The organism is Tritonibacter mobilis F1926 (assembly GCF_000376545.2).
Classification (GTDB): domain Bacteria; phylum Pseudomonadota; class Alphaproteobacteria; order Rhodobacterales; family Rhodobacteraceae; genus Epibacterium; species Epibacterium mobile.
Genome location: NZ_CP015230.1, coordinates 677,766 through 733,970, shown reverse-complemented (window position 1 = coordinate 733,970; position 56,205 = coordinate 677,766). Strand labels below are relative to the sequence as shown.

The window sequence follows — 56,205 nt, the reverse complement described above, 5'->3', positions numbered from 1 at the left end:
TCCAGCCAACGGCCAATCAGGATCAGGGTCACGATCATCGCTGCCGCCTCGAAATAGACGGCGCGCACATCGGCGGGCAGCAGAGACGGGACAAAAGTCGCCACCAGAGAGTAGACCCACGCGGCCCCTGCCCCCAGCGCCACAAGGCTGTTCATATCCGGCGCGCCCGCGCGCAAGGCAGGCAGCCCCAGCGTGAAAAAGGCCCGACCGGGAAGGAACAGCACCGCCGTGGTCAGCACGGCCTGGATCACCCATGAGGTCTGCATGCCGATGGTCTGCGCGATCCAGTGATGTACCGCCGGGACCATGTGGCCGCCCATTTCCAGCAGAAACACCGGCAGGGTCAGCATGGCGGCGATCCAGACCTGACGACGCAAATCGCGCGCCTCACGGTGCTTGCGGGCGCTGCGGTCCTCGCTGTCGCGCGCCTCTGCCGGGCGGGCGCGATAGCCCGCTTCGGTGCTGGCTGCCGCCACCTGCGACGGCGTCACCACCCCTTGCAGGATCTCCACCTGCGCGCTCTCGGCGGCGAGGTTCACATTGGCCGAGACCACGCCGGGCAGCGCCTTGATGGCGCGCTCCACCCGGCCCACACAGCCGCCGCAGGTCATACCCGCGATGGACAACTGCACCATCTGATGGCGCGCCGGTTTGCCCAGATCGCGCAGGGCGCTGTCGGCTTGCTCCAACGCCTCGGCGGTGTTGGCGGTGATCTGCGCGGTCTCGTTGGCGAGGTTCACCGAGACATCACTAAGACCCGGCAGCGCGGCCAGGGTGCGGTCAACACGGCCCACGCATCCGGCGCAGGTCATACCCTCAATCGAGAGGCGGGCGGTGATCGGTTGGGTCATGGAACGACTCCGTTATTGCCTATTATCTTCCATGTAGGGGTTCCTGTCACTGGAAGCTCAAGAGGCAATATGAGATTTTTTGCACACCGGTTTTGGACGTCATTGGCTGGTCGACGCCAATCGAGAGCGCGGCCCGCGCGACAGTGAACTTGCAATCATTAATTGACCTCGGTCATTTATTTAAATATGACCATGGTCAATTACAAACTCAGCAGGCGCAATTGTCCCTTCCCTGATGGGGAGGTGCAGGATGGCCGACCAAGGACCGTTATGTTGAAAATCGCAAGACACGTCTTTTTATATGTTGGTATCGCCCTCACGTTAATGATCGCGCTCTATTCGCTTCGATATCTATTCGGTGGTGCCGCATCCGTTTTGGCCCTCGCTGAAACAGATGCGATGCTGGAGTATCTCTCCGGGCAGCAGAGTAGCTTCTGGCATGAGTTCTCTGTGCGGCAACAGCCGCTTTATCAATCAAGCGAATTTGCCGTTGTCGGTCATATCACTGCGGCATCGGTGGCGCTGATAGCCGGGATCATCCAATTCCTTCCTGTTGTTCGACAAAAAGCGCCCCTTCTGCACCGGGCAAGCGGGTATTTCTATGCGTTTACCGCGACGCTTGGTCTGGGGCTCGGGGCCTATATTTCCTTTTCGCTTCCGATGATTGGCGGCACGAACACGATCATTTCCAATATCGTTGGGGGCATTTTGGGTATCTCCTTTGTGGGGATTGCCTTTTACCACATCTGGAAGAAGCACTACCTGCAACACGGGCAGTGGATGCTGAGAAGCTACGCGGTATTACTGGCGATCCTCACTGTTTATCTACTTGTCGCGTTTTTTGCTCTGCTCGGCGTTGAAGCCGAACGCGGATACGCGCTGGCGCATATGCTCTGCTTCCCGATAAACTTGGCTTTGGTGGAACTGTTCATCCGAAAAAGCGCCTCCGGCAAACTGGTGCTCGCCTACGAGTAGCACTGGGGTATTCTCATCTGGGGGCGTTTGACCGAGCTCCAACGCTGCCTTGATCCAAGTCGTGGCACATGCACGACGTGATGCCGCCCCTAGTCCACCACCCAGTCGTCCTCAAACGGCATATCGCCAATGGCCATCCACGCGGCGCGGACGCGGGCGACCCGGCTGTCGGACCAGGTGCGGAAAACGATGTCAAAGCCCTCTGTGGTGATCTCTTCGGCCACCAATTCCGCGCGATAGGCGGCGGTGTGGTCCATATCCATCAGCGACGCTGTCACCTGCACGGCAGGCGGTGCGGCAAAGGCATCGTCAAAGCGCAGATGCAGGCGGCGTTCACGCTCCCCCTCGCCCGTCCACATGGTGCCGCCAGAGTCGAACTCTGAAAACACCTCCACATCACCCTGCGCGATGCCGGTGCGGGAACTCCACAGACGCACTGTAGGCATTTGGAACCTCAACCTTCAAACAATCAACAAATTGAAAGTATCGTCCAACCCTTACCAAAAAGAAACCGGCCTGCAGGGTGCAGGCCGGTTTCTTGTCTCTTAGGTTCTGACAGTGATGTCAGAGGCTCATGTGGGTCCCGAGCGCTTCCATATCTGCAAGCAGCTTGGCCGCGTCTTCCACCAGACCGTGTGCGGACTCATCATCCTTGGCGGTCTTGTACATGGCGCGGGCTTCCTCGATGAGCTCGTCCAGATGGGCGCGGGTCATCTCATCCATGGGGATTGCCCGCTCTGCGAGAACCGACAGGCCCTCGGCAGTGATCTGGGCAAACCCGCCAGTGACGAGGTACTCCGTGGTGCCTTCCGGTGCTTCCACCTTCAGGATGCCCGGACGCAGGGTGGTGAGTGTCGGCGCGTGCAAGGGCATCGCCGTCATGTCACCCTCGGAGCCGGGGATCTGGACCGCGCGGGCCTGAAGCGAAGCAAGGCTCCGCTCCGGGCTCACGAGATCGAATTGCATCGTATCAGCCATCAGGGCCCTCCTTAGGCCGCGTCAGCAGCCATTTTCTCGGCTTTTGCGATCACTTCGTCGATGCCGCCAACCATGTAGAAGGCGCCTTCGGGCAGGTGATCGTATTCGCCGGCCACAACGGCTTTGAACGACGCGATGGTGTCCTCGAGGGAAACCTGCACACCGTCGGAACCGGTGAAGACCTTTGCAACGTCGAACGGCTGCGACAGGAAACGCTGGATCTTACGCGCACGCGCAACGGTCAGCTTGTCCTCTTCGGAGAGTTCGTCCATGCCGAGGATCGCGATGATGTCCTGCAGCGACTTGTAGCGCTGGAGGATCTGCTGAACGTCGGAGGCCACTTTGTAGTGCTCTTCGCCAACGATCTGCGGGTCCATCAGGCGCGACGAGGAATCGAGCGGGTCCACAGCAGGGTAGATGCCAAGCTCGGAGATCGCACGGTTGAGAACGGTGGTCGCGTCCAAGTGGGCAAAGGTTGTTGCAGGTGCCGGGTCGGTAAGGTCGTCCGCGGGAACATACACAGCCTGGATCGAGGTGATCGAGCCGTTCTTGGTGGAGGTAATACGCTCCTGCATCGCACCCATGTCGGTCGCCAGCGTCGGCTGGTAGCCCACAGCGGAGGGGATACGGCCCAGAAGTGCGGACACCTCGGAACCAGCCTGCGTGAAGCGGAAGATGTTGTCCACGAAGAACAGAACGTCGGTGCCGGACTGGTCACGGAACTGCTCCGCGAGGGTCAAACCGGTCAGAGCAACGCGGGCACGCGCACCCGGAGGCTCGTTCATCTGGCCGTAAACCAGAGCAACCTGCGACTCTTCGAGGTTGTCGGGCTTAATCACGTTGGATTCGATCATCTCGTGGTAAAGGTCGTTGCCTTCACGAGTCCGCTCACCCACACCCGCGAACACGGAGTAGCCCGAGTGCACTTTTGCGATGTTGTTGATCAGTTCCATGATGAGAACGGTTTTACCAACGCCGGCACCGCCGAACAGACCGATCTTACCACCCTTCGCATAAGGCGCGAGCAGGTCGATCACCTTGATGCCGGTTTCCAGCACTTCGGATTCGGTGGATTGTTCGTTGAACTCGGGCGCAGGCTGGTGGATCGCGCGGGTCTCTTTCGCGACGATCGGCTCACCTTCGTCCACGGGCTCACCCACAACGTTCAGGATGCGGCCCAGAGTTGCGTTACCGACCGGGATGGTGATCGGCGCACCGGTGTCGGTGACTTCCTGACCACGAACGAGACCTTCGGTCGCGTCCATCGCGATGGTACGGACAGAGTTCTCGCCGAGGTGCTGAGCAACCTCAAGAACGAGCTTCTTGCCGTTGTTGTCGGTGGTGAGGGAGTTCAGAATCGCCGGCAGCTCGCCGTCGAACTGAACGTCCACAACGGCGCCGATGATCTGAGTCACCTTGCCTTTTGCATTTGCCATGTTTCGTCTCCGGTTGTCTCTTAGAGCGCCTCGGCGCCCGAAATGATTTCAATAAGCTCGTTGGTGATGACGGCCTGACGCGAGCGGTTGTACTCGATGGTCAGCTTGTCGATCATTTCGCCCGCGTTCCGCGTAGCGTTGTCCATCGCGCTCATCCGGGCACCCTGTTCGGACGCCCCGTTCTCCAGCAGACCCGCGAAGATCTGGGTGGCGACGCCGCGCGGCAGAAGATCCGCAAGGATCGCCTCTTCGCTGGGCTCGTAATCCACCACACCGGAGGTCGCCTCGGCGCCCTCGGCATCGAATTCCGCCGGGATGATCTGCTGAGCAGTCGGGATCTGGGTCACGACGTTCTGGAACTTCGAGTAGAAGATCGTAGCAACGTCGAACTCGCCCGCATCAAAGCGTGCAAGGATGTCCTTGGCGATGCCCTGCGCGTCGACATAGCCTACACGCTTGACTTCGGTCAGGTCCACGTGACCAACGAAGAGGTCTTTGAAATCACGCTTCAGGACATCACGGCCCTTCTTGCCCACGGTGAGGATCTTCACGGTCTTGCCAGCCGCCTGAAGGTCGAGGACCTTCTGACGCGCCAGTTTCGCGATATTGGCGTTAAAGCCACCGCACAGGCCGCGCTCGGCGGTCATGACCACCAAGAGCTGAACCTGATCCGAACCCGTACCCGCAAGGAGCTTAGGCGCGGTATCGCTTTGACCGACAGAAGCTGCCAGCCCCGCCATCACGGCATTGAACCGCTCGGCATAGGGGCGTGCATCCTCAGCCGCTTCTTGGGCGCGGCGAAGTTTCGCCGCCGCGACCATCTGCATGGCTTTGGTGATCTTACGAGTGTTTTTCACACTCGAGATCCGGTTTTTTAGGTCCTTGAGAGAAGGCATGTGCTGTCTCTCTCCTTACGCGAAGTCTGCTGCGAATTCGTCCAGAACAGCCTTCATCTTCTCGACCGGTTCACCCTTCTTGAACTTGGGATCCTCGTCGGTGATCCACTGCAGGAAGTCGGCCTTCTTGGAGCGCAGGAAGGTCAGAAGCTCGGCTTCGAAACGACCCACTTCCTTGACGTCGACTTTGTCGAGGTAGCCGTTGGTGCCCGCGAAGATGATGCAGACGATTTCAGAGTTGGTCAGCGGCGAGTACTGCGGCTGTTTCATCAGCTCGGTGAGGCGCGCGCCACGGGCCAGCAGCTGCTGGGTTGCGGCGTCGAGGTCGGAACCGAACTGAGCAAAGGCTGCCATCTCGCGGTACTGAGCGAGGGACAGTTTCACAGGGCCCGCAACGGAGGACATCGCATCGGTCTGTGCCGAGGAGCCCACACGCGAAACCGACAGACCGGTGTTCACGGCGGGGCGGATGCCCTGGTAGAACAGTTCGGTCTCAAGGAAGATCTGACCGTCGGTGATGGAGATCACGTTGGTCGGAATAAACGCGGACACGTCGCCGCCTTGGGTTTCGATGATCGGCAGCGCGGTCAGCGAGCCTGCACCGAAGTCCTCGTTCAGCTTTGCCGAACGCTCCAGCAGACGGGAGTGGAGGTAGAAAACGTCACCCGGATAAGCTTCACGGCCCGGCGGGCGGCGCAGCAGCAGGGACATCTGACGGTAAGCAACGGCCTGCTTGGAGAGGTCATCATAGATGATGAGCGCGTGCTTGCCGCTGTCGCGGAAGTATTCGGCCATCGCGGTTGCTGCATAGGGTGCGAGGAACTGCATCGGCGCCGGGTCGGACGCGGTCGCGGCCACAACGATGGAGTATGCCATCGCGCCGGACTCTTCCAGTTTCTTCACCAGCTGCGCCACGGTGGAGCGCTTCTGACCGATCGCAACATAGACGCAGTAGAGTTTCTTGCTCTCGTCGTCGCCTGCCGCTTCGTTGTAGGATTTCTGGTTCAGGATGGTGTCCAGAGCAATCGCGGTTTTACCGGTCTGACGGTCACCAATGATCAGTTCACGCTGGCCACGGCCAACGGGGATCATCGCGTCCACGGATTTAAGGCCGGTTGCCATCGGCTCGTGCACGGATTTACGCGGGATGATGCCCGGCGCTTTCACGTCTGCAACTTTGCGCTCTTTGGCTTCGATCGGACCTTTGCCGTCCAGCGGGTTGCCAAGGCCATCGACAACGCGACCCAGAAGCTCGGGACCAGCAGGCACGTCCACGATGGAGTTAGTGCGCTTGACGGTGTCGCCTTCTTTAATGTCGCGGTCGGAGCCGAAGATAACCACACCGACGTTGTCGGATTCGAGGTTCAGCGCCATGCCCATGATGCCGCCGGGGAACTCGACCATTTCGCCCGCCTGGACGTTGTCGAGGCCGTAGACACGGGCGATACCGTCACCGACGGAGAGAACGCGGCCGATCTCGGCCACTTCGGCTTCTTGACCAAAATTCTTGATCTGGTCTTTAAGGATCGCGGAAATTTCCGCTGCTTGGATACCCATTTATCCGACCTCTTTCATTGCATTCTGTAGGGAGTTGAGCTTGGAGCGGATCGAGCTGTCGATCATCTTCGAGCCCACTTTAACGACGAGACCGCCGATGATGCTTGCATCGACGGTGGCATTGATGGTGACCTTTTTGCCCACGCGCTCTGCGAGGGTTTTGGCCAGTTTATCGCTCTGGGTCTTGGTCAGTGCCTTAGCGGAAACAACGTCGGCCGTGACCTCGCCGCGGGCTTCGGCAATGCGAGCACGCAGGGCGTCGATCAGGGCTGGAACCACAAACAGGCGGCGTTTGGCCGCCATCAGCGCGAGGGAGTTGCGCAGAACTTCAACAAGCCCCATCTTGTCTGCCACGGCAGAGATGGCGGCTGCTTGTTCGTCACGCGACACCAGCGGTGAAGTGATGAGAGTGCGCAGGTCTTCGCTGTCAGCCAAAGCGGCTGCCAGATCGTTGATTCCTGTCTCGAGTTTATCGAGAGCATTGCTCTCGGCAGCGATATCAAAGATCGCTGTGGCATAGCGGTCGGCAATGCCTGCGGAAATCGAAGCTGGTTCGGACACGTCCACCCTTCCGATATTATTTTGGCCCCGGTTTATATGCGTCCTGGCAGGTAGCATCCGGGGGCGTGAGGTCGCCCGATTTTTGGCCGGGCATCGAAATCAGCGTGGATGTAGCAGAGCCTTTGCGACCTAGCAACTCCCTCTGTCCGAAGCCGTGAAATCCGATTCCACGCCTTTTCAATGACTTAACAAAACTACGGTGGTTTGACGCAGCTCTAATGGTAAAAAAATTACGCCCCCCAGCTGCGGGGATGCGATTCCAGAGGCGCAAATTGCGTCATTTCGGTACACAAGCGTACACAATGTCGAATCTCGCCCATGAAGCGTCGACAACGATCACCCGGCAATCGTGCCCATCAAACAGCCATGCACTTGCATCCCAAACTTGTGCTTTATGCTGGCTCCGCAATCGGGTTGGACAGCCCTTCCAGCACCCGGATCGGATTGGTGCGGCGCGTGCGGATCATATGGCCTTTTTGCGGATGGGTCTGCTTGGAAACCTCCACCAGAAACACACCCGCCGCCATCATCGCCGGAAGCCTGCGCCCCACCCGCTCGATCATCGCGCCCGACTTTAACCAGAAGCGGCGCGGGCTGGGCAGGCGATAGAGGGCGGCCGCGTGCTGCTCGATGGTGAACTGATGCCCACGCAGCTGGTTTTCCAGCTGTGTCAGCGTATAGGGCCGACCATAGCCAAACGGCGTCGCATCCGAGCGCACCCAAAGCCCGCCACGATTGGGCACGATAAAAATCGCCCTGCCCCGCGGCGCCATCACCCGCCAGCATTCATCCAGCAGGGCCGAGGGCTGTTCCGAGGTTTCAAGACCGTGCAACAGAACCAGCCGGTCCACGCGCCCCGTCTCCACCGGCCATGAAGTCTCCTCGCACAACACCGACACATTGGGCTGCCCTGCCGGCCATTGCATCACCCCCTGTGGCCCCGGCATCAAGGCCATGACCCGGCGCGCCTCACTCAGGTAGGGCCGCAACAAGGGGGCCGCAAAGCCAAATCCCGCAATCGTCTCGCCAGTGGCATCGGGCCACATCCGCAACAATTGCCCCCGGATCGAGGCCTGCGCCGCGCGCCCCAAGGTGCTGCGGTAGTAGAAATTCCTCAGATCCTGCACATCCAGATGCATTGCAGACGCCCATTGCTTCGGTCACTCTGGGGGCAGTCTAGCAATGTGAAAGCGAATGACCATGCCCGATCAGACCTCTTTCCCCACCACCGTGGCAAATGGCCTCGAAATCGTCACAGTACCGTGTCTTGCGGACAACTACGCCTATCTGGTCAACGGCCCCGACGGGGTCGCGGTGATCGACGCCCCCGAGGCCGCACCGATCATTGCCGCGCTTGAGGCACGTGGCTGGAGCCTTGGCGTCATCATGATCACCCATCACCACCATGACCATGTGGGCGCGATCAACGCGTTGCGCGACAAGTATGGCTGCCCCGTGATGGGCCCCAAGGCCGAGGCCGATAAAATCGCGGCGCAGGGCGCGCCCCTTGATATGGAGCTGGAACCCGGCTTTGAGGGCGGCACCGGCGCGGGACGTTGTCAGGTGATCGCGGTGCCCGGCCATACCCTTGGCCATGTCGCCTTTTATTACCCCGAAGGCCCTGCCCTGTTTAGTGCCGACAGCCTGATGGTGATGGGATGCGGCCGCCTCTTTGAGGGCACGCCCGCCATGATGTGGCAAACCATGACCACCCTCGCCGCCCTGCCCGACGACACTTTGGTCTTTTCGGGCCATGAATACACAGAAAGTAACGCCCGCTTTGCGCTCAGCATCGACCCCGATAATGCCGCGCTGCAAAAAAGAGCCCGTGAAATTTCTCAGGCGCGTAAAAGTGACCTTCCCACCGTTCCCGCACGGCTGGAGCTGGAAAAAACCACCAATCCGTTTTTGCGCGCAGGGGATGCGGATCTAAAGAAATCTCTGGGATTGGAGGAGGTTGAAGATGCGGAGGTCTTTGCCCATATCAGGGCTGCGAAAGACAGATTTTGATGTCGTTTTCCGGCCTCCCCATCAATTTCGCGCAAGATATGTGAGCACAATGTCGGGAATTGTGACCACAATCACGCAAAAAGCCCTTGAAGCTTACGTTCTATCAACCAAACTCTAACAGTATGAGGACATGGTTATGGGACAGGACCGGCCCGCCCGGTGGCGACCGATCCCCATGACCCAAGACAGAGGAGCACGCCCGTGCCTTCATTCTCGAGCACATTGGAACAAGCCATTCACGCGGCGCTGGCGCTGGCGAATGAACGGCGTCATGAATTCGCAACCCTGGAGCACCTGCTGCTGGCCCTGATCGAGGAGCCAGACGCGGCCCGCGTCATGCAGGCCTGCAGCGTGAACCTTGATGAGTTGCGATCAACCTTACTTGAATTCGTGGACGAGGATCTTGCGAACCTTGTCACCGATATCGACGGCTCTGAAGCGGTGCCAACCGCTGCATTCCAGCGCGTGATCCAGCGCGCTGCCATCCACGTACAGTCCTCTGGTCGCACTGAGGTCACCGGCGCCAATGTGCTGGTTGCGATCTTTGCCGAACGTGAAAGCGATGCCGCCTTCTTCCTGCAGGATCAGGATATGACGCGCTATGATGCGGTGAATTTCATCGCCCATGGCGTGGCCAAAGACCCTGCTTACGGCGAAAACCGCCCCGTGACCGGCGCGACGGACGCCGAGGATGAAATCGGTGGTGGCCCCACCGTCGGAGGCCCGGAAGGCGAACAGAAAGAATCGGCGCTGTCGAAATACTGTGTCGATCTCAACGCCAAATCCCGTGAGGGCGATATTGACCCCCTTATCGGTCGCGACAGCGAGGTGGAGCGCTGCATTCAGGTGCTGTGCCGCCGCCGCAAGAACAACCCGCTGCTGGTCGGCGATCCCGGTGTCGGTAAAACCGCCATCGCCGAGGGTCTGGCCCGCAAGGTTGTACAAAGCGAAGTGCCTGAGGTGCTGTCGGAAACCACCATTTACTCGCTCGACATGGGCGCGCTTTTGGCGGGCACCCGCTATCGCGGTGATTTCGAGGAACGCCTCAAAGCGGTGGTCACCGAACTGGAAGAACACCCCGACGCGGTGCTGTTCATTGACGAGATCCACACGGTGATCGGTGCGGGCGCCACCTCTGGCGGCGCGATGGATGCCTCCAACCTGCTGAAACCTGCCTTGCAGGGCGGCAAGCTGCGCACCATGGGTTCCACCACCTATAAGGAGTTCCGTCAGCATTTCGAGAAGGACCGCGCGCTGTCGCGCCGGTTCCAGAAAATCGACGTCAGCGAGCCTTCGGTCGAGGATTCCATCGAGATTCTCAAAGGGCTGAAACCCTATTTCGAGGAACATCACTCGATCAAGTTCACCTCGGATGCGATCAAATCCGCGGTCGAACTCTCGGCGCGTTACATCAATGACCGCAAGCTCCCCGACAAGGCCATCGACGTGATCGATGAGGCCGGGGCCGCGCAGCATCTGGTCGTCGAGAGCAAGCGGCGCAAGACCATCGGCGTCAAGGAGATCGAGGCCGTGGTGGCCAAGATCGCCCGTATCCCGCCGAAAAACGTCTCCAAGGACGATGCCGAGGTGCTGAAGGACCTAGAAGCCTCGCTGAAACGCGTGGTCTTTGGTCAGGATGCTGCCATTGATGCGCTGTCCTCGGCGATCAAACTGGCCCGTGCGGGCCTGCGCGAGCCGGAAAAACCCATCGGCAATTACCTCTTTGCAGGCCCCACCGGCGTCGGCAAAACCGAGGTGGCCAAACAGCTCGCCGACACGCTGGGCGTGGAGCTGCTGCGCTTTGACATGTCGGAATACATGGAGAAACACGCGGTCTCTCGCCTGATCGGTGCGCCTCCGGGCTATGTGGGTTTCGATCAGGGCGGCCTGCTGACCGACGGTGTCGACCAGCATCCCCATTGTGTGCTGCTGCTCGACGAGATCGAGAAGGCGCATCCGGATGTGTTCAACATCCTGTTGCAGGTGATGGACAACGGCCAGCTCACCGACCACAACGGTCGCACGGTCAACTTCCGCAACGTGGTATTGATCATGACCTCGAACGCGGGCGCGTCGGAATTGGCGAAATCTGCCATCGGCTTTGGGCGTGACCGTCGCGAGGGTGAAGACACCGCCGCCATCGAGCGCACCTTCAGCCCTGAATTCCGCAACCGTCTGGATGCCACCATTTCCTTTGGCCCGCTGCCCAAGGAGGTCATCCTGCAAGTGGTCGAGAAATTCGTCCTGCAGCTTGAGGCTCAATTGATGGACCGCAATGTCTCCATCGAACTGACCCGCAAGGCCGCCGAATGGCTCGCCGACAAAGGCTATGACGACAAAATGGGCGCCCGCCCCCTTGGCCGCGTGATCCAGGAACACATCAAGAAACCGCTGGCGGAGGAGTTGCTGTTCGGCAAGCTTTCCAAAGGGGGTGTGGTTCAGGTCGGCATCAAGGATGGCAAGCTCGACCTGCGCATCGAAGGCCCCGGCAAGCCGCGCCTTAGCGGCAACAAGCCGCCCCTGCTCACCGCGGAATAAGCAACGAGCCAAAGGCGCAAGCGCCTGATGCAAATTCAAAACGCCCGCCTCGGACAACTGAGGCGGGCGTTTTGGTGTGTCTGGGTCCAGAACCTTAAACCCTGTCGCATGCAATTAACGGCCTGCGGATGGCGGTTCTGATGTTCGCAGAACCCAATCCTCACCCTTATCAAGGCACTCAGCCCGAAGATCAGGCGCTGGCCGTGGGGCTGCGCAGGGCGCGGAAAATCATCATCAGGCCAAACATCAACACGACCTGACCCAGCAGGTCACCGATTGCAAAAGAAGCAAGCTCCGTCAGCTTACCACTCGGTGCGAGTATCCCTGAGAAAATCAAAGTCTGACTGATGGAATTGAACACCGACGCCAACAGCCCGGCCAACAATAGCTTGCGCCAATTGACCCTGCGCCCGCCCCCCGCATAGGCAGATATGCCAGAGGCACGCAGCAGCTCAAAAGCGAAATAGGCCGACAACACACTCATCGCGAGCGAGAGCCACATCTTATCGTGCATCAGGTCGAGGATATCCGCGCTGGTGAAAATCAGATTGGCAAGTATCGCTCCGACAACCAGCGGCAGCAGCGCCCGCCAACCGACCAGCCAAATGCTGAGAACCCGGACCCCATGCGGCAGATACGCCAAACTGGCGAGGACAGAAACATCATCGAGAAAGAAACGCTGCGCAGGGGCAATCGCCCAGATCGTGATGCCATGACATATGATATACGTCAGAGCGATCATCACAAAGCCACCCACGCCGGGTGAAAAACCATCAGCTGCTCTCATACGCAAGCTTTAGACGCGAAAGAGCGACAAGGCAATTCATCTCGCGCCAGACCTACTGGAAACCGGTCTCAACGTGACGTTATGCAATAAATTGTCAGAAACTGGTGCGGGATTTAGTCGTGCAGCAGGTCCTTACGCACCATGTAATGTTTGGCCCGCGCGCCCTCAGGTCGCTCCAGAAAGCCAAGTTCCAGCAGTGACCGCAACGCGCGGTGAAATGTGGCCTGTGCGATGCCGCTGGTCAGCGGGTGCTGACGGATCTGATCGGACAAGACCAACTGCCCCGGCGCATCCGTCAGACGGTGAGCCGCTTGAAAGACGTCTTTTTCGGCTGGGCTTAAATCCTCCAGACCGATGTCGCGCTCCATTTGACGCAACATGTCACGCAGTTCGAATATGGCGCGTAATCTGTCCAAAAATGCCCCTCCTGAAACGATGCTCACAGACATGGCGGCGGTAAATCGAATTTGTACTGAAGAGTATAGCACAAAAAACTCTCATGGGTGATAATTTATTGGAAAAACGGGCAAACTATGATAAAAAGAACCCGGACGAATCCAATAAGCCGTGAGTGGTGGTGCCGTCCTGTTTTCAAAAGTCCTATTTTAGAACGCAGGCTCTGGCGGTTGAAACACCGCCGGAGCCTTATTTAATTGTAGCTTTACCAAATACGCGCCACGCGCTGTCAGCGTTCCGTAAGCTTCAATTCGATTCGGCGGTTTTGCGCCCGCGCTTCGGGGGTATCGGCCGGGTTGACCGGCTGAAATTCGCCAAATCCATTTGCGGCCAGCCGTCCGGGGGGTATGCCCAGCTCATCCATCATGTAGCGCACCACCGACAGCGCCCTGCCCTGACTGAGTTCCCAGTTATCGGCGTATTTGCCAGTGCCCGAGAAACGCTGATTGTCCGTGTGCCCATCGACGCGAATGATCCAGTTGATGTCATCGGGAATTGCGGCGGCCACGTTTTGCAAGATGCGCGCGACTTTGGCGATCTCGATCTTTCCCGCCTCAGAGAGTTCGGCGCTTCCCAGTGCAAACAACACCTCAGAGGCAAAGACAAACCGGTCGCCTTCAATCCGCACCCCTTCCTGATCGCCCAGAAGGCTGCGCAACTGGCCAAAAAACTCCGAACGGTACTGTTCCAGATCCTTGGCTTCATTGGCGAGCCGCTCCCGCTCCGCCTCCAGCCGCTTGCGTTCCTGCTCTTCCAGTATTCGGCGGCGGCGCTCTTCGGCGGCTGCGCGTGCCAGCGCAGTGTTCAGATCCTGACCGAGGCTTTGCAACTGGATGCCCTGCGCAGCGTCGCGTTCCTTGAAATCATCCAACAGCGCCTGCAAACCGCCAAGCTGTTCGCGCAATGCCGCCACCTGCTGATTCAAAAGCGCCGTCTCGCGGCGTGCCTCTTCCGAGACCTGCTTTTCCTCGGCCAAAGCACTGCGCGCCTGTGCCAGCAGGTCAGCGCGTTGTTCCGCAAGGGTTTTCTGCTCGGTGAGGTTTTGCGCAAAATCATCCTTCTCCGCGAGGGCGGCCAGAAGGCGGCTTTGCAAAACTTCCTGATCCGTGGCTGCCGCCTGCGCCCGCTCCAGCGCCTCCAGCGCGACCAACAAACGTTGCTCGACAGATGCCCGCTCCTCTGCGGTGGAGCTTGCCGCCGCGCGTGCTGCAGCCAGATCTGCCTCGGCGCGCGCAAGACGGGTCTCCAGACCGCTGCGGGTTTCCTGGGCCTGACCACGCAGAGTCGCAAGCTGATCCTGCAGGTCGCGCCGCGTGGTTTCCGCCTCCGCTTGCAGGCTGGCAAGGCGATCCTCCAAAAGGCGGCGTTCCTTATCAAAAGCACTCTGCACATCGCGCAACTGGGCCTGATACTGGCTCTCGGTTTCAACCGTGGCCGCCCGCTGTCGGGTCAGTTCAGCCTCAAGCTGCCCACGGGTATCTGCGGCCTGTTGACGTGCGGTCTCCAACTCGCCGGTGAGTCGGGCGCGGGTCGCGGCGCTCTCGGTCCGCACCCGGTCCAGCTCTGCCTCTAGGGCCGAAACGCGCGCCGATGCGGTGCTCTCGGTGACTTCCATCTGGGCCAGCACCCGGGTCAGGCGCTCTGCCAGCTCATCGCGGTCATTTGCCTGCGCCTTGGCCTGTTCAATGGCCGAGAGCGCCTCTTCCAGTTCGGAATTCAGCTTATTTCGGGCGCTTTCGGCAGCGGCCAGCAATGTCAGCGTATCTTCGGCTTTCTGGCGCTCGGCCTCCAGCGACAGCGTCATCGCCGTAAGTTCAGCATCGGCATTCTCCAGCCGCGCGCGCAAGGCCTCAGCCGCCGCAGCCTCAGTCAGGCGATTGGCCTCTTCTTCAGAGAGTGTCTCTTCCAGTTCTGCCACGCGGGCGGATTGTGCCTCGCCCTCCTTGCGCAGATCCGCGACCAGCGCTTGCAGAGCTTCGGTGCGCGCCGCCGCCAAACGTGCGGCCTCGGCCTCTGCGTCGACCTCATCACGCAATTGCGCCAATGCGAGGTTCAGCGCCTCTTGTTCTGACAAGAGTTCACCGCGTGCCGCATCCAGCGCGTCGCGCTCTGCCGTGAGATCGGCGATCTGCGCCTCGGCACTGTCGCGCCCGGCAATCAATGCGGCCACCTGTGCCTCAAAATCGGAAATCTGCGTGCGCGCCGCCGCAAGGTCCGAGGTCGCCGCATCCCGTTCCTGCGTCAGCGCGCTGATGCGGGCTTGTTGGGCCGTGATCTGATCCTGCGCTGCGTCCAGATCGGAACGGGCCGAATTCAGTGTCGCCCCAAGCGCCCCCAAACGGGCCTGCAACTGGCTGGCCTCGCGCTCTTTGACGCCAAGCGCCTGCGCCAATGCCCGCACCTCGGTCGAGAGCTCATCCAGTTCGGTTTCCTGACCGGAGATGGTCTCGCGCAGGACAAATTGCACCACCATAAAAATGGTCAGCACAAACGTCAAAACCAGCAAAAGCCCGGTCATCGCATCCACAAAGCCGGGCCAGATGGCCCCTTGGAAACGTTGACCGGTACGGCGCTTCAGGGCCATGGATCAGCTCTCTTTCCGCGCCGCCATTCGCGCTGCACGGTCCATGCCACGCGGGCCTGCGAAGGCTTTGACCAAAAGGTCGATATCCTTGCGCAACTCCGCAAGGCTCTCTTGCCGCCCGGCGGAGATTTCTTCCAGAATGCGCAGCATCTGCACGTCAATCGAGCGCAACCGCATGCGGCTTTCGGCATCAATGCCCACATCCCCATGCGCGCGCATCAGCTCGGCAATGGTCTCTTGGCCCACGGCCACGCGCTCCAATGCGCCGGAAATCGACGCCACATCATCCTGACGGCGGTTCATCTCTTCGATGGTGTCGATCAGACGCGAGAGCTTGCCCTCAACTTCCGCGCGCCCCTCTGCGGTTTGAACAAACATCGCCTGCAGCGCATCCATCTGCTCTGCCATCGTATCGAGCACACCAGCCACAAGGTTGCTGTCGCCAGTACCGCCCTCCTCGCCCGAGGAAAAACTGACACGGGTGAAAGACGACAGCCATTCTTCGAGTTCGCGGTAAAACCGGTTCTGACCATGGCCTGCAAACAGCTCCAGCAAGCCCACAATCAATGAGCCCGCAAGGCCAAGAAGCGAGGAGGCAAAGGCCACGCCCATGCCCCCGAGCTGCGCTTCAAGGCCGGTCATCAGCCGGTTGAATATCGCAACCCCCTCTTCGCCATCTTGCGGTGCAAGGCTGCGGATGGTGTCGACCACTGCCGGAACCGTGGTCGCCAACCCGTAAAACGTGCCAAGAAGGCCAAGGAAAATCAAAAGGTTGACGATATAACGCGTGATCTCGCGCTCCTCGTCAATGCGTTCTGCCACGGAATCCAGAATGGAGCGTGTCGAGGCAGACCCAAGTTGCATCCGCGCGCCCCGAGAGCGCAGCAGCGCCGCCAAGGGCGCCAGCATCGAGGGGGCACGATCATCATCAGTGGTGATCCCGGCGGCAAAGCGTTCGATCCAGCGCACCGAATTGATCAGCTGCACCACCTGCCAGAAGGTCGCCAACACCCCGATCACAAACACAAAGGCGATAAACCCGTTGAGATAGGGGTTCGCCTCAAAGACCGGCATCACCCGCGGCAGCGCCATAAAGGCCCCCGCGCCTGCCAGTCCCAATGCAATCAGCATCATGACAACCTGGCGCACCGGCTGTGAAAATTGTGGCCGGCCTTCGCGTTCGTGATGCGCCATTTCCTTACGGCTCCCGATAGGCTTTGTCTTGGTTCTGCGCCTGCAGCCTAGACTGAAAGTCCCATGGTCGCCAAGGATTTATGATAAAATCTGCCGGACCCGCTCTGTGAGCCAGCTGAGGTCAGGATCGCTCAGGCCGATTTCATCCAGATGCCCTGCGGTATTGAACAGATATTCGCTGTTCGGTCCCCGTCCGCCCACCGCATGGGCAATGATCCGCGCCTGCTCTTCCAGCTCCAGATGGCAATATTGGACGTGATGCGGATCGATCACATAGACCACCGCATTCACCACCTCACCGCTGGCCAGTTCCACATCGAGAAAGCGCTCCACATAGGCCGAGGAAATCAACTCGCGTTCGCGCAGCGCAGCCAGCGTTGCCTCCTCATGGCCGGGTTCGACCCGCAGGGCCAGCCCCTTGCAATGGGCATCTTCTTGCGCATCCAGCGCCAGCACCAGTCCGGGGGTCTCTTCGCTGCCGCGGTGGTGGATCGAGCGCATGCAGAACGAGCGGGCAAAGCCATGCAGCGTTGCCACTTCGCTTTGCGCGATCGGGAACTCCGGGTTCCACAGAAGAGAGCCGTATCCAAATACCCACATCGTCATGTTACTGGTCCTTTATTGCGAGCGCCTGTAAACAGCAAAACGGGCGTAAACAAAAGGGGCAGTGCGGCATGAAACGCGGTCTGAAGATCCTTCTGGGGCTCTGTGTGATCTGGGGGCTCTACTGGGCCGTGGCCGCCTGGGGTCTGCGCCAGAGCGTGCAGGGCTGGTTTCAAATGCAGGCGACGCGCGGCTGGCAGGTGGAGGTGGGCGACATTGCCCCCGCTGGTACGCTGGGCGGTTTTCCATGGCGACATGTGACCCGCATCGACAGACCCACACTGGCCGATCCCGGCACCGGGGCGGCCTGGCGCACCGATTGGCTGGAGTTGCAAAGCCCTGCAATCTGGCCCGGACGTCAAAGCCTGCGCTTTTCTGACGGCGATCAGCGCCTGTCCTATTATGATCAAACGGCGGTGATTACGACCGAAGGGTTGCAGGCGGATCTGTTTCTTGCACCCGGCTTAGCGCTAGAGCTGGAGGAGTTGGGGCTGACCTCAGGCGCGTGGAGCATTGGCGACGGGCAAAACAGCGTCCTCAGCGCTGGCGATCTGAACCTGCGCGTGGTCCAGAGCGATCCGGCTGAAAACTATCAGATCACTGCAGAAGCACATGCGTTTCGCCCCGGCACGGACCTGCGCCGCCTGCTGCGTGCCGCGCCTGAGTTGCCACAAACCTTTGAGACACTCACTCTGGTGGCGGATGTAACCTTCGATACCGTATGGGATCGCAACGCACTGGAGCAACGCCGCCCGCAACCCCGCATGATCGACATCGACCTGCTGGAGGCAAAGTGGGGGGATATGCGCATCAAAAGCGCAGGCACGCTGGAGGTGGATGCCGCAGGCATTCCCACCGGAGAACTGGCCTTGCAGGTTGAGGCCTGGGCGGAGTTTCTGGAAATGGCAGAAGACACCGGGCTGATGTCCGCCACCGCACGCGAACAGGCCAGCCGGGTGATCGCGGTGCTGGCGCGGGCCAGTGGCAACCCGGAGGATCTGGATATCACGCTGGGCTTTCGCAGCGGCTATATCACCATCGGCCCAATCCCGCTTGGTCCCGCACCGCGCCTGATCCTGCGTTAGCGCCCCGCGCCGGTGGTCCTCCCGCCCCTTGCCGCTGCGCCCTTGCAGGGCACATCGTCCCGCGTTGGGCATAGCGCCGGGCCATTCGGCCCGGCGCCGCAGCCAGTCCCGGTACGGGACTGGCTGCCCGGCTCAACCCCGCTAAGGGGCGCGCGCAACTGTGAAATGATATGCGACTTTGGCCCACGCGCAGACCGTGCTGATATGGGTATGCCTTGCGCGGTCGCGCCCCTGCGGGGGCGGGAGAGCCACCGGAACACGAATGCGACGCTTAACGGCAGTAACGCCCGCTGCGATGGCGGGCCACATCAAGGTGGAAGTGATCGCGGTGATAAATATCCGCATCTGGTCCCAACACGGTGCGAAACGGCCCGCAGGCTGCTTTCCACATGCGTTGCAGAGCTTTGCGCGTCGAGCGATCACGCCAGCCCTTCAACACGCTTACTGTGGTCCCGCTCTCAAGCGTAAAGCCGGAAATATCAATTGCCCGACCCCGCCCATGTTCAGAGATTTTCGCCCCCGGACGGTTGTTGCGCGTCCGGCAGCTGTACCCGGCTGCCACCCTGAGCTGCACCACTCGGTTAGAGCGACCAAACGCCGTCTCCACGTCGCGCGACACCCATTTATTCAGCGCCTTTGCCGTCTCGCAAGTCATCAGCGCAGGCCTGCTCAGCGTCACCCCCGACACCGACCGCACCCGCACCGCATCACGCGCACCGCACCCACGGAGCTTACCGGGAATATCCCCCGCCTCTTCGCCCTGAATGTCGATATCGCCGCAAACAGAGCCGCGCCGCCGTTTGGCACGCCCAAAGAGCACCTGCTGCTCGAACTCCGGCGTGCGCATCATCGGGCGCAGGGTTTCACCCGGTGCCACCGGAGCCAGATCCACCGGACGGGCGGCGGCGGCGATGATCTGTGCTGACACTGGCCGGATGTGTGGGCGCATCTGTGGCACGGGCACGGTCGACGCCACAGCAGAGACCTCAGTGACCTCCGTCAGCGCCAACTCCGCCCCGCGTTCCAGCGGCGGGCGCGGGGTGGTTTCAGGCGCGGCAGCACCCAGCCCGCAGCCAGCATGGATCAGCACCATGGCAACGCCAACCCGCCGGACCACCCCGCGCGCCCTCATTTTTTCGGCCCGCGACCAAAGTCCGGCGCGGCAGTGTCCTGACCGGCCTCGATAATGCCCCGCCGGATGGCACGGGTGCGGGTGAAATAGTCGTGCAGATGCGCGCCATCCCCGGTGCGGATCGCCCGTTGCAGGGCAAAGAGCTCCTCGGTGAACCGGCCCAGAATTTCTAGCGTGGCGTCCTTGTTGGTCAGGAACACATCGCGCCACATGGTCGGGTCCGAGGCCGCGATCCGGGTGAAGTCGCGAAACCCCGCAGCAGAATATTTGATCACTTCGCTATCGGTCACGCGGCGCAGATCATCTGCCACACCCACCATGGTATAGGCGATCAAATGCGGCGTGTGACTAGTCACCGCCAGCACCAGATCATGGTGGTCGGCGTCCATCTCATCCACATGCGCGCCCATCCCTTCCCAGAGGGCGCGCAGCCGCGCAACCGCCTCCGGCGCGCTGCCCTCCACCGGCACCAACAGGCACCAACGGTTGTCAAACAGCTCGGCAAAACCCGACTCGGGACCGGAATGCTCGGTCCCCGCGAGCGGGTGTGAGGGCACAAAATGCACGCCATCCGGAATATGCGGCGCCACATCCTCGATCACATGGCGCTTGACCGATCCCACATCGGAGACCGTCGCGCCGGGCATCAACGCCGGTGCAATCTCGGCCGCAACCGCGCCCATCGCCCCAACCGGCACGCAGAGCACCACGAGATCTGCGCCCTCAACCGCCGCACGTGCGGTGTCGCAGACCCGATCACACAGACCAATCCGGCGCGCGGTGTCGCGGGTTTCCGGGCTGCGGGCATAGCCGGTGACTTCCCCCGCAAGCCCCGCGCGTTTGATGGCCCAGAACATCGAGGATGCAATCAGCCCAAGACCGATCAGTGCCACGCGGTTGTAGACGGGTTTGGCTGCAGTCTCGCTCATTGTGCCGCCCCGGCCTTGAAGTCCTGAACCGCGCTTGCAACCGCGCGGCATGCGGTCTCGTCTCCGACAGTGATCCGCAAGGCGGTGGGCAGGTTATACCCCGCCACCCGGCGCACGATCAGGCCGCGTTGTTTCAGGAAGTCGTCACAGGCTTCCGCCTCGGCTTGGGAGGCAAAGCGCGCCAGAATGAAGTTGGTACAGGATGTGTCCGACGGCACGCCCAGCCCGGCCAGTTGATCCGCCAGCCAGCCGCGCCATTTGGCGTTCTCGACGCGGCAGGTTTCGACATACGCACGGTCCCGCACCGCGGCCTCGGCCCCGGCAAGCGCTGTCACCGAGACATTGAACGGCCCGCGCACGCGATTGAGCACATCGATGATTGGCTTTGGTCCATAGCCCCAGCCCACACGCGCGCCCCCTAGTCCGTAGATCTTGGAGAACGTGCGGGTCATCACCACGTTTTCGCGCGCCTCAATGAGGGATGCCCCGGCGTCAAAGCCCTCGACATACTCAGCATAGGCCCCATCCAGAACGAGGATCGCATCCTCCGGGATACCATCGGCAAGGCGCGCCACCTCGGCCTCGGAAATCATGGTGCCGGTGGGATTGTTGGGGTTTGCGATGAACACCAGCTTGGTCTGCGGCGTGCAGCCTGCCAGCAGCGCATCCACATCGGTGACGCGCTCGCGCTCCTTCACTTCGACCGGGGTGGCCCCGGCGGCAAGGGCGGAAATGCGGTACATGGCAAACCCGTGCTCGGTATAAAGCACCTCATCCCCCGGCCCGGCATAGCACTGACAGAGAAAAGCGATGATCTCATCGCTGCCCGCCCCGCAAATGATGCGCTCGGCATCCAGCCCGTGGGTTTCGGCAATCGCGGTGCGCAGGGCGGTATGGTCGGAGCTCGGATACCGATGCATGCTGGTGACAGCCTGCGCCATCGCCTCCACCGCCTTGGGGCTTGGGCCCAGCGGGTTCTCATTGGAGGAGAGCTTGGTCACATTGCTCACCCCGTCCACATGGGCTGCGCCACCCTGATAGAGGGCGATGTCCATGATACCGGGTTGCGGTGTGATTTGGGTCATATCGTTGAGCTCCTTCGCGAACCTGTTCGTCATAGCGCCCTCGGCGCGATGGGAAAAGCCGCAACTTGCTCATTGCTTCATCAACACACCTATGGGGCAGCCTGTCGCTGCCAGAGCACGCCCGCCACGTCGCGCGGGGAGGCTCCCGCCCGTCGTCCGTGCCCTTTGGCCGAGGTCGCGCCACACATGACCCCGTTTTTGCGCCTGCCCCGGATCTGGCAGGTCCACCGCCGCAGGGCACATCCTCCCGTTGGGCCGGTCCGCGCCGCGTGCCCAAAGGGCACGCGGCGCGGGTCGCCTCGGGCAAAGCCCGAGGCGAAACACCTCAATCACAACGTCTATTCATAGATTATACTGAGGGATCAGGCCGCACGCGGCTGGAAGCGTGCGGTGCTGGGATCGGCATCATAGGCGGCAGCGATTTCTTCAGCCTCTGCCACCAGCTTTGCAACACTCTCGATCACATAGTCCACGGTCGCCTCCTCCATCAGATAGGAGAAGTTGAGCCGCACCCAACCGGGTTTTTGCAACTCCCGCCCGGCCAGAAGATCGCCGAGCAAGGCCTCGGACTGTGGCTGGTCGATCTCCAGCAAACGATGCGCATAAGGCCCCGCGCAGGCACAACCGCCGCGCGCCTGAATGCCGTAGACATCGCTCAACATGCGCGTAAACAACTGCTGATGCACCGGCGCGCCGGATGCCCCTGCCACGGTGAAGGAAAAGATCGGCAGCCGATGCGCGCTTTCATGCCCCAGAAGCGTCAGCCCCGGCACATCCGCCCAGGCCGCGCGCGCCTTGGCCGCATAGCGGGCTTCGCGCGCCTCAATGTGGTCCTGCCCTACGGCCTCTTTGACCAAGAACGCCAGCGCCGCGCGGATGTCGCCCACCACATTCGGGGTGCCTGCCTCCTCGCGCGCAGCCAGACTGTCCGCATAGCGATGCGACCACGGCGACACAAAACTCACCGTGCCGCCACCCGGCCACGAAGGATTGCACGCGCGTACCGCATCCCGGCGCAGCACCAGCACGCCCGAGGCCCCCGGCCCGCCTGGAAACTTATGCGGCGAGACCACCACGGCGTCCTTTGGCTCCGCCCCATGTGCGCCCATGTCGATGGGCAGATAGGGCCCGCCACCGGCATAGTCCCAAACCGCAAGCGCGCCGTGCGCGCGCAACAGCCGGGTCACCGGATCGGGGTCGGTGATAATCCCCGTTACATTTGAGGCCGCCGAGAAACTGCCGATTTTCAGATCCGCATCCGCATGCGCAACCAAGGCCGCCTCAAGCGCCATCAGATCGACCCCGCCCTCGGTACCTTCGGGAATTTCCACCACCTCGGCGCGGCTCTCGCGCCACGGCAGGATGTTGGAGTGATGCTCATAGGGGCCGATATACACCACCGGGCGCGTGGCCTCCTCAATCCCCAAAAGCTTCACCAACCGGTTCAAACCCGCCGTGGCACCGGAGCCTGCAAAGATCACCTCGCAGTCGTCCCCCGCCCCCGTCAGCCGCGCAATCTCAGCCCGGGCGTCGCGGCGCAGGCGGGTGACATACTGGCCGCAATAGGAGGCCTCGGTGTGGGAATTGGCATAAAACGGCAGCAGTTTTTCGGAAATGAACGTTTCGACCGGGCGCATCGCACGCCCCGAGGCCACGTAATCCGCATAGACCAGTGGCACATCGCCGTTGAGACCGGGGATCATCACCCCCTCGCCGATCAGCGACTGAGCCAGCCCCCCCGCCTCCGCTGTGTCTTTGATCGCCGTTTTGAACTGTTCAAGGATCATTGTCGCGCCCTCATTGCCATTTGAGCAATGATAGACCACCAGTGGTTGGTCATTTTCACATATTTACACAGGTGACAGCCCAATATTCATATCATATGATCCACACATGTCGAAAAACATCGATCAAATTGACCGCGACCTTTTGCGAGCCTTGCAACGGGATGGCAGCCTGTCTCAACGCGACCTCGCCGAACGAGTCGGCCTGTCGCAAAACGCCTGTTGGCGGCGGCTCAAGGCCTTGCAGGACAAGGGCATATTGCGCGGCACCCGCGCCGAAGTGGATCGCAGCCAGCTCGATCTCGGTCTGGTGGTCTTTGTGATGCTGCGCACCCGGCATCACTCGGCCGAGTGGCTGGCGCAGTTTCGCCGCCATGTGCTGACGATCCCGGAAGTGGTGGATTTTCACCGCATCGGCGGCGATTACGACTACCAGCTCAAGGTCGTGACCCGCGACATGGCGAGTTATGACAAGGTCTATCAACGCCTGATCGCGGGCGTCGAACTGGACAGCGTGACCTCCTATTTCGCCATGGAAGCCATTGCCGAAGGACGCCCGCTGCCGGTCTGACGGGCAGACGCCTCGTGATCACAACGCGTGGTCACAACGCATGACCTCAGGTGGTGAGAACCAGCTTCTTGCCCACCGCCGTGGGCGTCTCGCGATAGTCGACAAATCCCATGGCACTGTAATAGCCCAAACCTTGTGCGTTATCAGCACCGATCAGGGCTTCGATCGCGGGGAGGCACATTTTCAACGCCGCTTTCTTCGTCTCGACGAAAAGCGCCCGTCCGATCCCCCGACCCGAGGCTTGGGGCAGGACATGCGTGCCGATAATCCCCCATCCCACCGGGGTACCATAAGCATTTCCGTCAACGGCAATCTTTAGCGACTGGAAACCGAGCACGTCGCCGCGCACATCCATCGCAATCAAACAACTGAGCCGATCAGGATGCGCGATATAGTGTGTCTGCGCAAAGATCGCATCGCCGGGCTTGCGACGCTTGCCAACCTTGCGCAACCCTTCCAGCACCGTAGATATTTTAGCCGCGTCGCAAGATTCTGCCGAAACGATTTCAATCATGCCGCGTATGAGCCTAAATCAACAAAAGCGCATCATTGCCCAAAGGCCGCGTTCGGCATCCATTTGGGACGTTTGCCCGCAGGCCCCGCCCGCATGTGCAAACAGGCGGTATTGGTGCGCTGGAACCACAGCGCCTTGAGCGGATACCACCCGGCCTCTGGCACCTCGACCTCAACCGCAAAGGTCTCCTCGCAGGGTTGGCGGCCATCAAACTCGCCCACCACCTGACCGCCGACCACCGCATGCAGGCCGTCATTGGTCAAAAAATCGATCGTGTAGATACCCGGCGCATCAAAGCGCACGTAACCGCGAATATCGGCCACCACCCGCTCGGCACGTTTGGCGGTCAGCACATTCTGCCCCAGCTCGGTGTCGCGGTAATCCAACCCCTTGAGCGGCGCCCCTTGTTCAACCTTGTATTTGAGCGCATTGCGCGCGGCAGCAAGGCTCTTCACATCAGAAGGATAAGCATAGCGCACAGACAACCCCGGTTTCAGCCCTGATGGCTGCGGGTTGGCCGGGGTGAGCATTACGGGTGCAGCCAGCGCCGCAACCGTCAAACCGACTGTCAGCGCAGCCCCGTAGGTCAACGCCCGACACAAGGCTGAAATCTTTGGCATGGTGGTCTCCCCAATCTATCCGGACCGCAGATTCAACCACAAAGATCCGGTTTTATCTCCACCCTACTCGGCAATTCCTCTCAAACCCAAGCCCTTCCTCATATTGCGCCTCTCCAAAAACGACGACATGAAAAAAGCCGCCCCAAAAAGGAGCGGCTTTTCGAACTGGTAGCAAACGCGCCCCTTTGGGCGCACCAGCATTAGTTTTTGGCGTAGAATTCGACCACGAGGTTCGGTTCCATCATCACCGGGTACGGCACATCGGCCAGACCAGGCGCGCGCACGAAGGTGGCGGTCAGCTTGGAGTGGTCAACTTCGATGTAATCCGGAACGTCACGCTCTGCGAGCTGAACGGCCTCCAGAACAGCTACGTTCTGCTTGGACTTTTCACGCACCTCGATCACGTCGCCTTCTTTGACGCGGTAGGAGGGGATGTTGACGCGCTTGCCGTTCACCAGCACATGGCCGTGGTTCACGAACTGACGGGCCGCAAAGACGGTCGGCACGAATTTGGCGCGGTAGACAACAGCGTCCAGACGACGCTCCAGCAGACCGATGAGGTTTTCACCGGTGTCGCCCTTCACACGCTCGGCTTCGCCGTAGATGCGACGGAATTGTTTCTCGGTCAGGTCGCCGTAGTAGCCTTTCAGCTTCTGCTTGGCGCGCAGCTGAATACCGAAGTCGGACAGTTTGCCTTTACGGCGCTGACCGTGCTGGCCGGGGCCATATTCACGACGGTTCACCGGGGATTTCGGACGGCCCCAGATGTTTTCGCCCATACGGCGGTCAATTTTGTACTTGGCAGACGTGCGTTTTGTCACGGCTGATCTCCTTTATATTTGGCTCCGCAACTCGCTCCGAAAACCGGTTCCCACTTTTCGGGTTGCGGACGCGCGCGACACACAACCGTCAGAACCAGATCAGGCTCGCCACGGCGATAAAGGGCGTTGTCCTCTTGGATTTGGATCTGATGATCCTCGACCTTGACAGGCATCCCCTTGCGGGGGCCACCAACACCAATGAAGCCGCGCTTCTACAGGATCGCTTGGCCGTGTCAAGTGAGAAGCGGCAGCTTTACCCGAAACCACCCAAAGGGGCGTTGCCCCTCTTGGCCTGCGGCCAATTCACCCCAGGATATTTGGCGTTAGAAGAGCGGGGCCGGACTTCTTCTAACCCGAAATATCCCGGAGCGCGAGGCAGCGCCTCGCATCTGAACAAACCTGTGCGCCGCAGGCGCTCCGCTAGGTTACGCTCAGGCCGCGTTGTGCATCAAGATAGCGGCCTCAGACGCCGAGAGGTTGCGCCGCGCAAAGGCGCCATAGCTGGCGGGGTCATGCTCAATCCCCGGCAAACGGCGCAACAGGCGCTTGCGGTCACTGTCATCCAGCGCAGCGAGGGCGGCGTGAGCAGGGTGGAAGCTCTCGGTCTCTACCCCATTGGCCCAGATCACCTGATGATGTTCCAGCAGCAGGTGAACATAAGTCACTTCGCGCACAGAGCTGTCGACCTCGATGGTGCGACCATTGATCAGATCGCGTGCGGCCACCAGCACCTCCGGCTCATTAAAGAGTGCCCGCGCCGCGCGGCCGCGCACCAGCATGCGATGCTCTGGTGACACCAAGAGCTCGCGTTCCGGGCGATCGATACCCAGCGCTCCGGCGCGAATCCGTATCGGACGCAGCCCCGGCATGACAAACAGTCGCGCTCCGCTCATCCGACGGGCGCCGATCCATTGCACCACCTGTGCGCCGTTGTCGCGGGTTTGCACCCGATCGCCTTCGCGCAGGGTTTCCACGGGTTTTGGTCCATCGGGGGTGGCAATACGTGTCCCCGGAGTAAAGCAAATCACGCCAGGATCGCGTGGCGCCTGATCCGCACCGAGATACCCCAGCGCATGATGCACCACCCAGAGATCGGTGTTGCGCGGCGGGATTTCATCCACAAACATCAACAGCGCAGGCCGCCCACGGCCCGCTTCGATCACGGTAACGGTATAGCTTTGTACGCCGTTGGTCACGATGAAGCTGCTGTCCGTCACCGGGTCATCGATATCAATCGCATGAATATCACTGCGGTTCTGCACGGCTGCGCCCACGAGGCGGCGCACCGTGCGCGCCGCACGACGCCGAAGGTCCTGTTCCCCATCTGCCATATCCAGACGCAACAGCTCTGATGGCCCGTCCACGCGCACGGCGTCCCCATGCCATGACCACGCAGCGCCCACCTCAAGTGCTGCAACAGGTGCCGCCTCGAGACCATCAATTTCCGTTTGCGTCCAAGAGATGACAAACGTGCCGCAAAAGCCCGTCTTCATCCGCTCTAGCCTGCCTCAGTTGAGTTCATCTCAATTATTAATGAAGCGTTAACAAATCAGGCCCCTAGGTGGAAGACTTAATCCCCGGGGCCCGTTTGCTTTTGACCCGGAGACCGTGGCGTAAAAACCACGTCAAAATGTCCAGCGCAGCCGCAGGGAGCCGACGATCTGACCCGTGTCCTGACCTGAGAACTCCTTGCCCAGATAGGTGATGCCATAGAAGAAATCGCGCCCGTCGCCTTGCCAGTGCAGCCCCGCGCGCAGGCGGTCCCGACGCGAATTCAGCGCGTACCCGCGCCCCTGTGGCAGGTAGACCGACTGTGCCACATGCGCCACATCGCCCCCCAGCGTGAAACTCAGGCCACGGGTGTCATACATCGTCCGGTAGCGCTGGCCCGTCACCGGATCGCGCACCAGGAGTTCGCCCTGCCCGGCTGTGCCCAGGGTCAGGTCCGCGCCGATTCGCACCAATGTCTCATCCCCGGCGCGCGCTTCGACAAAGGGGCGCAGACGGCTGCGTGGGCCAAGCGTGATGGTTTTGCCCAACTCGCCGACGAACGTGGGGCGTATCGTGTTTGGGATCTGTGCATCGCGCACCGCATCTGACGGGCGCGTGGTGTTGGCCAGATCATGCAGCGCATCCTGAAACCCGTCGAGCCCGGTTTGCGGGCCGATAAAGACCAGATCGCCGCCAAGCGAGATCTCCAGTGACCCGCGCTGCATATGCGTGTGCAGCCCGAGCGACAGGGCCCCCGCCCAAGGCCGATCACCCGCAGCCGGATTGCGCAGATTGTCCGGGGCGATGATCTGGCCCAGAAAGCGCAGCTCCAACAGCTCTCCGAAGTTCGCAGGGGCCTGCCCGTCCCAGCCGTAGCCGTAAATCCGCGACGAGGCGACAGACCCGGTGCGCCAGCGATCCTTGCCATCGCCGATCAGATCATTGTCGATCAGGTGGCCATAGCCGATCCGGTGACGTTTCTGCGCCTCTGACGGGGCCGCCTCCGCCGCCTGCACAGTGCTGGCCAAAGGAAGCGCAATCGCGGCGCAGAGCGCCAGCGCAAGGGATCGGATCATCTGAATACCTGCTGGTGGGTTATTGGTGTCTTTAGGCCCCAACTGGTTAACCAACACTTAATGGCGCCACTAGTGCAGCCACGCCACAGCATCCCGCAAAGGCCACCCGGCGCGCCCCGGAAATGCCGCGTTTTTGTCGCGATATGAACCCCTTGACCTGCTGTCGGGACAGGGCGTTAGCCTTCGTCAACCGGAGCCACCACCGGGCCGCCTGCCTTGAGCCAGCCGGAGAACCCGTCGCTGATGTGCGCGGCCTCAAACCCCATGTCCTGCAACATCGCCACCGACAGGGCCGACCGCCACCCCGAGGCGCAATGAAAGACAAAGCGTTTTTCCTCGGCAAAGATCTCTTTGAAATAGGGGCTGTCGGGATCAACCCAGAACTCCAGCATGCCGCGCGGACAATGAAAACTGCCGGGGATAAACCCCACGCGCTGGCGTTCCCGCACATCGCGCAGGTCGACAAACACCACCTCCGGCGTGCCATGCAGGGCAATCGCCTCTGCCGCAGTGATTTCCTCGATACGGGCGCGGGCTGCGGCGACCATCTGCGCCGATGTTGTCTTGAGCTGTGCCATCCGGACCTCCTGCGGCGTGTGTTTCCAACACTCTAGGGGCAGCTTTGCCCCCACGCCAGCCCCGGCGAGGGGGCGCGCGATCACAGCAATTGACAGCCGCCCTGCCCTGCCGCAGTGTCGCCCGCAGGCCCGGTACATTGATGCGCCGACCCTGCCCCCGAACATGCGAGGAGATCAGCGTGACCACAGACACGTCCCTTTCCCAATCCGCCGGTCAGCCGCGTTCTGAACCGATCTCTCTGTGGGACCGCTCATCCGAGGAACCCACCTATGCCAATCCCCTGGCACAGGACGCCCGCGTCGATGTGGCCATCGTGGGCGGCGGCTACACGGGGCTTTCGACCGCGCTGCATGGCGCGCTCAAGGGGCTGTCGTGTCACGTGCTGGAGGCCGCCGAGATCGGCCATGGTGGCTCCGGACGCAACGTGGGGCTGGTCAATGCCGGCCTGTGGCTTCCGCCGCAACAGGTGGAGCAGATGCTGGGCAAGGCGCATGGCGGCGCATTGGTGCGCGAGCTAGGCGATATGCCCGACTATGTGTTCTCGCTGATCGAGCAATATCAGATCCGCTGCGAGGCCACCCGCGCAGGCACCATCCACGCCGCACATGCCGCATCGGGGCTGCGCGATCTTGAGGCTCGCGCCGCAGGCTGGCAGGCGCTTGGTGCGCCGGTGCGCCTGCTGAGCGCGGACGAGACCGCGGAAAAGACCGGCACCGCAAAATTTCACGGCGGGCTCTTGGATGCACGCGCAGGCACCATCAACCCGATGGGCTATGTGCGCGGATTGGCCCGCGCCGCACGGGCTGCCGGGGCAGACATATCCACGGGAACCAAGGTGCTTGCGCTGAAGAAAGACGGCGCGAACTGGAAGGTGGAGACAGACCGCGGTGTGATCACCGCCGGGCGCGTCGTCATTGCCACCAACGCCTATAGCAATGACCTGTGGCCGGGGCTGGCGCAGAGCTTCACGCCGATCCATTTCTTCCAGATGGCCACCCAGCCACTCGGTGCTGAGGCCGGTTCCATCCTGCCCGAGGGTCAGGGCCTGTGGGACACCGGCAAGATCATGTTCTCGCTGCGCCGCGATCAGGCGGGGCGCCTGATTATCGGCTCCATGGGGTCGGTGGTGGGCGGCACCGAGGGCCTCACCCGCCGTTGGGCAGAGCGCAAGCTGCGCCGCCTGTTCCCGGATCTTGGCGCGCTGGAGTTCGCGGACGCCTGGCACGGGCAGATCGCCTTCACCCCCGATCACCTGTTCCGCATTCACCGGCTGGACGACGGGCTCTATTCCCCGGTGGGCTATAACGGGCGCGGCATCACCACCGGCACGATGTTTGGCCGGGCGCTGGCGGAACTGTTCTCCGGCGCGTCAGAGGACAGCCTGCCGCTGCCGATCACCGACCTGAAACCCGACCGGGGGCGCGCGGTGAAAACCCAGCTGTACCGCAGCGCCTTTCTCGCCAAACAGGCCGCCGAAAGCCTGCTCTGACATGCGTCGGGTGCGCTTCAGAGCGCCCCGCCCTCCCAGACCTCATCAAGGGCCGCATTGATCCCGGCGGCCGCCTCTTGCAGCGCAGGCAGATGCAGCGCTGCAAACTCCTCCACCGGTTTATAGGTCCTGAGCCACAGAACCGAGAGCCCGCCCAGCACCTGCCCGCCCGCCTTGATCGGGACCGCAATGGCACGCAGGTCGGTATCCCAGTCATGATCGCTGATCTGCGCCGTCGACCGCTCCGCATACCCCAGCCGGCGCACCCGCTCGATCCGCTTCATCAATGCCGCCAGATCCATGCCGAACCGCACTGGTCCCCAATGCAAATCGGGCTTCAGCGCCTCATAGGTCTTGGCAATCTCTGCATCCGTCATCTCGGCCAGACAGGCCACCCCGGCCGCCGACCCAAAGAGGCTCACCCGTTGATTGATCTGGCCCCGCTGAACGTGAAAGGTGCTGGCCTGACGGGTGTTGTCGATAATCCGCATCGCGCGCGCCTCGCGGATATGGATATCCGAAGGCCAGCCAATAGCCTTCGTAAGCGCCAGCGCCCGCGGGATCGCCGCATCGGCCATATGCAACATCCCCTTGGGCATCACCTCGCCCGAAATATCGGGAAACACCACCAAAGTTCGGTACAGCTGATCCGCCAGCGAGCGGCGCACGATCTTGCGCGCGATCAAAGTCTGCAACAGCCGCCGGATGGTGCTCTTGGGCAGCCCGGTGGCGCGGTGCAAATCTGCAAGCGACATCGCCCCTTCACGCGCAAGGGTCTCCAGAATTTCGATGCCACGATCAAGAGAGCGGTTTTCTTTCAACATGTCCCGTCATGCCACTGAGCGGCATGTTTTGACAAAGGGTTTTTGCGCATCGTTCACTGGCCTATCCTCTTTGGTGAAACACCAGTGGGGCCTGCGCTATGAATATCCTCTTTATCATGTTCGACCAACTGCGGTTCGACTACCTGAGCTGCGCCGGTCATCCGCATCTGAAAACGCCCCATATCGACCGGCTGGCAGAACGTGGCGTGCGGTTCACCAACGCCTATGTGCAATCGCCCATCTGTGGTGCTGCAAGAATGAGCTGCTACACCGGGCGCTATGTCTCCAGCCACGGGGCGCAATGGAACAACTCGCCCCTGCGGGTGGGCGAATGGACCATGGGGGATCACCTGCGCAAGGCGGGCATGGGCTGCTGGCTCATTGGCAAAACGCATATGAATGCCGACAGCGAGGGCATGGCCCGCCTTGGCCTCAGCCCCGACAGCGTGATTGGCGCACGACAAGCCGAATGCGGCTTTGACGTCTGGATTCGTGACGATGGCCTCTGGGCCGAAGGGCCGGACGGGTTTTATGACCAAAAGCGCAGCCCCTATAATGAATACCTAAAATCAAAGGGCTACGCGGGCCATAACCCGTGGCACGACTTTGCCAATGCGGGTCTTGAAGGCGAAGAGATGGCCTCCGGCTGGTTCATGGCCAATGCGCAGAAGGCCGCGAATATTGCCGAGGAAGACAGCGAAACCCCGTGGCTCACCACCAAGACCATCGAGTTCATTGAACAGGCCGAAGGACCATGGTGCGCGCATGTGAGCTACATCAAACCCCATTGGCCCTATATCGTGCCTGCGCCCTATCACGACATGTACGGGCCGGAGCATGTGCTGCCCGCCGTCAAAGACCCCGCAGAGCGCGACGATCCGCACCCCGTTTACGGTGCCTTCATGGGCAATGCCATCGGTCAGGCCTTCTCGCGCGAAGAAGTTCGGCAAGCCGCCATCCCCGCCTATATGGGCCTCATCAAGCAATGCGACGACCAGATGGGGCGGCTGTTTCAATACCTTGAGGACACCGGCCGGATGGATGACACGATGATCGTGATCACCTCTGACCACGGCGACTATCTGGGCGATCACTGGCTGGGCGAGAAGGATCTCTTTCACGAGCCCTCCGTCAAAGTGCCGATGATCGTCTATGATCCCCGCCCCGAAGCCGACGCCACCCGCGGCACCACCTGCGACGCGCTGGTGGAAAACATCGACCTGCTGCCCACTTTCGTGGAGGCCGCCGGCGGCGAGGTCGCAGATCACATCCTTGAGGGCCGCGCGCTCACACCGTGGTTGCATGGCCAGTCGCCCGAGGCGTGGCGGGACTACGCGATCAGCGAATACGACTATTCCGGCACGCCTATGAGTGTGAAGCTTGGCATCGCCCCCCGCGATGCGCGGCTCTTTATGGTGACGGACACGCGCTGGAAATTCATGCATGCCGAGGGCGGCCTGCCGCCAATGCTGTTCGATCTGGAAAACGACCCGCAAGAGTTTCACGACCTTGGCCGCAGTCCAGACCACTGCGAAGTGATCGACATGATGTATGCGCGCCTCGGCCAATGGGGTCGGCGCATGTCACAACGCATCACCCGCTCAGACGCACAGATCATTGCGGGACGCGGCGCCTCCCGCGGCAAAGGCATTCTGCTTGGGGTCTATGACCCCGAAGACGTCCCCGCCGAGCTAACCGTAAAATACCGCGGCAAGCCACCGGGGTGAGGTGCGAAGCGCGGGGAACAGGGGGTGCCCGGAGCGCGCCATCAGTCGTGGTGGAGTGGTGGAATGCGGGACAAAGCACCATTTCGCTGCGGCTACGCCGACGACTGCTTTAGGTAGTCACTTAGTCAAGCGTTGGCTTGGTTGTTTAGTTTATATTCGATGGGGGCTATCTGTGCCTATGTGCAAAGTCTGCCTCCAGACACGACAGAACCTTTGACGGCGTATCGGGGAACTTATTTCCAAAGGCCATTACTATCGGCTTGCGCCAATCAAACGCAGGCCGCGTGTCACCCTTGTTCTGCGCTTTCAGCAAAAAAGCTCTCTCTAGGTTGCGAAAGTCGTCAAAGATGACTTCGAGTGCCTCCAATAGCACCTTAGACTTTCTGTCACCGAAATGCTCACTAACATCAATCCAACGTTGGGAGCGCCAGAACAAGTATCCCGGATTTTGGCCGCTTGCGGTCAATGAACTCCTACTTGAATGCGTGCAGATTTCCAAAGCCTTCGACAATTCTTCCGTGGAAAAGGCAAGTCCCTCTTCGTCTTTGGTCATTTCACAAAACCAAAAATTATCGATACTGCTTTTAGACTGCTCAAAGCGCGATTGCCTTCATAGGTTTTGTGCCTAACCGTAATCATTGCCATTCGTGTGCCGTGTTGAAATAAATAAGTTCGGGCTCAATGCGGCCATTCGTTTGGATTGCAGCATCGTTCACAGATGCCCCGCTTGAGACATTCGCCCCACACCTCCAAAATTCAGAGCGTGGGTACCCCTCCCCCTAAATCGCAACTGGCATCCGAAGGGCTGAGATCAAGGCCTGCATGTCTTCGGGCAGCGGGGCCTCAAAGCGCATCATCTCGCCGCTCACCGGGTGCTCAAAGCCCAGAACGGCGGCGTGCAGGGCTTGCCGGTAAAAGTTGCTGATGGCCACAAGCCCCGCCGCGCTCAGCGCCTTGGGAGAGATCTTGCGCTTGCCGCCATAGGTGGGATCGCCCAGCAGCCCATGGCCCGCATGCGCCATATGCACCCGGATCTGATGAGTGCGCCCGGTTTCCAGCCAGCACTCCACCAAGGAGGCCGCCGCAGGGGCACCAAAAGCCTCGATGATGCGGGCGCGGGTCACCGCGTGGCGACCGCCTTCAAACAACACCGCTTGCCGTTGGCGGTCGGTCTTGTGGCGCGCAAGCTGGGTGGTGAGCTTGAGGATATTGCCCGGCTCAAAACTCGCACCGCGCACGCCGCGCAGGCGCGGGTCATTGGCGTCGGGCACACCGTAGCAGACCGCCTGATAATAGCGCTCGACGCTGTGACGCTCAAACTGCGCCGCCAGCCCCTGATGCGCAGCGTCCGATTTCGCCACCACCAAGAGGCCCGAGGTCTCCTTGTCGATCCGGTGCACGATGCCCGGGCGCTTTACCCCGCCCACACCAGAGAGATCCGCACCGCAATGATGCAAAAGCGCATTGACCAGCGTGCCGGAGGGGCTGCCGGGGGCCGGATGCACCACCATGCCTGCCGGTTTGTTGATGACGATAAGGTCGGCGTCCTCATAGATCACATCCAGCGCGATATCCTCGGGGCCGATGTGGCTCTCCTCGGTGTCCTCGACCGTGATGACGATCTGCGCGCCTTCAGGGACGCGGGCCTTTGCGTCACTGGCCACTGCCCCGTCCACCTCAACGCCACCGCTTTCGATCAGACGGGCCAGACGGGTGCGCGACAGGTTCGCTTCCTCTGGCACATCGCGCGCAATCGCTTTATCAAGCCGCTTGGGCGGATTGTCCGCGATCACAAATTCAATGCGGCGGCTGGCCATGACTCATCCTTCCGAACCTGAAAACATTACCGAACCGGCACAGCTGCGTTTCCTGCGCCGCCTCGTGACCACGCTCACGGTGATCATGGTGGGCGGGGTTCTAGTGGTAATTGCGCTGCTTGTCATCCGTTTGTCTGACGACACCTCTGCCCCCCGGCTTCCGGCAGACATTACCCTGCCCGATGGCGCGACGGCGCGGGCCGTGACCTTTGGAACCGGCTGGCTGGCGGTGGTGACCACCGACGATCAAATCCTGATCCTCGACAGCGAAACCGGTGCGCTGCGCCAGAGCGTTCAGATCGACTAACCAAGTCGCAGCCCTACTCCACGGCTGCACGGCTACGTGTCGCTACGGATGGCCGCGTCGGTCATCAACAGGCATAAAACCGTTTCATGACTGATGTTAGGGGGGGGGATGGTACCACCTCCTGGTCTCGAACCAGGGACCTCTTGATCCACAATCAAGCGCTCTAACCAACTGAGCTAAGGCGGCACTGGGGGCGATTTACAACACAGAAAATCAGAGTGCAAGAGCTCATGTCACAAGTTTTTTGCACTTTTTTGCGCAACGGCAAATTCTTCTGACCTCCCCCTGTCCGCATAGATCTGCGCCCGTTCAGATGTCCGGAAGTGGCCCGTTTGAGGCTGCAGTGATTCCCTCTCACTCCTTGTTTTCCCAATCAAAGGGCGCGCCGTGCGTGGGCAAGAGGCGACATCTTGCTTTTTAAGGGCTTGCAGGCTAGCAGGAGTTCCTACCGCGATCCGCAACCCGAAGGAGCTGCACATGGGGATCAATACCGAACGCGACATTGAGGCGAACATGCAGATCGGCCCGACCGATGCCGGGATGGTGCGCATTTTCATCGAAGCCGATGGGCTTGAGATCCCGATGGACTTCGACCCCGAGGAAGCCGAGGAAATCGCTGATGAAATCCGTGCAGCGGCACAGGCCGCGCGTGCTGTCAGCTCCTGAATAGCGCGTCTTTCTTCGACAGGATCGCCGGGCTTTGCGCCCGGCTTTTTTGTGCCCAAAACACCGCTGTCGACATCACAACAACCAACAATCGCCCATTAAGTTACCGCAAGTGCGCGCCCGGCTGCGCGCGATGGCCTGCCAGAGCGGCAAAATCCATCGAATTTGACGGGTTCCGTTTACGGAAGTTAGGGCCGTGTTAACCTCTACCTCCAAATGATTAATGAACGTCAAGTTTCTACTTGGAGCGTGTGTGATGTACCATTTTACAACCCCGCCGTTGGGACCAGCTGTGACCCTACCGAGCGCCATCGCCTCTGCGAATGGTCCGCGGGCCGCCGCGTTTTCCATTTCGAATTCAGACAAGCTGACCGCCAACCAATTGCAAAATCAGGTCTCTCAGGCCCGGCGCGCCCGCGAGAAAATGATCGATCAGGTGACCAAACCGCCCGAGCCGGGCTGGAAGTCCGCGATGAACCAGATCTCGGATACGGTCGATCACATGGAGAAAGTGCTGAACTTTCTGCGCACTCAGGTTTCCCGCTTGCCTGCGACCCCGGTGACGGACAAGGACGCCCTTGCGGTGTATCCTTCCGGCGTCGCAATGCAGCAGTCCGGCAGGATGCCGGACGGTCTCCCGTCGGTGGCAGAAGCCCCGGCGGACCTTAACGCAACACCCGTGGCCGCCCCCACGGATGCCACAGCCGAAACCAGCATCGCCGCGCGTCCTCCACGGGTGATCTATGTGATGGATGACGGGGTCGTCATCATCGGCCTGCCCCCAGCCGACACCCCACAGCCCAACGCTGCCGCGGATCGCACCGCCCCCCCAGCCCCCAGCGAGGCCCCACAACCTTCGCAATCAGAGCCCTCGCAATCAGGAGAGAGCATGACCTCCAACACCGTGATCAGCCTCCCCCTGACAGAAGATCAAAGACGGGCCAGTGCGGATCTGATTGCCCTCGCCCAGAAGGCCTACGCCTATCAGACCCAATCGCGCACATCGCAATCTGCAGAGTTGATCTCGGATGAGGGTGTCGGCCTGACCGGGGCCTTGTCCGAGGCACCGGGCAGCGCCGCCGCGCTGGATCGCACGGACCGCGCCCCTGTGCCACGGGTGTTGACAGCGGACGCTGCCCCCACTCTAGGCGCGGAGATACGCACGCCGCCCAGCGATCCGCTGATCGCAGCCGCAGAACCTTATGAGCGCAATCCCCAGCGAGAGGTCGCCGAGGCGCAGGAACAGCAGCAGATGCTCGCCCTGCAACTCGATGGGCACAGTGACATCATCTACATCGTCCCCCCGGCCAAAGCCGCCATCGACCTCACGGCCTGATCTGCAGGCCGTGTTCGGGTCTTTTGGGTCACCCTCAGGTCATTCTCCCTCGCTTGGAGACAACAGCAGCCCATCCCGTCCGGGTCTTGGATCTCTGAGCCGCTGCAGGCGGCGGGCGGCATCCATGGCGAATTTCTGGATCATCTTTTTGCGCCGCGCCGGGGGCAGTTTCTGCTCTGGGGCCATACGCACCACTTCGCCGTCATAGGCATCGGCGAGGATCAGCCCGGTGCCCTCTGGCAGCAGATCGGTGGGAAAATCCACGTCGACCGCCCAGAAGTACCGGTCGCACCACTCCAGATAGCCCTGCCATTTGCAATCGCTCTGAAAATCGGCGCGGCTGGATTTGCACTCGATCACCCATAATTCGCCCTTTGGCCCCAGCGCCATCACATCCACCCGCAGCCCGCGCGCGGGGACGAATTCCTCAACCGAGGCAAATCCCATCGAGCGCAGATAGCGACTGACCCCACGCGCCAGACGCTGTCCCGGCTGCAGCAGGGCCAGTGTCGCCTCATCGCCCTCAGGCGGGACGGCCTCCCGCGTGGGGGCGTCGAACTCATCTTGATCGAGGTGCTGATGTGTCATACCCGAAAAGTGAACAATTCATGAACAAAAATCAAGCCCCAGATCCCCACACGCCCCCTTGTGCAAGCGCGCGCGCCGCACTACCTATTGCGAAGGCGGGTTCTCCCCTTCTCGTGACAGGCAGCATTCCAGTGGCCTTAAGCAATTCCGAGGGAGCTGGCTCTGTCCGGATCCTGGTCCGTTTACCTGGCGCCCACCTGTACATACAGGTCCTCGGGAATCAACGCCGCACGGTTGACTGGTGGTTCCCGCCGCTTTTCCCACGCTAACGCCTGCAAACAAAAAGCCGCGCAAGACATACGCGGCCTGTGTTCAGCCAATCCCAGAGGGGCCAGCCCTCAGCGTTTGGTGGGGCGACCGGCCTGTGCGGCTTTGGCCGGGACCGGCACCGCTTGCAGCTCCGGCCCAACCCAAGTTCCACCGCGCGGGGGGTCCTCACGTTCCGCCATTGCCATGATCTTAAAGCCGAACTGAACACCGCCAAAGACCACCGCATTGGAAATCCACAGCGCCAGCACTGCGACGACGCCCGCATCAGATCCAAAGACCAGTGCACCAAGATTGGCGATGTTGAACCACAACAGGATGCCCACAAAAATCGCGGCCAGCACCAGCCCCCAAAGGGCGCTTCTGATGTAGAGCTTAATCGGTTCGGGCATGACACTCTCCTTGCGGCTACCCTTTAAATCTAGGGCGCAGCGGCCCGCCGGTCCAGCGCACAGACGATGATGCGACGATTTGGCCGCGTCGGGTTTGACTATTTCCCCAAACCGCACGACGCGACGCATAAAAAAACGGCGCCCCGCAAAGGGCGCCGTCTCTCATGTCACTCAATGCGAGGCCGCTCAGGTGTTTTTGCGCTCGCTCATCAGGCCGCGCAGGATCGCGTAGCACATGATCAGCAGCACCACCGTGAACGGCAGACCGGTGGAGATCACCATCGACTGCAAGGATTGCAGGCCGCCCGCACTCAGCAAGAGCACGATCGCAACCGCCCCTTCAAAGATGCACCAGAAGGCACGCTGCGGCACCGGCGCGTCGACCTTGCCCCCGGCGGTGATGGTATCGATCACCAGCGACCCGGAGTCCGAGGAGGTCACGAAGAACACGATAACCAGCACGATGCCCACCAGCGAAGTGATCCCCGCAAGCGGCATCACGTCCAGCATCTTAAAGAGCTTCACCGGCAGTTCAGCCCCCTGCGCGGCGGTGTAGCCATCAGCGATCACCTGATAGATTGCGGTGCCACCAAAGACGCTCATCCACAACACGCAGACCATCGACGGGATCAGCAGCACGCAGATCATGAACTCCCGCACGGTGCGGCCGCGGCTCACGCGGGCGATGAACATGCCCACAAACGGCGACCAGGAAATCCACCACGCCCAGTAGAACGAAGTCCAGCCCTGCATGAAGTTGACGTCCTCACGCCCCACCGGGTTCGACAGCGCGGGCAGGAACTGCACATAGGCCACCAGCGAATCCCAAAACAGCGACAGTAGGAACACGGTCGGCCCCACCAGCAGCACAAAGATCAGCAGCAGGAACGCCAGACCCATGTTGATCTCCGACAGGATTTTCACCCCGCCATCAAGGCCACGCAGGACTGACACCAGCGCGATCGCGGTAATGCCCGAAATCAGGATCACTTCGGTAGTGGAACTGACCGCAATGCCAAACAGCTCATTGAGGCCCGCATTGGCCTGCGTTGCACCAAAGCCGAGCGAGGTCGCCAGACCAAAGAGCGTCGCAAACACCGCCAGAATGTCGATCACATGACCAACCCAGCCCCAGACCGCATCGCCAAAGATCGGATAGAAGGCAGAGCGGATCGTCAGCGGCAGGCCCTTGTTGTAGCTGAACAAAGCCAGCGCCAGCGCCACCACCGCATAGATCGCCCAAGGGTGCAGACCCCAGTGAAAGATCGTCGCGGCCATGCCGAGACGCACGGCTTCCGCTTCATTTCCAGCCGCGCCGCCCAAGGGGGCCCAGTCGGTGCGCGCCCCATTCTCAGCGGCGGTGCCGCCCATAGAAGAGGCAAAGTGGCTCAGCGGTTCAGAGACACCGTAGAACATCAGACCGATGCCCATACCGGCCGCGAAAAGCATCGCAAACCAGCCGATATAGCTATAGTCGGGCTCTGCTTCAGTGCCGCCCAGCCTGACGTTGCCAAATGGCGTCACGATCAGGAACAGACAGAAGATCACAAAGATATTCGCGGCACCGAGGAAGAACCAGTCAAAGCCCTTGGTGACTGAGCTGAACAGCCAGGAGAACAGCGACCCCGCCTGTTCGGGCAGGGCGAGCGTGTAGAACACAAAGGCCACAATCGCGAGGCCAGAGATCGCAAACACCGGGTTGTGGATGTCAAACCCGAAAGGACCGACAGACCCCTCAAGGTTGTCTTGCCCGATTTCATATTCCGTATCAATGATATGTGCTGCGCCGTCCGGGCTTGGAATGCCGTCGGACGTTTCCGTCGTTTGGTCGGTCATAGGTACCGCCTTTCGTTTCGGAGTTTCAATTCTATGTCAGTCAATCGCGCACCAAGAGCACCGATGCGGTGCTGTGCGCTGCAACATGGGCGCCGTGACCGGCCCAGATGTAATCCGAGATATTCGGCACATGGGTCGCCATCACCACCAGATCCGCCTGCAGATCCGCAATGGCAGCCTCCAGCGCCTTATTGAGATCGGTTGCCGGGTCGTGGCTCATGATGGCATGGGCGCTGGCCTTGATCGCATATTGCGCTGCTTGGCTCTGGGCAAAACTCTCCAGCTTTGCCTTATATTCCGCAGGGCTGCGGGCAAGTGCACTGGGACTGGCCGAGACCACCCCCACATAACACACCTCTGCGGCATGGGTTTTTGCCATTGTTGCAGCCACTTGCAGAGCTTTCTGCAATGCGGCTTCATGCGCCAGGTCCACTGGCACGACTACTTTGTGAAACATGTCCCCTCCTGTTTCTGGCAGCCCTTTTGGGGCGTTTTCGTTTCCGGGCAGGACCGCCTCAGCCCCATGACGGGCAGAGGTGTCCAGTATTTGCAAGCTGGCAGCTTTTTGCTGCCAACGCAAATTGCTGATTAAAAAGCATGCAATCCGCGCCAATCGGACTATGAACTGGCGCTAAGCTCTCAGGTTTCAATGAAAAAAGGCGCAGGACCCATCGTCATGCGCCTCATTAGAACTGTTTTGCGTCGTTTCTTCGCCCTGTCTGACAGGTTGACTGTCAGAACGCCTCGGGCTTTGCTTCGCGTGCCATATGGTCCAGCACCGCGTTGACAAAGCTCGCCTCGCGCCCTTCCGGGAAGAAGGCGCGCGCAATATCGACGTATTCGTTGATCACCACTTTGACCGGCGTATCGCTCTCGACAAACTCCGCGCCCGCTGCACGAAACAGCGCCCGCAGGGTAGGATCGATGCGGGCAATCGGCCATTTCGCCACCAGCGCGCGGTCGGTCATCTGGTCGATCTTTGCCTGATAATTCACCGCATCATTCACCAGCTTGCGAAACAGCTTGGTGTCGCCCTCGGCATATTCGTCGCCCTCATAGGTCGCGCCGAAACGATGATCCTCAAACTCCACGATCACCTTATTGGTGCTCTGGTCGCTCTGCTCCATCTGAAACAGCGCCTGCACCGCATAAAGACGGGCAGCAGAGCGCGCCTGCGTCTTGTTTTTTCCCGGTTTCTGGCCCGGTTTCGGGGCGTCTTTGGAGGTCATGAGCGAGGGATCCGTTGTTAAAATCAGGCGAGCCGGTAAGAGTCGGAGGCAGGTTTGAATCCTACACCCTTGGTCTGGGCGCCCCACTTACGCGCGAGCGCGATCAGATGCAAGGCCGCAGCAGCCGCGCCGCCCCCCTTGTTTTGATCCTTGGGATCGGCGCGCACCTCAGCCTGCTGGCGGTTCTCGACCGTCAGGATGCCATTGCCGATGCACAGCCCCTGAAGACCCAAGAGCTGCAAGGCCCGCGAGCTGTCATTACAAACCGTGTCGTAATGCGTAGTCTCGCCACGGATCACGCAGCCCAGCGCCACATAGCCGTCAAAGTTCGACGCCCGGTCCGAAATCCCGATGGCCGTGGGGATCTCCAGCGCGCCGGGGACCTCGACCACCTCATAAGAGCCGCCCACGGCCTCGATCTCGGCCACCGCACCGGCAACCATATTGTCGGCGATGTCCTTGTAATAGGGCGACACCACGATCAGCAGCTTCACCGGCTTGTCGAATTCCGGGCGCGGCAGGATGTAGTGGCTTTCTTGTCCGGCCATGACGCAGGCCTCCTTTAGCTGTCACTGGACAGGATGGGACGGGTGCCGACGATCGACAGCCCATAGGCATCCAGCCCAACATATTTGGTTTCCGGCGAGTCGGTGAGCAGGATCAGCTCTTCAATGCCGAGTTTATTGAGAATTTGCGCGCCAAGGCCGGTTTGCTTGATCGTGCGCACCCCGTCCTCGTCCGAGGCATAGAGCGCATTGCGCGGCTGGCGGAACAGGCACACCACCCCGCGCCCTTCCTCTGCAATCAATTCCATTGCACGCGGCAGCTCGCCTGCGGGTTTTGGCCCCAGTCCCAAAAGATCCGAAGCCTCATGCAGCGCATGGGTCCGTGTAAGCACAGGCTCGGGCGAGGAGATGTCGCCCTTGATCAGCACGACGTGTTCCACATCATGGGTCTGGTCGGTAAAGATCCGCATTTCCCAGTCGCCGCCATATTCCGAGGTCACGGTCTTGCGCGCGGTCTCATCCACCAGATTGTCATTCTTGGCGCGATAGGCGATCAGATCGGAAATCGTGCCGATTTTCATGTCGTGGGTTTTGGCAAACTCCACCAGATCCGGCAGCCGCGCCATGGTGCCATCGTCTTTCATGATCTCGCAGATCACGGCCGAGGGATGCAGCCCCGCGATGCGCGAAATATCAACCGAGGCTTCGGTATGGCCGGCGCGGACCAGCACGCCGCCCCGCTTGGCCCGCAAGGGAAACACATGGCCCGGCGTGGCAATCGCAGCCATGGTGTTTTGCTCATTAATGGCGGTGGCCACGGTCAGCGCCCGATCCGCGGCCGAGATCCCGGTATCCACCCCCTCGCGCGCCTCGATCGACACAGTGAATGCCGTCTCATGGCGCGAGGAATTATTCACCGCCATCATCGGCAATCCCAGCCGGTCGATCCGCTCGGCGGTCATCGGCAGACAAATAAGCCCGCGCCCATATGTGGCCATGAAATTGATCGCATCCGCATCGGCAAACTCCGCCGCGATGATCAGATCGCCCTCGTTCTCGCGGTCCTCGTGATCCACCAGGATATACATCTTCCCTGCACGCGCGGCGGCGATGATCTCCTCGATGGGGCTGATGGCGTCGCGCAACTCAGACTCGACAGGGCCGGGCGTCTCATAGCTCATCTGCAACAGGCCTTTCACTGATGGGGCGCAGGGTCGGATGACCTGTCCGCGCCACGATTGTCCCCGCCGGGATAGCTCACACGCGGCGCAAATACCAGCCCTGCAAGCGGCACATGCGGGTGCGCAACCGGCACCACTCACAGGGGCTTTGCCCCTCTTGGCCTTAGGCCAATTCACCCCAGGATATTTGTCGTTAGAAGAATATGAGGGCCGGATCTTTCTTCTAACTCCAAATATCCCGGAGCGCGAGGCAGCGCCTCGCATCCCCGTTGCGCCCCAAGCGCACGCAGTGGTTACCAGCCTTAAGGGAAACAACAGTATATTGGCGGGGATCGCGATCACCCGCCGAACTTAAAACCTTCGGCATCACCAGGAGCCAGCTTCCCTTTCGGGGGAGCAGTGCAGAGATAACGTTGAGCACGCGGGGGGATACCCCCGGCCATTTCCGCCTTTGTGGCGGCGCCGTCCCTTTTACTTTGACCGACGAGCCGAACAGGCTGCAGATTATGAAATTACCCGCCAAACGGAGCGCCAAGACTAGGTCGCCCCGGTCTTAGTTGTGTGCGCTGTTCTTAAAATACTCCGCCGCGCTCAGGTAGGCGGCGGCGCGGCCTGCTGTGGTCCATTCCCGTTCCAGCGGCGCATCCCCGATCACCACGACCGATGCCCCGGACAAGCCACGCTGACGCATCACACTCTGTACCTTGTCGCGCATCGCGCCCCAGCTCTCGGTAAAGACAGGAGCCGGCCCTGCGATATCAATTTCCGGATTAATGGCTTCCACCACCTCCGGAGCGAGCGGGCGATAGATCAGCGCCAGGCGCCCTGCGTGTTCGACGCGCGCCAGTGCGGCGCGCTCAAGGTCCGGCAGGTGCGGGTCGCGCAACAGACGCAGCGCATTGGCAGAAAACAACAGCCCCAGCACATCCTGACCGGAGGTCTGGCGCACCTTTGCATAGGTCTTGTAGTCCATGCCCAGCTCGGCGGCCCGTTTCAGGCGCATTTGCAGCACCAGCTTTGGAATGGTGTTGGGCATCAGTTTCTTCTGTGCCGAGCGCCACGCATGGGTGCGCCACAGCACGCCTGGCTCCATGCTGGGGCCACCGTTATGCCCCAGCCCCGGCACCGACCCTGTGCCCTGTTCTGCGCCCTGCTCTGCGCCCCGTCCTGTGCCCAGCGACATCACTGGCTTTCCTGCAGGCGCGCCACATAACGGGCCAGCGTGTCGATCTCGAGGTTGATCAAATCCCCGACGCTGACATCCCCCCACGTGGTGACCTCTTTGGTATGCGGGATGAAATTGATACCAAAATCACAGCCCTCTACCTCATTGACGGTCAGCGAGGTGCCATTGAGCGCAACCGAGCCTTTGGGCGCAATAAAGCGCGCCAGATCCTTGGGCGCGCGCAGCGTGACGCGGGTGCTGTCGCCTTCGTCACGCATCTCGACCACTTCGGCCACGCCATCCACATGACCCGACACGATATGGCCGCCCAGCTCGTCGCCGACCTTCAGCGCGCGTTCCAGATTGACCCGCTTGCCGACAAACCAGCCCTTGTGATTGCCACGTCCATCAATGTTGGTTTTTGAAATAGTCTCGGCCGAGATCTGCACGTCATACCAATCCGACCCCAGCGCCACCACGGTCAGGCACACCCCATCCGAGGCGATTGACGCCCCCATGTCGATGCTGCCGGTGTCATAGGCCGTCTGGATGCGGGCGCGCAGGTCGCCGGTCTGTTCCAGCTCGGTGATGGTTCCCACATCGGTGATGATCCCGGTAAACATGGGCGAACTCCTTGATAGTGCCGCTTGAGAGTGCCGCGCCCCTGTCTTGCGGACGCCTTTCCAACAGAGCTAGCCCTTGCCCGCCTCCGGCTCAAGAGGCTCTCTGTGCCCCATAAGGCAATTGGTCATACTTTTGCTCTAGTTTAGGTTTAACAGACTTTACCAAGATTAGGTTTTCAGCAAAGACACCGTAAAACAAACCAGAACGCGTGAACACGGGCGAGATCAAACACCCTCTCGACAGGCCGCATCAGAATGGCCACGCCCGACCCATGTGACTATCGGATCGAGCACAGATGCCAAAGAGATCGACACACGGATCGAGTGAATCCCGCAGCTTCTTGTTTTTGCAAGGTCCGCATGGGCCGTTCTTTGGCGCCTTGGCGCGCATGCTTCGGGCCGCCGGTTGCGAGGTGCGCCGGGTTGGCTTTAACGCAGGCGACCGGATGTTTTGGCCGGATAAGTCAAACTACATCGCCTTTCGCGACACATTAGAGGCCTGGCCTGCGCGCTTTTCTGCCTTGCTTGAGGACCACGCCGTCACCGATATCGTGCTTTATGGCGACACCCGCCCCATTCACGCCCATGCGGTTGAAATTGCACGCACACGGGGCGTCACGATTCACACCTTCGAAGAGGGCTACCTGCGCCCCTATTGGGTCACTTATGAGCGTGATGGCACCAATGGCAACTCTCGGCTGATGCAGATGCCCGTTGCCGAGATGGAGCAGGCACTGGCGCAGAGTGATTTGGAAATGCCGATGCCACCTGCGCATTGGGGCGACACCCGCCAGCATGTGATTTACGGCGCGCTCTATCATTGGTTCGTCATGTTCTGGAATCAGGGCTATCGCAATTTCCGCCCCCACCGCGCGCTGCCGGTGACCAAGGAATTCCAGCTCTATCTCAATCGCCTGCTGATGATGCCGCTGCATGCGCTGCACCGCCGCTTTGCCACCGCGCGCATTCAGCGCGGTGGTTTTCCCTATCATCTGGCGCTCTTGCAGCTGGAGCATGACAGCGCCTTTCAGGCCCATTCGCCCTTTTCGACCATCACCGAGTTCCTTGAGGTGGTGGTCGCCGGCTTTGCCGAGGGCGCGCCGCGCCACCATCATCTGGTGTTTAAGGCGCATCCGCTTGAGGATGGCCGCGCCCCGATCCGTCGCGCCCTCAATCGGCTTGCGGCGGAACATGGCGTCGAGGGGCGTGTCCACTATGTGCGCGGCGGCAAGCTCGCGGGCCTTCTGAACGAGGCCCGCACCGCCGTCACCGTCAACTCCACCGCCGGTCAACAGGTGCTGTGGCGGGGCTTACCGCTCAAGGTTTTTGGCCGCGCGGTCTATGACAAGCCTGAATTTTCCTCGACCCAAAGCCTGGCGGAGTTTTTTGCGACCCCTGCCCGCCCCGATGGCCGCGCCTACAAGCAATATCGCCGCTATCTGTTGGAAACCTCGCAGTTTCCCGGCGGGTTTTATTCCCGCTCCGGGCGGCGGCAATTGCTGCGGCAGGTGGTGGATATGATGCTCTCTGCCGATGATCCCTATGATGCGCTCCTGCGCGGGACAGCAGCACCAAGGCAACACTTGCGGGTTGTGAGCTGACTCCAAATACAAGCGCGACTGGATTTTTACGTGACAGTCCGCTAATTTGGACGCAAAACTTGAGGCAAAATAAACATAGGTCGAGGAGACCGAGCAGTGAAACCCATGACTTTACGATGGGCGCGCCCCGTGGCCTTGATGGCTGCGGTCGCCCTCGCAGCATCATGCGGGCTGCCCAAGGTGGGCCCGAATAAACGTCAGATCTTTGCAGGGTCCGTCCAGAAACAGGGCGACGCCTTTGTGGTATCCGTAAATGACCGCGTTGCGCGCGCCACCGCTGTGGTGCCCGCGCTTGGCTTTTCCGACCAATTCACCAAAGCCTCGGTTCTGACATCCGACATCATCCGACCCGGCGATATCCTCGGCCTGACCATCTGGGAAAACGTCGATGACGGGCTGCTGGCCAGCGCAGGGGCCAATGCCACCTTGCTGGAAGAAGTGCAGGTCGACGGTGCGGGCTATATCTTTGTGCCCTACGCGGGCCGCGTGCGCGCCTCCGGCAACACGCCCGAGCAACTGCGTGAAGCCATCACCAAAAAGCTCGAAGATCAGACCCCCGACCCACAAGTACAGGTGCGCCGCATGGCGGGCGATGGGGCCACTGTGAGCCTCACCGGTGCGGTCGGCGCGCAAGGCGTCTACCCGATTGAGCGCCCCACCCGGACGCTCGCCACGATGCTGGCACAGGCGGGTGGTGTTGCGATCGAACCTGAGATTGCGCAGGTTTCCGTCACACGTCAGGGTAAGACCGGCACGATCTGGTTCGAGGATCTCTACGATCATCCCCAGCTCGATATTCCGCTGCGCAACGGCGACAAGATCCTCGTTGAGGGTGACACCCGTTCGTTCACCGCATTGGGGGCCACCGCCGCGCAGGCCCGCGTGCCTTTCGAGAGCCAGAACCTCTCCGCGCTGGAGGCGATCGCACAGGTGGGCGGCCTGATTGCCACCGCGTCCGATCCAACCGGTGTTTTTGTGTTCCGCAATGAACCGGAGGCGATCTCCAATCAGGTGCTGGGCCGGGACGATCTGGTCGGCGCACAGCGGATGATCTACGTGCTGAACCTCACCCAGCCTAACGGTCTGTTCATCGCCCGCGACTTCGTGATCCGCGACGGCGACACCATCTATGTGACCGAAGCACCCTATGCTCAGTGGACCAAGACGCTGTCGCTTCTGACGAGCCCGCTGTCCACGGCCGCAAGTGTCGAGACCCTGTTCGGCGGCAGCTAAGCGCAGATGATGCAAGGGCCTTTGCCGCATCCAGACGAGACAAAAACCGGGAGCCAGCGCTCCCGGTTGTTTGTGTATAATGGCGGCTTTCTGACCCAGTCCCGCGTGCGCCGTATCCTTGATCTGGCCGGGTATGACATCCGTCTTGGCCTGCCCAAAGAGGGCGATCTGGTCGGCATCTGGGGCGACAGCCCCACCGCCCATCGCGGCAAGAAAATCGCCGAAGACCATAGCGCGCCCTTGGTGCGGATCGAGGATGCGTTCTTGCGCTCGGTGCACCCGGGCCGCAGCGGAGAGCCGCCGCTGGGCCTGTTGATCGACCGCACCGGCGTGCATTTTGACCCCTCCCTGTCGAGCGATCTGGTCACGCTGCTAAAAGACCATCCCCTAGATGACAGCGCCCTGATGAAACGCGCGCGCGATGCGATGGCGCGTTTGCAGGACGCACATCTGAGCAAATACAACGCCTTCCACCCCAATGTGCCGCCGCCAGAGCCCGGCTATGTGCTGGTGGTGGATCAGTTGCGCGAGGATGCCTCTGTTAAGGCGTCCATCCCCTTTCCCGGCGCCGATCAGGGGCGGTTTCAGGAAATGCTCGCCTTTGCGCAGGAGGAAAACCCCGGCGCGCGCGTTCTTATTAAAACCCACCCTGAGACCACCAAGGGTCACCGCGCGGGCTATTTCGACGCGCGCGATACCAGTGACCGGGTGGAGCTGTTTGACGCGCCGGTCTCTCCGCATCTGCTGCTGGAGGGCGCGGTCGGCGTCTATACGGTATCGTCACAACTGGGGTTCGAGGCCATTCTGGCCGGTCACAAACCGCGCATCTTTGGCCAGCCGTTTTATGCTGGCTGGGGCCTGACTCAGGACGAGTTTCCCCCACCCGGCCGCCACCGTCGCCTGACCCGCGCGCAGCTTTTTGCGGCAGCGATGATCCTCTATCCCACATGGTATGATCCGCATCACGACCGGCTGTGCCAACTCGAACAGGTGATTGACTCGCTGGAGGCACAGGTGCGGGCGTGGCGCGAGGATCGCGCGGGCTGGGCCGCATCGGAAATCCGCCTGTGGAAACGCGCGCCCTTGCAGCGGTTCTTTGGTCAGCACAAGCGCATGACCTTTACGGAAAAGACCAAGACCGCCAAGAAGAGCGGCAAGAACTGGATGGTCTGGGCCAGCAAGGCCACCAAGGACCACGCCGGGGCGCATCATCTTGAGGATGGCTTTTTGCGCTCGCGCGGGCTGGGGGCGGAACTGGTGCCGCCCTTGTCGCTGGTGCTGGACCGTCAGGGCATCTACTTTGATCCCACCCGCCACAGCGATCTGGACGATCTGATCCGCGAGCGGGTGACGCTGACGCCGCAACAGGAACGCCGGATCGAGGCGTTGGTGATGCGGCTGATCAAACATGAGGTCACGAAATACAACCTCGACGGCACGCTGCCGGATCTGCCCAAAGGCCACCGGGTGCTGGTGCCCGGTCAGGTGGAGGACGACGCCTCAATCGAGATGGGCGCGGGCAAGATCAACAGCAATATGAAGCTGTTACAGGCGGTGCGCGCCGCACGCCCCAATGCGGTGGTGATCTATAAACCGCACCCGGATGTGGAAGCCGGCCTGCGCAAGGGGCGCATCAAGCATGCCGAGACCTGGGCCGATGTGGTGGCGGAACACGCCAACCCGGCGGCGCTGATTGACAGCGTCGATGAGGTCTGGACCATGACCTCGCTTCTGGGGTTTGAAGCATTGCTGCGCCGGGTGCCGGTGACCTGCGTGGGGCTGCCGTTTTATGCAGGCTGGGGACTGACGCGGGATCGGCTGGAAGCGCCCCATTGGCGCGATGCACGCCCCGGTATTTTGGGGCTGGCCCATGCGGCATTGATTGACTATCCGCGCTATTTCGACCCGGTTTCCAACCTGCCCTGTTCGCCAGAGGTAGCGGTGGATCGGCTGATCAAGGGCGACCTGCCCGCGCCCGGTCCGATGAACCGCAGCCTGTCGAAACTGCAGGGTTTGTTTGCCTCATTTGCACCACTTTGGCGCTGAGCGAGGATGCGAGGCGCTGCCTCGCGCTCCGGGATATTTTTAAGAAGATGAAGAGGGGTGTGGTCTCAACTTTGGGGGCGGCGCCAGCGGTGCAGGATGTCAGCGCCGACGGGGCGGGTTTCGATCAGCTCAAAGCGTGGGGCCTCTTTGAGGTGGCCAATGCCAAGCGCGCCAATGGACGGCAGGCCTTCGGCCCCAATGGCCAGCCCGGCGCTGAAACCGATCAGCTCATCCACCAGATCATGCGCCAGAAGGGTGGCGGCAAGTGCGCCACCGCCTTCGCAGAACACCCGTGTCAGCCCGGCGCTGCCCAATTGTTCCAGCACGTCATGCGGGTCAAGCTGGGTGCCCAGAGCGTTGCAGGACAGAAGCTGTGCACCCAGCCCCTCCCATGCGCGCAGGCGTTCGGTATCGGCGCCCGTTCCGTGGCATAGATAAAGCGGGATGTCCTTGGCGCTGCGGGCCAGTTGGCTCATCAAGGGCAGGTCAAGATGGCGGGAGACCACCACGCGGGCGGGCTGATGATTGATGCCAAGATCGCGCACGGTGAGTGAAGGATCATCGGCGCGCGCGGTGCCTGCGCCGACCATGACCGCATCATGACGCGCGCGCATCGCATGGACCATGCGGCGCGCCTCAGGGCCGGTGATCCACTGGCTCTGACCGGAGCCTGTGGCGATGCGCCCGTCAAAACTGGAGGCGAGTTTCAGCGTCACGAAGGGGCGGCCCTGTTCGGTTCTGAGAAAGAACCCCTCATGGTCAAAGCCTGCTTCCTCGGTGCGGATACCGGTGGTGACTTTGATGCCCGCGGCGCGCAGCATCTCAAAGCCTTGTCCGCTGACGCGGGGGTCGCTGTCTTCGATCGCGGCGACCACGCGGGCGATGCCTGCATCAATCAGCGCCTGCGCGCAGGGGGGGGTCTTGCCGTGGTGCGAGCAGGGTTCAAGGCTCACATAAGCGGTGGCACCGCGAGCGGCTGCACCGGCCTGCGCCAGCGCCATAGGTTCGGCATGAGGGCGACCACCGGGCTGGGTCCAGCCCCGCCCCACCACGCGCCCCTGTTTTACGATGACGCAGCCCACAGCCGGGTTTGGCCATGTGCGCCCCTGCCCCCGTCGCCCGAGCGACAGGGCAAGCCCCATAAACCGATGGTCGCTTTTGCTCACTGGATCAGACCTTTCGCCGAGCTATGCGCAGGCAGCAGGGCCGGGATTTACGTCTCGGGCGGCGCCGGGGGGCGCAGCTCGTGCACGAAGTCCTCAAAATCATCCGCCGCCTGGAAATTCTTGTAGACGCTTGCAAAGCGAACATAGGCGACAGTGTCGATGCGGGCCAGAGCCTCCATCACGATTTCGCCGATCTTCTTGGAGGCGATATCCGTCTCGCCCATGCTTTCCAGTCGGCGCACGATGCCGGAAATCATCTGATCGATACGCTCCGGGTCGACCGGGCGTTTCTGCATCGAGATGCGAATGGAGCGTTCCAGCTTGTCGCGGTCGAAATCCTCGCGCTTGCCGTTGGTTTTGATCACCACGAGGTCGCGCAGTTGCACCCGCTCATAGGTGGTGAAACGACCGCCACAGGCCGGGCAGAAGCGGCGTCGGCGGATCGAGACGTGATCCTCCGCCGGACGCGAGTCCTTAACTTGCGTATCGACATTTCCGCAAAATGGGCACCGCATCCTCGGGCTCCTCCCCTCGATACAAAATCGTTCTAGTGCGCAGGCTTGCGCATTTATCCACAACTATAGGGGAGCTGCTAGGATTTGGGTAGAGGGGAAATTCAACCCCAAGACCTTGGTTGGATTCGCGCCTGATTTATCGCCTTATCCGGTGAGATGCGCAAAGATACGGCGCTGATGCGGGGCGTCGCGGTGTTCAAAGAGGTAGATCCCCTGCCAGGTGCCCAGCACCATTTCGCCGCCCGAGACAGGGATCGACAGGCTCACCGGCATCATCGCGGCCTTGATATGGGCGGGCATATCATCCGGGCCCTCATAGGTGTGACGCAGGTAGGACATGTCGGGATGCGTGGTCGGCGGCACGAGGCGCGCAAAAAAGGCGCTGAGATCGCTTTGCACCTCGGGGTCGGCGTTCTCTTGTATCAGCAAAGAGCAGGAGGTGTGGCGCACAAAGAGTGTCAGCAGCCCCTGCGGGTGCGCGCAATCTGCCACAAAGGCGCGGAGCTCGCGGGTGATCTCATAGAGACCCTGCCCGCGCGTTGGCTGGGTGAATTCGCGCTGCTGCACGGCGGGCATCGGGTCAGAAGAAGAACAGCGGTTCGAGATCGCGGCAGAAACTATCGCCGCTGGAGACGCTGAAATTATCGCCGGGCTTAAAGCCAAAGGTGTTGATAAACGGACGCTTTCCTTCGGCACTGGGCACGTGTGACAGGGTAAAGGTGACGCTGTCGATGCGCCCGCTCACAGTGCTGGGCGCGCGCCCTTTGGCAACATAAATGTCCTGCGACCAGTCCGCGCCAAGGCGGCGACGGGCGTATTCAGAGGCCGCGCACCAATAGGCCGCCCCTTGCGCACCGATCTCCGGCACCACCTCAAAGCTTCCGTCGTCGAGCGCGTAAATGCGGGCAAGCGCGCGGGACGAGAAATAATCCGCTTGTGGTCCAGTGCTTTGCAGATCGACACAGCCTGCCAGAGCAGCTGTCGCCGCAAGGGCAGAGAGCGTCAGGGCGCGTGTGGCAGAGCGAGAGCGTGTGGGCATTGAAGGCATCCTTCTGGAGGGTTGCCCAGAATGTAGTGTAGCCCCGTGCCGGGGACAAGCCATCGCCCTGCCCGCACACACCCGACCTTACTGCCGCCCTTGCACACTCTCCGCCTGGAATGGGTTTAGCGACGCACCGGGAACTGGATGATTTCCGCCGTGTGGCCGCTGCCCAGTGTTTTTTCCAGAAGATCCAGCGCCTTTGGATTGGGCCGCTCGCCGCCATCCACGCGATAATAGGCGCGCGCTTTTTGGCGCAGCATTTCGCGGGTCTCTTGCGGGCTCATGCGAATGAGCTCCTGTTCGTGCTCGCGTAGGGCCGACACCAGAAAGGAATTAACCTCTGTCATCGTGTCCAAAGCATCGAGCTTTTCGTCAAGCGCACCCAATGCGCTTTGCATTTCGTTGTTTCCACTCATGTTCACCCCCCGGTGTATGGCTTGAATGTATCACAAGCGCACGGGGTAGGAATAAATTATCGATTTCTTTAATCAATATTCCAACAGTGGTAATGGTTAACGAATTTGCCGAAATTGGTTAATAGTATGTATGCCCAACACCGAGCACGGGCCAATTGGGCTGCCCCGGCTGGGATGCAGTTCAACCGCGCCTCTCAGACCAACACGCGTTACCGGCTTAACGATCCGGCGATTGTGCCGCCTGCTCTTTGGCATCCCACAGTGGCAACGGATAGCCTGCGTCGACGCTGCCCGGATCACACTCAAGCTGCGCCAGAGGCTCCTGCCCTTTTAGAACCGTAACGCCCCCGCTGAGCCCATCCCCCTGTTCGGAGAAACGGTCGATACTGTAGTGGACGCGGTAAGAGGTCTCGCCATTATGAAAGGTGAAATCCTCCCAGATTTCGCGCCCGACACCGGGCCATGGGGTCATCTCTACCTCATCCACATGGCGCGCAAGCGCCAGATCCGGGCGTCGCTCTGCAGTGCCAAAGGCATAGGTCGCGTGATCGCCCATCAAACAGGTCTCAAGGTATTTCGCGCCCTCTTTGAGCGTACAGGACACCAGCGTAATAGACCCATCAGGGCAGGACAGCGCCGGGGTTGCAAAGAGGGTCGCAAGGATCGCGGCGCGTTTGGTCACGGCTTTCATGGTTTTAAATACCTGTGTTGAGACGTCTTATATCAAATCACACGCAGCACATCAGTGCGCGCATCTAAATTACACACGGATGAAACATCAGGGCCAAGATCATTTCAACTGTGCAAAAGGGACAAAGCATATGGCCCGGCCTAAACCAGCCCGCCTATATATGTCCCGCATTACGCCGCGATGAATGAAACCCCACACGACGCGCATAATATGCATTGCAACTATAGGTAGCCCTATGAAAAACGCCCCCTTGCGGGGGCGCTTTAACAATCATGGGTCTTACTGATCGAGGAAGCTGCGCAGTTTGCGGCTGCGGCTTGGATGCTTCAGCTTCCTGAGCGCCTTGGCCTCGATCTGACGGATCCGTTCGCGGGTCACGCTGAACTGCTGGCCGACTTCCTCCAGCGTGTGGTCGGTGTTCATGCCGATGCCAAAACGCATCCGCAGAACCCGTTCCTCGCGCGGCGTCAGGGACGCCAGAACCCGTGTGGTGGTTTCCTTGAGGTTTTCCTGAATGGCGCTGTCCAAGGGCAGCACGGCATTCTTGTCCTCGATGAAATCGCCCAGTTGGCTGTCTTCCTCGTCTCCGATCGGGGTCTCAAGAGAGATCGGCTCCTTGGCAATTTTCATCACCTTGCGGACCTTCTCGAGCGGCATTTGCAGCTTTTCGGCCAGTTCTTCCGGCGTCGGCTCGCGACCGATCTCGTGCAGCATCTGACGGCCAGTACGGACCAGCTTGTTGATGGTCTCGATCATATGCACCGGAATACGGATGGTGCGCGCCTGATCGGCGATCGAGCGGGTGATCGCCTGACGAATCCACCACGTCGCATAGGTCGAGAATTTATAGCCGCGACGGTATTCGAACTTGTCCACCGCCTTCATCAGGCCGATGTTGCCTTCCTGAATGAGGTCGAGGAACTGCAGACCGCGGTTGGTGTATTTCTTGGCGATTGAGATCACGAGGCGCAGGTTGGCCTCGACCATTTCCTTCTTGGCCTGACGGGCCTCTTTTTCACCTTTTTGCACCTGCTGCACGATGCGGCGGAATTCCGAGATGTCCAGACCGACGTACTGACCGACCTGCGCCATATCCGCGCGCAGCTCTTCAACCTTGTCGGTGGAGCGTTCGATGAACATCTGCCAGCCGCGACCGGGCTTTTCACCCATTTCCGCCAGCCAGTTCGGATCGAGTTCACGACCACGGTACGCTTCGACAAATTCCTTGCGGTTGATGCGGGCCTGATCCGCCAGCTTCACCATGGCACTGTCGATCTGCATGACGCGGCGGTTGATGCCATAAAGCTGGTCGATCAGCGCCTCGATGCGGTTGTTGTGCAGGTGCAGACCGTTCACCAGCTCCACGATCTCAGACCGCAGCTGCTGGTATCTGGCCTCATCGTCCTTGGAGAAGGAGCCGTCCTCGTTGAGGGTCGCAGAGATCCGCAGATCCTGCATTTCCGACAGCGTCACAAAGTCGTTGGAGATGCGCTCCAGCGTTTCCAGCACGCGATCCTTCAGCGCCGCTTCCATGGCCGCAAGGGACATGTTGGCCTGATCGTCATCGTCGTCGTCATCGTCGTCGTTGTTGAGGATCGGGTTGCCATCGGCATCAAGCTCAGGGCCGGAGTCCTTCTCAGGCTTGGCCGCACCGGACACCGCCGAAGGGTCCACCACCGGTTCTCCGACGCCGCCCTCTTCATCCATCTGGTTGCCAAAGGTGGCCTCCAGATCAATGACGTCGCGCAGCAGAATGTCCTCGGAGAGGAGTTCGTCATGCCAGATGGTGATCGCCTGGAAGGTCAGCGGGCTTTCGCAGAGCCCGAGGATCATGGTGTTGCGACCGGCCTCGATGCGCTTGGCGATGGCAATCTCGCCCTCGCGCGACAAAAGCTCCACGCTGCCCATCTCGCGCAGGTACATGCGCACCGGATCGTCCGTGCGATCCAGCTTCTCGGTCCCGGTTCCGGCGACGGCAACCTCGCGGTTGGATTCCGTCGTCACCAGTTCCGTGGTGCCTTTGTTCTCTTCTTCCTCGGCGTCTTCATCTTCAATGATGTTGATGCCCATTTCCGACAGCATGGACATGACGTCCTCGATCTGTTCGGAGGAGACCTGATCCGGCGGCAAAACCTGATTGAGCTGATCGTAGGTAATGTAGCCCTTCTCACGGGCTTCGGCGATCATCTTCTTGACTTGCGCCTGGCTCATGTCGAGCGAGATTTCGGCGTCCTGATCGTCAGGCTTGCGGTCGTCAGTATCTTTGGCGGCCATTCAATGCTCCTCTAAGGGGCTGCGGGCGATTCGGGTGGAGCGAATCTTTAGAGCGCTCTCGTGATTCGTCACCCCGTTTACCCAATTTTTCTGTAGGCTTCTTTAGCAAAACGTCACATCGCGGCGTCGCGGCCACAGTTGGCGGTGCGATTCGC

At 60.9% G+C, this 56,205-nt stretch carries 55 protein-coding genes and 1 tRNA gene (1 of these 56 cut by a window edge); 13 read left to right on the top strand and 43 right to left on the bottom strand.

Going from position 1 to position 56,205, the window contains the following annotated elements:
* Positions 1–851, bottom strand: partial view of a heavy metal translocating P-type ATPase gene (locus K529_RS03470; RefSeq protein ID WP_046002441.1) — the 5' portion only. It extends 1,594 nt beyond the left edge of the window; only the first 851 of its 2,445 coding nucleotides appear in the window; it begins with the start codon at positions 849–851; its stop codon lies beyond the left edge, outside the window.
* 270 nt (positions 852–1,121) lie between these two features.
* On the opposite strand from K529_RS03470, the gene K529_RS03465 reads away from it, so the two are divergent.
* Complete coding sequence (locus K529_RS03465; RefSeq protein ID WP_005620545.1) at positions 1,122–1,826, top strand: DUF2306 domain-containing protein; 705 nt, start codon at positions 1,122–1,124, stop codon at positions 1,824–1,826.
* A gap of 89 nt (positions 1,827–1,915) precedes the next feature.
* On the opposite strand, the gene K529_RS03460 is transcribed toward K529_RS03465, so the two are convergent.
* The 7 genes from K529_RS03460 to K529_RS03430 form a co-directional block, all read right to left on the bottom strand.
* A complete protein-coding gene (locus K529_RS03460; RefSeq protein WP_005620548.1) occupies positions 1,916–2,272 on the bottom strand; it encodes an H-type lectin domain-containing protein in 357 nt (118 codons plus the stop codon).
* A 118-nt stretch (positions 2,273–2,390) separates the two neighbouring features.
* Entirely contained in the window at positions 2,391–2,804 is a 414-nt protein-coding gene (locus K529_RS03455; RefSeq protein ID WP_005620550.1) for a F0F1 ATP synthase subunit epsilon, read from the bottom strand.
* An 11-nt stretch (positions 2,805–2,815) separates the two neighbouring features.
* Entirely contained in the window at positions 2,816–4,240 is a 1,425-nt protein-coding gene (gene atpD / locus K529_RS03450; protein ID WP_005620552.1) for a F0F1 ATP synthase subunit beta, read from the bottom strand.
* 20 nt (positions 4,241–4,260) lie between these two features.
* Positions 4,261–5,136 carry a F0F1 ATP synthase subunit gamma gene (locus K529_RS03445; protein ID WP_005620555.1) on the bottom strand — a complete coding sequence of 292 codons (876 nt, stop codon included), beginning with the start codon at positions 5,134–5,136 and terminating at the stop codon, positions 4,261–4,263.
* A 15-nt stretch (positions 5,137–5,151) separates the two neighbouring features.
* Positions 5,152–6,693: a F0F1 ATP synthase subunit alpha gene (atpA, locus tag K529_RS03440; RefSeq protein WP_046002440.1), complete on the bottom strand. Its 1,542-nt coding sequence runs from the start codon at positions 6,691–6,693 to the stop codon at positions 5,152–5,154.
* Positions 6,694–7,254: a F0F1 ATP synthase subunit delta gene (locus tag K529_RS03435; protein WP_005620602.1), complete on the bottom strand. Its 561-nt coding sequence runs from the start codon at positions 7,252–7,254 to the stop codon at positions 6,694–6,696.
* 392 nt (positions 7,255–7,646) lie between these two features.
* Positions 7,647–8,393, bottom strand: a complete 747-nt coding sequence (locus K529_RS03430) for a methyltransferase domain-containing protein (protein WP_046002439.1) — start codon at positions 8,391–8,393, stop codon at positions 7,647–7,649.
* Between the two features lie 55 nt (positions 8,394–8,448).
* On the opposite strand from K529_RS03430, the gene gloB reads away from it, so the two are divergent.
* Both gloB and clpA read left to right on the top strand, forming a co-directional pair.
* Positions 8,449–9,264: a hydroxyacylglutathione hydrolase gene (gloB, locus tag K529_RS03425; RefSeq protein ID WP_005651661.1), complete on the top strand. Its 816-nt coding sequence runs from the start codon at positions 8,449–8,451 to the stop codon at positions 9,262–9,264.
* A 201-nt stretch (positions 9,265–9,465) separates the two neighbouring features.
* A complete protein-coding gene (clpA, locus tag K529_RS03420) occupies positions 9,466–11,802 on the top strand; it encodes an ATP-dependent Clp protease ATP-binding subunit ClpA (protein WP_046002438.1) in 2,337 nt (778 codons plus the stop codon).
* Positions 11,803–11,992: 190 nt separating this feature from the next.
* On the opposite strand, the gene K529_RS03415 is transcribed toward clpA, so the two are convergent.
* The 5 genes from K529_RS03415 to K529_RS03395 all read right to left on the bottom strand — a co-directional run bounded on the left by K529_RS03415 (position 11,993) and on the right by K529_RS03395 (position 17,429).
* Entirely contained in the window at positions 11,993–12,589 is a 597-nt protein-coding gene (locus K529_RS03415; RefSeq protein ID WP_005663114.1) for a hypothetical protein, read from the bottom strand.
* Positions 12,590–12,702: 113 nt separating this feature from the next.
* Positions 12,703–13,005, bottom strand: coding sequence for a hypothetical protein (locus K529_RS03410; RefSeq protein ID WP_009176671.1), 303 nt, complete (start codon positions 13,003–13,005; stop codon positions 12,703–12,705).
* 269 nt (positions 13,006–13,274) lie between these two features.
* A complete protein-coding gene (locus K529_RS03405) occupies positions 13,275–15,629 on the bottom strand; it encodes a peptidoglycan -binding protein (protein ID WP_046002436.1) in 2,355 nt (784 codons plus the stop codon).
* Between the two features lie 3 nt (positions 15,630–15,632).
* On the bottom strand, positions 15,633–16,823 hold the full coding sequence (locus tag K529_RS03400; RefSeq protein ID WP_005658570.1) for a hypothetical protein: 1,191 nt from the start codon (positions 16,821–16,823) through the stop codon (positions 15,633–15,635).
* 78 nt (positions 16,824–16,901) lie between these two features.
* Complete coding sequence (locus K529_RS03395) at positions 16,902–17,429, bottom strand: gamma-glutamylcyclotransferase (protein WP_005658573.1); 528 nt, start codon at positions 17,427–17,429, stop codon at positions 16,902–16,904.
* A 68-nt stretch (positions 17,430–17,497) separates the two neighbouring features.
* On the opposite strand from K529_RS03395, the gene K529_RS03390 reads away from it, so the two are divergent.
* The gene (locus tag K529_RS03390) at positions 17,498–18,511 is read left to right on the top strand and encodes a DUF2125 domain-containing protein (protein ID WP_005658576.1); all 1,014 of its coding nucleotides are present in this window, start codon (positions 17,498–17,500) and stop codon (positions 18,509–18,511) included.
* 271 nt (positions 18,512–18,782) lie between these two features.
* Here the strand turns inward: K529_RS03390 and K529_RS03385 are convergent, their stop codons facing one another.
* From K529_RS03385 to K529_RS03370, 4 genes are all read right to left on the bottom strand, one after another.
* Complete coding sequence (locus K529_RS03385) at positions 18,783–19,604, bottom strand: extensin-like domain-containing protein (RefSeq protein WP_080929604.1); 822 nt, start codon at positions 19,602–19,604, stop codon at positions 18,783–18,785.
* 35 nt (positions 19,605–19,639) lie between these two features.
* Positions 19,640–20,572: a prephenate/arogenate dehydrogenase family protein gene (locus tag K529_RS03380; RefSeq protein WP_046002434.1), complete on the bottom strand. Its 933-nt coding sequence runs from the start codon at positions 20,570–20,572 to the stop codon at positions 19,640–19,642.
* Positions 20,569–21,657: a histidinol-phosphate transaminase gene (gene hisC / locus K529_RS03375; protein WP_046002433.1), complete on the bottom strand. Its 1,089-nt coding sequence runs from the start codon at positions 21,655–21,657 to the stop codon at positions 20,569–20,571. Before hisC ends, K529_RS03380 begins: the two co-directional genes overlap by 4 nt.
* Positions 21,658–22,019: 362 nt before the next feature.
* Entirely contained in the window at positions 22,020–23,444 is a 1,425-nt protein-coding gene (locus tag K529_RS03370) for an aminotransferase class V-fold PLP-dependent enzyme (protein WP_046002432.1), read from the bottom strand.
* A 106-nt stretch (positions 23,445–23,550) separates the two neighbouring features.
* Here K529_RS03370 and K529_RS03365 point away from each other — a divergent pair, with 106 nt between their 5' ends.
* The gene (locus K529_RS03365) at positions 23,551–24,012 is read left to right on the top strand and encodes an Lrp/AsnC family transcriptional regulator (protein ID WP_005641088.1); all 462 of its coding nucleotides are present in this window, start codon (positions 23,551–23,553) and stop codon (positions 24,010–24,012) included.
* A 46-nt stretch (positions 24,013–24,058) separates the two neighbouring features.
* On the opposite strand, the gene K529_RS03360 is transcribed toward K529_RS03365, so the two are convergent.
* From K529_RS03360 to K529_RS03335, 6 genes are all read right to left on the bottom strand, one after another.
* Positions 24,059–24,526 carry a GNAT family N-acetyltransferase gene (locus K529_RS03360; RefSeq protein ID WP_005641093.1) on the bottom strand — a complete coding sequence of 156 codons (468 nt, stop codon included), beginning with the start codon at positions 24,524–24,526 and terminating at the stop codon, positions 24,059–24,061.
* A 32-nt stretch (positions 24,527–24,558) separates the two neighbouring features.
* Positions 24,559–25,146: a PA14 domain-containing protein gene (locus K529_RS03355; protein ID WP_005641095.1), complete on the bottom strand. Its 588-nt coding sequence runs from the start codon at positions 25,144–25,146 to the stop codon at positions 24,559–24,561.
* Between the two features lie 200 nt (positions 25,147–25,346).
* Positions 25,347–25,967, bottom strand: a complete 621-nt coding sequence (gene rpsD / locus K529_RS03350) for a 30S ribosomal protein S4 (protein ID WP_005641099.1) — start codon at positions 25,965–25,967, stop codon at positions 25,347–25,349.
* Positions 25,968–26,398: 431 nt separating this feature from the next.
* The gene (locus tag K529_RS03345) at positions 26,399–27,460 is read right to left on the bottom strand and encodes a Hint domain-containing protein (protein WP_046002431.1); all 1,062 of its coding nucleotides are present in this window, start codon (positions 27,458–27,460) and stop codon (positions 26,399–26,401) included.
* A 132-nt stretch (positions 27,461–27,592) separates the two neighbouring features.
* On the bottom strand, positions 27,593–28,534 hold the full coding sequence (locus tag K529_RS03340) for a lipid A-modifier LpxR family protein (RefSeq protein WP_046002430.1): 942 nt from the start codon (positions 28,532–28,534) through the stop codon (positions 27,593–27,595).
* 176 nt (positions 28,535–28,710) lie between these two features.
* A complete protein-coding gene (locus K529_RS03335) occupies positions 28,711–29,112 on the bottom strand; it encodes a rhodanese-like domain-containing protein (RefSeq protein WP_009176636.1) in 402 nt (133 codons plus the stop codon).
* Between the two features lie 179 nt (positions 29,113–29,291).
* On the opposite strand from K529_RS03335, the gene K529_RS03330 reads away from it, so the two are divergent.
* Positions 29,292–30,602, top strand: a complete 1,311-nt coding sequence (locus tag K529_RS03330; protein ID WP_046002429.1) for an NAD(P)/FAD-dependent oxidoreductase — start codon at positions 29,292–29,294, stop codon at positions 30,600–30,602.
* A gap of 17 nt (positions 30,603–30,619) precedes the next feature.
* Here the strand turns inward: K529_RS03330 and K529_RS03325 are convergent, their stop codons facing one another.
* Entirely contained in the window at positions 30,620–31,426 is an 807-nt protein-coding gene (locus tag K529_RS03325; RefSeq protein ID WP_005651555.1) for an IclR family transcriptional regulator, read from the bottom strand.
* 98 nt (positions 31,427–31,524) lie between these two features.
* Between K529_RS03325 and K529_RS03320 the strand changes: the two genes are divergently transcribed.
* On the top strand, positions 31,525–33,153 hold the full coding sequence (locus tag K529_RS03320; RefSeq protein WP_005651553.1) for a sulfatase-like hydrolase/transferase: 1,629 nt from the start codon (positions 31,525–31,527) through the stop codon (positions 33,151–33,153).
* Between the two features lie 166 nt (positions 33,154–33,319).
* On the opposite strand, the gene K529_RS03315 is transcribed toward K529_RS03320, so the two are convergent.
* Together K529_RS03315 and K529_RS03310 are read right to left on the bottom strand one after the other, a co-directional pair.
* Entirely contained in the window at positions 33,320–33,706 is a 387-nt protein-coding gene (locus K529_RS03315) for a hypothetical protein (RefSeq protein ID WP_005651552.1), read from the bottom strand.
* 226 nt (positions 33,707–33,932) lie between these two features.
* Positions 33,933–34,970: an RluA family pseudouridine synthase gene (locus tag K529_RS03310; protein WP_046002428.1), complete on the bottom strand. Its 1,038-nt coding sequence runs from the start codon at positions 34,968–34,970 to the stop codon at positions 33,933–33,935.
* Here K529_RS03310 and K529_RS03305 point away from each other — a divergent pair.
* Positions 34,969–35,277 (top strand): DUF6476 family protein, encoded by a 309-nt coding sequence (locus K529_RS03305; protein ID WP_005642685.1) that lies wholly within the window; start codon positions 34,969–34,971, stop codon positions 35,275–35,277. The two genes, K529_RS03310 and K529_RS03305, sit on opposite strands and share 2 nt — an antisense overlap.
* A gap of 109 nt (positions 35,278–35,386) precedes the next feature.
* Here the strand turns inward: K529_RS03305 and K529_RS03300 are convergent.
* A tRNA-His gene (locus K529_RS03300) sits at positions 35,387–35,463 on the bottom strand.
* Positions 35,464–35,754: 291 nt separating this feature from the next.
* Between K529_RS03300 and K529_RS03295 the strand changes: the two genes are divergently transcribed.
* Together K529_RS03295 and K529_RS03290 are read left to right on the top strand one after the other, a co-directional pair.
* Positions 35,755–35,943 carry a DUF6324 family protein gene (locus K529_RS03295; RefSeq protein ID WP_005642687.1) on the top strand — a complete coding sequence of 63 codons (189 nt, stop codon included), beginning with the start codon at positions 35,755–35,757 and terminating at the stop codon, positions 35,941–35,943.
* Positions 35,944–36,199: 256 nt separating this feature from the next.
* Positions 36,200–37,279, top strand: coding sequence for a hypothetical protein (locus K529_RS03290; protein WP_046002427.1), 1,080 nt, complete (start codon positions 36,200–36,202; stop codon positions 37,277–37,279).
* A gap of 39 nt (positions 37,280–37,318) precedes the next feature.
* Here the strand turns inward: K529_RS03290 and K529_RS03285 are convergent, their stop codons facing one another.
* From K529_RS03285 to K529_RS03245, 9 genes are all read right to left on the bottom strand, one after another.
* The gene (locus tag K529_RS03285) at positions 37,319–37,867 is read right to left on the bottom strand and encodes an MmcB family DNA repair protein (RefSeq protein ID WP_005680200.1); all 549 of its coding nucleotides are present in this window, start codon (positions 37,865–37,867) and stop codon (positions 37,319–37,321) included.
* A 338-nt stretch (positions 37,868–38,205) separates the two neighbouring features.
* Positions 38,206–38,526: a hypothetical protein gene (locus K529_RS03280; RefSeq protein WP_005649473.1), complete on the bottom strand. Its 321-nt coding sequence runs from the start codon at positions 38,524–38,526 to the stop codon at positions 38,206–38,208.
* A 186-nt stretch (positions 38,527–38,712) separates the two neighbouring features.
* Complete coding sequence (locus K529_RS03275) at positions 38,713–40,362, bottom strand: BCCT family transporter (protein ID WP_005649471.1); 1,650 nt, start codon at positions 40,360–40,362, stop codon at positions 38,713–38,715.
* 40 nt (positions 40,363–40,402) lie between these two features.
* Positions 40,403–40,819 carry a universal stress protein gene (locus K529_RS03270; RefSeq protein WP_040643294.1) on the bottom strand — a complete coding sequence of 139 codons (417 nt, stop codon included), beginning with the start codon at positions 40,817–40,819 and terminating at the stop codon, positions 40,403–40,405.
* 277 nt (positions 40,820–41,096) lie between these two features.
* Positions 41,097–41,591, bottom strand: a complete 495-nt coding sequence (gene nusB / locus K529_RS03265; protein ID WP_005649465.1) for a transcription antitermination factor NusB — start codon at positions 41,589–41,591, stop codon at positions 41,097–41,099.
* A gap of 23 nt (positions 41,592–41,614) precedes the next feature.
* The gene (locus K529_RS03260) at positions 41,615–42,139 is read right to left on the bottom strand and encodes a 6,7-dimethyl-8-ribityllumazine synthase (RefSeq protein WP_005649462.1); all 525 of its coding nucleotides are present in this window, start codon (positions 42,137–42,139) and stop codon (positions 41,615–41,617) included.
* A gap of 14 nt (positions 42,140–42,153) precedes the next feature.
* On the bottom strand, positions 42,154–43,278 hold the full coding sequence (ribB, locus tag K529_RS03255) for a 3,4-dihydroxy-2-butanone-4-phosphate synthase (RefSeq protein WP_005649458.1): 1,125 nt from the start codon (positions 43,276–43,278) through the stop codon (positions 42,154–42,156).
* 553 nt (positions 43,279–43,831) lie between these two features.
* Complete coding sequence (locus K529_RS03250; protein ID WP_046002426.1) at positions 43,832–44,461, bottom strand: hypothetical protein; 630 nt, start codon at positions 44,459–44,461, stop codon at positions 43,832–43,834.
* Positions 44,461–45,066 carry a riboflavin synthase gene (locus K529_RS03245; RefSeq protein ID WP_005657701.1) on the bottom strand — a complete coding sequence of 202 codons (606 nt, stop codon included), beginning with the start codon at positions 45,064–45,066 and terminating at the stop codon, positions 44,461–44,463. Before K529_RS03245 ends, K529_RS03250 begins: the two co-directional genes overlap by 1 nt.
* 296 nt (positions 45,067–45,362) lie before the next feature.
* Here K529_RS03245 and K529_RS03240 point away from each other — a divergent pair, with 296 nt between their 5' ends.
* From K529_RS03240 to K529_RS03230, 3 genes are all read left to right on the top strand, one after another.
* Positions 45,363–46,667 (top strand): capsule biosynthesis protein, encoded by a 1,305-nt coding sequence (locus K529_RS03240; RefSeq protein WP_040643407.1) that lies wholly within the window; start codon positions 45,363–45,365, stop codon positions 46,665–46,667.
* Between the two features lie 105 nt (positions 46,668–46,772).
* Positions 46,773–47,900 (top strand): polysaccharide biosynthesis/export family protein, encoded by a 1,128-nt coding sequence (locus tag K529_RS03235; protein ID WP_005657698.1) that lies wholly within the window; start codon positions 46,773–46,775, stop codon positions 47,898–47,900.
* 6 nt (positions 47,901–47,906) lie between these two features.
* Complete coding sequence (locus tag K529_RS03230) at positions 47,907–49,946, top strand: capsular polysaccharide biosynthesis protein (protein ID WP_005657696.1); 2,040 nt, start codon at positions 47,907–47,909, stop codon at positions 49,944–49,946.
* Between the two features lie 65 nt (positions 49,947–50,011).
* Here the strand turns inward: K529_RS03230 and ribD are convergent, their stop codons facing one another.
* The 7 genes from ribD to rpoD all read right to left on the bottom strand — a co-directional run bounded on the left by ribD (position 50,012) and on the right by rpoD (position 56,050).
* Positions 50,012–51,088 carry a bifunctional diaminohydroxyphosphoribosylaminopyrimidine deaminase/5-amino-6-(5-phosphoribosylamino)uracil reductase RibD gene (gene ribD, locus K529_RS03225; protein ID WP_046002425.1) on the bottom strand — a complete coding sequence of 359 codons (1,077 nt, stop codon included), beginning with the start codon at positions 51,086–51,088 and terminating at the stop codon, positions 50,012–50,014.
* 71 nt (positions 51,089–51,159) lie between these two features.
* Entirely contained in the window at positions 51,160–51,627 is a 468-nt protein-coding gene (gene nrdR, locus K529_RS03220; protein ID WP_005627306.1) for a transcriptional regulator NrdR, read from the bottom strand.
* Positions 51,628–51,771: 144 nt separating this feature from the next.
* Positions 51,772–52,203 carry a secondary thiamine-phosphate synthase enzyme YjbQ gene (locus K529_RS03215; protein WP_005627307.1) on the bottom strand — a complete coding sequence of 144 codons (432 nt, stop codon included), beginning with the start codon at positions 52,201–52,203 and terminating at the stop codon, positions 51,772–51,774.
* 4 nt (positions 52,204–52,207) lie between these two features.
* Positions 52,208–52,666 carry a hypothetical protein gene (locus K529_RS03210; protein WP_005627309.1) on the bottom strand — a complete coding sequence of 153 codons (459 nt, stop codon included), beginning with the start codon at positions 52,664–52,666 and terminating at the stop codon, positions 52,208–52,210.
* Positions 52,667–52,791: 125 nt separating this feature from the next.
* On the bottom strand, positions 52,792–53,085 hold the full coding sequence (locus K529_RS03205; RefSeq protein WP_040642748.1) for a hypothetical protein: 294 nt from the start codon (positions 53,083–53,085) through the stop codon (positions 52,792–52,794).
* 217 nt (positions 53,086–53,302) lie between these two features.
* A complete protein-coding gene (locus K529_RS03200) occupies positions 53,303–53,776 on the bottom strand; it encodes a hypothetical protein (RefSeq protein ID WP_005627314.1) in 474 nt (157 codons plus the stop codon).
* 279 nt (positions 53,777–54,055) lie between these two features.
* Positions 54,056–56,050 carry an RNA polymerase sigma factor RpoD gene (gene rpoD, locus K529_RS03195; RefSeq protein WP_005627317.1) on the bottom strand — a complete coding sequence of 665 codons (1,995 nt, stop codon included), beginning with the start codon at positions 56,048–56,050 and terminating at the stop codon, positions 54,056–54,058.
* Positions 56,051–56,205: the final 155 nt, after the last annotated feature.

What these genes read in the sequence shown, in the direction of transcription:
- K529_RS03465 (WP_005620545.1), top strand. Translation starts at nt 1,122, where the DNA reads ATGTTGAAAATCGCAAGACACGTCTTTTTATATGTTGGTATCGCCCTC.
- K529_RS03460 (WP_005620548.1), bottom strand. Translation starts at nt 2,272, where the DNA reads ATGCCTACAGTGCGTCTGTGGAGTTCCCGCACCGGCATCGCGCAGGGT.
- K529_RS03455 (WP_005620550.1), bottom strand. Translation starts at nt 2,804, where the DNA reads ATGGCTGATACGATGCAATTCGATCTCGTGAGCCCGGAGCGGAGCCTT.
- atpD (WP_005620552.1), bottom strand. Translation starts at nt 4,240, where the DNA reads ATGGCAAATGCAAAAGGCAAGGTGACTCAGATCATCGGCGCCGTTGTG.
- K529_RS03445 (WP_005620555.1), bottom strand. Translation starts at nt 5,136, where the DNA reads ATGCCTTCTCTCAAGGACCTAAAAAACCGGATCTCGAGTGTGAAAAAC.
- atpA (WP_046002440.1), bottom strand. Translation starts at nt 6,693, where the DNA reads ATGGGTATCCAAGCAGCGGAAATTTCCGCGATCCTTAAAGACCAGATC.
- K529_RS03430 (WP_046002439.1), bottom strand. Translation starts at nt 8,393, where the DNA reads ATGCATCTGGATGTGCAGGATCTGAGGAATTTCTACTACCGCAGCACC.
- gloB (WP_005651661.1), top strand. Translation starts at nt 8,449, where the DNA reads ATGACCATGCCCGATCAGACCTCTTTCCCCACCACCGTGGCAAATGGC.
- K529_RS03415 (WP_005663114.1), bottom strand. Translation starts at nt 12,589, where the DNA reads ATGAGAGCAGCTGATGGTTTTTCACCCGGCGTGGGTGGCTTTGTGATG.
- K529_RS03405 (WP_046002436.1), bottom strand. Translation starts at nt 15,629, where the DNA reads ATGGCCCTGAAGCGCCGTACCGGTCAACGTTTCCAAGGGGCCATCTGG.
- K529_RS03400 (WP_005658570.1), bottom strand. Translation starts at nt 16,823, where the DNA reads ATGGCGCATCACGAACGCGAAGGCCGGCCACAATTTTCACAGCCGGTG.
- K529_RS03395 (WP_005658573.1), bottom strand. Translation starts at nt 17,429, where the DNA reads ATGACGATGTGGGTATTTGGATACGGCTCTCTTCTGTGGAACCCGGAG.
- K529_RS03390 (WP_005658576.1), top strand. Translation starts at nt 17,498, where the DNA reads ATGAAACGCGGTCTGAAGATCCTTCTGGGGCTCTGTGTGATCTGGGGG.
- K529_RS03385 (WP_080929604.1), bottom strand. Translation starts at nt 19,604, where the DNA reads ATGGTGCTGATCCATGCTGGCTGCGGGCTGGGTGCTGCCGCGCCTGAA.
- K529_RS03380 (WP_046002434.1), bottom strand. Translation starts at nt 20,572, where the DNA reads ATGAGCGAGACTGCAGCCAAACCCGTCTACAACCGCGTGGCACTGATC.
- hisC (WP_046002433.1), bottom strand. Translation starts at nt 21,657, where the DNA reads ATGACCCAAATCACACCGCAACCCGGTATCATGGACATCGCCCTCTAT.
- K529_RS03370 (WP_046002432.1), bottom strand. Translation starts at nt 23,444, where the DNA reads ATGATCCTTGAACAGTTCAAAACGGCGATCAAAGACACAGCGGAGGCG.
- K529_RS03365 (WP_005641088.1), top strand. Translation starts at nt 23,551, where the DNA reads ATGTCGAAAAACATCGATCAAATTGACCGCGACCTTTTGCGAGCCTTG.
- K529_RS03360 (WP_005641093.1), bottom strand. Translation starts at nt 24,526, where the DNA reads ATGATTGAAATCGTTTCGGCAGAATCTTGCGACGCGGCTAAAATATCT.
- K529_RS03355 (WP_005641095.1), bottom strand. Translation starts at nt 25,146, where the DNA reads ATGCCAAAGATTTCAGCCTTGTGTCGGGCGTTGACCTACGGGGCTGCG.
- K529_RS03345 (WP_046002431.1), bottom strand. Translation starts at nt 27,460, where the DNA reads ATGAAGACGGGCTTTTGCGGCACGTTTGTCATCTCTTGGACGCAAACG.
- K529_RS03340 (WP_046002430.1), bottom strand. Translation starts at nt 28,534, where the DNA reads ATGATCCGATCCCTTGCGCTGGCGCTCTGCGCCGCGATTGCGCTTCCT.
- K529_RS03335 (WP_009176636.1), bottom strand. Translation starts at nt 29,112, where the DNA reads ATGGCACAGCTCAAGACAACATCGGCGCAGATGGTCGCCGCAGCCCGC.
- K529_RS03325 (WP_005651555.1), bottom strand. Translation starts at nt 31,426, where the DNA reads ATGTTGAAAGAAAACCGCTCTCTTGATCGTGGCATCGAAATTCTGGAG.
- K529_RS03320 (WP_005651553.1), top strand. Translation starts at nt 31,525, where the DNA reads ATGAATATCCTCTTTATCATGTTCGACCAACTGCGGTTCGACTACCTG.
- K529_RS03315 (WP_005651552.1), bottom strand. Translation starts at nt 33,706, where the DNA reads ATGACCAAAGACGAAGAGGGACTTGCCTTTTCCACGGAAGAATTGTCG.
- K529_RS03305 (WP_005642685.1), top strand. Translation starts at nt 34,969, where the DNA reads ATGACTCATCCTTCCGAACCTGAAAACATTACCGAACCGGCACAGCTG.
- K529_RS03310 (WP_046002428.1), bottom strand. Translation starts at nt 34,970, where the DNA reads ATGGCCAGCCGCCGCATTGAATTTGTGATCGCGGACAATCCGCCCAAG.
- K529_RS03295 (WP_005642687.1), top strand. Translation starts at nt 35,755, where the DNA reads ATGGGGATCAATACCGAACGCGACATTGAGGCGAACATGCAGATCGGC.
- K529_RS03290 (WP_046002427.1), top strand. Translation starts at nt 36,200, where the DNA reads ATGTACCATTTTACAACCCCGCCGTTGGGACCAGCTGTGACCCTACCG.
- K529_RS03285 (WP_005680200.1), bottom strand. Translation starts at nt 37,867, where the DNA reads ATGACACATCAGCACCTCGATCAAGATGAGTTCGACGCCCCCACGCGG.
- K529_RS03280 (WP_005649473.1), bottom strand. Translation starts at nt 38,526, where the DNA reads ATGCCCGAACCGATTAAGCTCTACATCAGAAGCGCCCTTTGGGGGCTG.
- K529_RS03275 (WP_005649471.1), bottom strand. Translation starts at nt 40,362, where the DNA reads ATGACCGACCAAACGACGGAAACGTCCGACGGCATTCCAAGCCCGGAC.
- K529_RS03270 (WP_040643294.1), bottom strand. Translation starts at nt 40,819, where the DNA reads ATGTTTCACAAAGTAGTCGTGCCAGTGGACCTGGCGCATGAAGCCGCA.
- nusB (WP_005649465.1), bottom strand. Translation starts at nt 41,591, where the DNA reads ATGACCTCCAAAGACGCCCCGAAACCGGGCCAGAAACCGGGAAAAAAC.
- K529_RS03260 (WP_005649462.1), bottom strand. Translation starts at nt 42,139, where the DNA reads ATGGCCGGACAAGAAAGCCACTACATCCTGCCGCGCCCGGAATTCGAC.
- ribB (WP_005649458.1), bottom strand. Translation starts at nt 43,278, where the DNA reads ATGAGCTATGAGACGCCCGGCCCTGTCGAGTCTGAGTTGCGCGACGCC.
- K529_RS03250 (WP_046002426.1), bottom strand. Translation starts at nt 44,461, where the DNA reads ATGTCGCTGGGCACAGGACGGGGCGCAGAGCAGGGCGCAGAACAGGGC.
- K529_RS03245 (WP_005657701.1), bottom strand. Translation starts at nt 45,066, where the DNA reads ATGTTTACCGGGATCATCACCGATGTGGGAACCATCACCGAGCTGGAA.
- K529_RS03240 (WP_040643407.1), top strand. Translation starts at nt 45,363, where the DNA reads ATGCCAAAGAGATCGACACACGGATCGAGTGAATCCCGCAGCTTCTTG.
- K529_RS03235 (WP_005657698.1), top strand. Translation starts at nt 46,773, where the DNA reads ATGACTTTACGATGGGCGCGCCCCGTGGCCTTGATGGCTGCGGTCGCC.
- K529_RS03230 (WP_005657696.1), top strand. Translation starts at nt 47,907, where the DNA reads ATGATGCAAGGGCCTTTGCCGCATCCAGACGAGACAAAAACCGGGAGC.
- ribD (WP_046002425.1), bottom strand. Translation starts at nt 51,088, where the DNA reads ATGGGGCTTGCCCTGTCGCTCGGGCGACGGGGGCAGGGGCGCACATGG.
- nrdR (WP_005627306.1), bottom strand. Translation starts at nt 51,627, where the DNA reads ATGCGGTGCCCATTTTGCGGAAATGTCGATACGCAAGTTAAGGACTCG.
- K529_RS03215 (WP_005627307.1), bottom strand. Translation starts at nt 52,203, where the DNA reads ATGCCCGCCGTGCAGCAGCGCGAATTCACCCAGCCAACGCGCGGGCAG.
- K529_RS03210 (WP_005627309.1), bottom strand. Translation starts at nt 52,666, where the DNA reads ATGCCCACACGCTCTCGCTCTGCCACACGCGCCCTGACGCTCTCTGCC.
- K529_RS03205 (WP_040642748.1), bottom strand. Translation starts at nt 53,085, where the DNA reads ATGAGTGGAAACAACGAAATGCAAAGCGCATTGGGTGCGCTTGACGAA.
- K529_RS03200 (WP_005627314.1), bottom strand. Translation starts at nt 53,776, where the DNA reads ATGAAAGCCGTGACCAAACGCGCCGCGATCCTTGCGACCCTCTTTGCA.
- rpoD (WP_005627317.1), bottom strand. Translation starts at nt 56,050, where the DNA reads ATGGCCGCCAAAGATACTGACGACCGCAAGCCTGACGATCAGGACGCC.